Origin of the sequence: Acinetobacter sp. NIPH 542, assembly GCF_000369825.1 — a bacterium.
In the GTDB taxonomy this organism is placed as follows: Bacteria; Pseudomonadota; Gammaproteobacteria; order Pseudomonadales; family Moraxellaceae; genus Acinetobacter; species Acinetobacter oleivorans.
Genome location: NZ_KB850206.1, coordinates 730285 through 787955 on the forward strand (window position 1 = coordinate 730285; position 57671 = coordinate 787955).

Here is a 57671-nt window from a genome sequence, read left to right on the forward strand (position 1 = left end):
ATTTGGGTATCAGCTCGCAAAAACGCGTGCTTCATGTTCAGTTTTCTAATCCATCATTGAATACTCAAGTCTTTTTGCAAAGCATTGAAGGACAGCATCAGCTAAATGAAGGACTGACTGCTGAGTTATTTTGTGTTTCTACTAATGCCCATATTTCATTAAAACAATTTATTGGTTGTCAGGTTGCAGTCGATCAAGTAACTGATCAGGGGCAGCTATTTAGAACTACGGGAATTATTACCGAAGCCAGTCAGGGGCAGAGTGATGGTTCATTAACATTGTATAAACTGAGATTACAAGATCCGACCGCGCTATGGCATAAACGCCGAAATAGCCGTGTATTTATGAATAAAAGTGTACGGGACATTACTGAAATTATATTTACTGAGTGGCGGAACAAAAGCTCGTTGTTTGCTTCTGCCTTAACTTTGGATTTAAAAAACCTAACTCAAGACTACGATGTTCGACCTTTTGTCATGCAAAGTAACGAAATGGATTATGAGTTTTTAACCCGACTTTGGCGTAGTGAAGGCATTAACTGGTTAGTTGATGAAGCTCAGTTGTTTGTTACTGATAGCTCGGATGAGATTCAATCACAAAAGTTACGTTTAATTGATAATAATGAATCATATTTAGCATTAGACCGAAGAAATATCCGTTATCACCGCAGTAGTGCTGTTGAACAGCAAGACAGTATGACAAGCCTTGTGCCAACTCGGAGCTTGCGATCTACAGCCGTGCATGTGCAACGCTGGCAGGCTGATGCTTTAAGTCAAGAAGAAGGTATGGGTAGTGTTCAGTCAAAGCATAGTCATAGTGCTAATCAGGATAATGCGAGTTTAAGTCTAGAACATGCATGGCATGTCAGTCCTGCTTGGATGCAAGACTTAAATGGGGAAGACCAAGCCACTGCATCGGGTCACCAGCAGTTAGAAAAACTCAATCAGAATCTATCTGATTATTATGCATTTCAATCAAAATACTTTCATGCACAAACCACGGTACGTGATGCGCAAGTTGGCTATTGGTTTGAATTGGATGAACATCCTGAAATAGATACTCATAGCGGATCAGACAAAGAGTTTCTGATTGTTGGGAAAAGCTTCTATCTGCAAAATAATTTGCCTAAAGATTTACAACAGCAAATCAATCAACTTTTTAGTCAAAGCCACTGGCAAAACAATCAATCAGGGCTAAATGACCAGACTGAGCGTCAGGTTAATGAGCTCATTCTGTCGCGTAGAAATATTAAAACTGTTCCTGAGTACCATCCGTTAGAGCACCGTCCAGCTGCTTACCCGCAGCGCGCTAGAGTGGTGGGCTTGGAAGGCGAAAGTATCCATGTTGACCAATGGGGGCGCATTAAAGTTCGCTTCCTATTTACCAGAACTGACGACCATAGCCATGATGGTGGTGCAGGAAGTAACGATAATGATACCGATTCGGCTTGGGTCGATATATTAACCCCATGGGCAGGTGAGGGTTATGGCGCACGTTTCTTGCCTCGCGTAGGCGAGATCGTGGTGATCGACTTCTTTGACGGCAACATTGACCGCCCGTTTGTGGTGGGTCGTATTCATGAGGCTGAACGTCACCCAACGCAATTCGACCAAAAAGGCCAACTACCCAACACTAAAAAGCTCAGTGGTATCCGCTCCGAAGAAGTCGACGGTAAGGGTTTTAACCAGCTACGCTTTGATGACACCACAGGGCAAATCAGTGCCCAACTACAAAGTAGCCATGCAGCAAGCCAACTAAACTTGGGTAACTTAAGCCATCCAAAAGATAAGGCGGAGAGCGAAGGCCGTGGTGAAGGTTTCGAACTCAGAACAGACCAATGGGGTGCAGTAAGAGCAGGCAGTGGTTTACTCCTTAGTACCCACAAGCAGGATCAAGCTCAAGGTGTACACCTAGATGCAAACGAAGCCAAGCAACAAATAGAAGGCAGCCTAAATAATGCCAAGGCACTCAGTGAAGTTGCTAAAAATCAGCAAACTGATCCATTAGATATGCTTGAGAATATTCAGACTTTCTTAGAAGTTCTTAAACAAGAAGATCCTAAAAAGGCTGCTGAGTTTCAATCGGCAGTGATGCTGTTGGCATCTCCAAAAAGTATTGCTGTAAGTAGTAATGAAGATATACATCTCAGCGCAAATGGTCAGCTCACTCAAAGTGCTGGTGACAGTATTAATCTCAGTACACAAAAAAGTATAGTGGGTCATGCGAGCCAAAAGATTAGTCTGTTTGCCGCTCAGGAGGGTGCTCGACTTTTTGCTGGTCAAGGTAAAGTAGAAATTCAGGCACAAGGTGATGGCTTAGATGTGATTGCTCGAAAGGGCGTACAAATTACTTCAACTGAAGACACGGTTTTTATTACTAGCCCAACTGAAATTAATCTGACTGCAAGTGGATCTCAAGTTAAGTTGAATGGTTCGGGTATTTTCCCTGTTACGGGCGGTAAGCTTGAGGTGAAAGCAGGGCAGCATTTGTTTATGGGAGGATCATCAATAAATCCACCTGCATTAGATTTACCAGACTGTTCTGCTAAACAGACTCAAGCTGCTCAAAATGGATCAGCAAAAGTGATATTAGACTAAGATGAAGCTTTTATTTTCTAAAGATGAATTAAATTCTAAAAAGTTAAGTAATTTAATATCAAACCTATTTGAACAAAATGGTCATATTAGTTTTTTATGTGATGAGACTTTATTGAATGGATTTTTTGATGAATTTATCGAAAAGTTAAAAGATTATGAATTGGAACCAATAGAGATTGCAGCTGGCGCTAAAAAAAATAGCCGTCCAGCTCTTTTCTTTATAAAAATAAAAGTGAAAGAAGATCTAGCAAATTCATTAGACTTTATTACTCATACATTATTAATGAATTTAGATCAAAATGAGGATGGTTATTTTATTCATGGATTTAGCAAAATTGTTGATCTAAAAATTGCAGTTCAAACTTTTAAAAAACTTGTTATTGCAAAAGATACAAAGAATAAATTTATTTTTCGTTGGTATGATCCACGAGTGTTAGTTTACTTGCCAGCAATAATTGATAAGAAAAGCGAGCGAATTGAATCATTTTTAGAGAATTGGCATTTTGTTTTTTTTAACGGTTTGTATGAGGTGAAAATTCAGGAAAAAAGGTCGCTTTTTCCTCTTACTTTTACAAATGCTGAGTCAGCAAAACTAGATTTAATTGAGTTATCGAATACAGTAATTAAACAATCACTTATATATGACGAGAAGTTATTGATTCGTCAGGATGAGATATTGGATTCACTTCATCAAGCAATAACACATTATGGAATTTTACATGTAACGGATCTTATTGCTTATGGAATGTATTCCGTTATTTTGCATAGAAATTTTATAAAAAGTCGTTTGATTTCAGACATACTTGATCATTGTTGGGTTGATAGAAGTGAGGCCAACTCATTTACCAAGGCAATGGACTATTTAGAAGAAAATCAATATTCACAAGTTATAAGAGAATGTAAAGAGAGCTACCATGGCTAATGATAAACCGACTTTTGCGAAACAAATGAAAAAATTTGGGACGCCAGCACAACAAGAGCAGAAAGTAGTTCAAAAGTTAGGTGTTAGTCCAAACCCAAGCAAAATTAGTCAGCAGGCTGCTGCATCGACGACTCAGAATAATAAAATACCAGTCACTCAGATGTCTAAAAAGGAATGTACTAACTTTTGTCGCCCTACAGGTATAAACATATTACCTCTTAAATATTCGGTAGCTCGTTTAGGAGTAAAACCATTACCGGCACAATTAGGAGCCAATGTTACTAATGTTTCACTTAAGGAATATAAATATACAGTTCGAATGATTAATTCAGGATATATTTACTTACTCATAAAAAGAAAATCAGGGAAAAAAGAGTGGGTTGCGTATATTACTAATAAGAAGGGGTTTCATCAGGAGTTTGCTATAGGGGGTAAAGCTCCAATTGTTGCTCAAGATTTTGCATGCAATAAAGCTGGACATAGTGCTAACGCTTCTTTAATTACCATTCCTTCTATAAATAATGATGATGCCCAGACGGTCTATTTGCTTCATGCTCACGCTCCACTCACCAAAAAAATGAGAGAACAATTTGAAAAAAATGCTGATCAGTATGCGACTTCAGGCTACTGGCAAAAAATTGATGTAACAAAAGGAGCTGTCCAGCAACATTGTCTTTCTAGTGCCCAGTTAAGTGCTGTTGCATTGCCATTAGAATCATATGGTTCTGCTCGTTGGGGAGCAATAAACAAGAAATTTAGTGAGAAACCGAAAGAGCATATTGGTGTTGCGCTTTATGATCCGATTGGAATTACTTCTAAATTAAATGAAGATCGTAATATATTAAGCTTTAAAGGGGTTGATAGCTTCTTAAAAGAAAATAAAGACGGCTTTAGCAACGAACATAAGCTTCAAACTATGACTTTGATTGATAATATCGAGTCTACTTTGAAGCAAAATTTGATAAGTGCAAAATTTAAAAACATTGAAGCTAATAAAAATACAACGTTAGGTCATTTGCAATATGACCCAAGAATTACAGCACATTTGGATAAGAAAACTTTAGATCAAGTCAAGAAAAATGTTGAAAAAACTGCCGAACAACATAAAGTTAGCGCACATCAAGAAGCAATCGTGCAAGGGAATAAAGCTTGGGGGAAATATCGAGAAGAACTCGATATGGATGCTCTAGATAAATTTCGCAAGGATATCGATAAAAAATCTGAAGAGAGTTATGCTGCTGCGGCTCGCTATGTAGATGATCATTATAACTGGCTGGTTTCTTCTAATCTTTTAAAAGGTCTATTCTATTTTGATCAAAGTGAAGAATTGAAAGAGGGTAAAGTATCAAAAGAAAGTAATGGCTTTATTTTTCATGCAGTCATTATGGATTTAATGTATGGCATGAATTTATTGCAGAAAGGTAAGGATTTATTAAATAAATGGATATGCGAAAAAAAGGTTCCAGATAAAAACTTGTTCTTGAGAGCTTATTGTTTTAATAACAAAGTCTTGATGGATGAGTATGCTAAGATATTTGAAAGCCCAAGTTCAGCAAAAGACTTACTGGATTATAGTAAACAGAGTTTTAGTATGTTTACCGCAGCCGATGCTGCCTTTGATAGTTGGTTAGGGAGTATTGAGGGGAAAAAGTTTATCTCGACAAATGACTTTAAATGGCCAGATAAACTGTTTTACTGGATATCTTTGATGCTGAATACGGCTCTAAAAGAGTTTGGTGATATACGTTTAAGAACAATAAATATTAGTACAATTACTATAATGGCACGTGAAGGTGCTCAAAGGCATACAGCTCAATTGTTATATTTAAGGTCAGGAAATTTAGCTCAACAAGTCCCATTAACGAGATTGATGTATAACCTAGAATTTAGAAACGCTGCAATAGCATCTTTACCGCAAAGTGGTATAGCTTATACTTATCGCAATACTAGGGTGCTAGAAATTAAAAACTCGGTGTCCTTAGCAGTTAAAGGACAACCTGATATTACCAAAAACCGAATACTTGCTATCGTAGGGGTTTTTGAGCTCCTGAATTTTTATTTTCAATATGATGCTTGGAAATCTGATATTAAAGATAAGCCAGAGTTATCTTTACAATTAACGGGTGCTTTGTTTACTTTAACCTCTGCTACTTTTGAGATATTAGGGGAGGTTTGGTCAAAAAAAGGAGTAACTGTAGCTAATTCAACTGCCGCACTTAGAATTACTGCAGGAGGGATGGGGGTAATTGGTGGAATTATAGGCTTGGTTGTGGATAGCAAGAATCTTAAAGATACAACTAATAATACCTTAAAACTTTTGTTAACTTTTAAGATAGCGGCTAATTTTCTATTAGCTGTAAGTCAAACTTTGGTTTTTACAAGTGTTGTTGTATCTCATATAGAGTGGCAATTAACTAAAAAATTATCAATAAAATTAACTAGTAGTGTAATTGTTGCAAGATTAGCAAGTGCAAGATTCTTGGCAGGGATCAATATTATAACTATTGGTCTTGTTGCACTAGAATTTGCATTAAAGAATTGGGTTTTAGATGATGCTTTAAAGGATTGGTGTCAAAAATCTGCCTTTCATAAAGCAAAAAGTGGTGAGAAGCCGTTTAAAACTGCAGATGAAGAGTACGAAGAGTTTAATAAGGCAATAGTGAGTGTTTGATTATGTATGATTTAATTAAACTTGAAGGGCGTATTCAAAAACTAGAGGTGCACGACGGTATCCTGAATACCTTAGATCAAACTGGAGATAAACAAATCACTTCATCTGCTATTTTGTCTACTGTTTCTAACAATATATCCTTAAGTGCACAAACTGTATTTCTAGCATCACAAAGCCGTTTACATGTACAGTCTGTTGTTATGGAAATAGATGGAAAAATCTGCATAGGTAAATTTCATCGTGCTCTAATAGTTGAAAATGAATATGTTATTTGTGTTGCTAGGCGATTAGAAAAAAATTTATATGAACTCTATTCTATATTGAGTCCTAAAACAGGCTTACTTTATATGCAAGTCGGTATGGGGGCTTCCGTTAAGAAGTATAAGGCCTCAGCTACGAAAGGAGCTAAATTTTTATATGCTCTTACTGTAGTTATGATGATAGGACTATTCATATATATAGATGATTATTCTATAGATAACTTTATAATCTTTGGTGGAGTTATTATTTTATTTTATTTTGTAATTATTTTTATTATGAAGGGGACTGTCAAATCCCTCAAACATTTTTCAGAGAAATCAGAAGAAATATTTAAAATTTATGGTTTCGAAAATCCAGCAGAAATTTTTTTATTATCTGGACGCCACTATAGTGATGATTATAAAATTCTTTTAGAGTCTGTATATGAATATAGAAAAGTTATTAAAAAAGATCCATACCCAGAAAACTATATAGAGCAAAAAGAGCGGAATGTATGATTTATTAAAATTTGAAGGTCGCATTCAAAGGTTAGAGATTTATGATGACTCTTTAAGTGCATTTGGAAAGTCTGGTGATGCTCAAATTGCATCTTCAGCGATTTTGAGTGGTGTGGCAGAAAATGTTTCATTGTCTGCACAAACTGTATTTCTCGCTTCACGTAGTCGTTTACATGTCAAATCAGTTGTTATGGAAATCGATGGTAAAGTTTGCGTAGGGCAATTCCATCGTGCGTTATTTGAACATAATGAATATGTCATTTGTGTCGTAAGACGTCTTGAAAAAAAATTGTATGAACTTTATTCAGTATTGAGCCCTAAAACAGGCTTACTTCATATGCAGGTTGGGATGGGAGCTTCTGTTAAAGCTCATCAGACTTCTATAGCTAAAGGTAGAAATGTTTGGTACGCAATAACAATTTTATTAGGATCTTTAATTTATTTTTGGGCAAGAGGTTTTAATCAGGTTGATATATTAATTTTTTTAGGAGTGGCTATTTTATTTTATTTTATTTTATTTTTTATTATTAAAAATGCATCTCACTCATTAAAACATTTTTCAGAAAAGTCAGAACAAATTTTTAGTTTGTATGGCTTTAAAGATCCGCAAGAGGTTTTTTTATTGCCAAGTCGTTATTTGAGTGAAAAAGATCATTTGTTACTAGAATCCGTATATGAATATAGAAAAGTTATTGAAAGTGATCCATATCCAGAAAGCTATATAGAGCAAAAATAAAAGAATGGGGCCAATAACTAAAGGCTAAAAGGTTATTTAAAGGTAAAGATTTTGAAATTACATCTTCAACTGGTTCAGGGCCCAATCCATTCTCTAGATAAAGCCAAATCTAAAATACCTGTAAATCAGGATGTGGGCGACATCGCAGCAGGTACCGCTTTTGCAGGTGTACTTGCTGGAAGCAGCTCCTTACTTACAAGCTCACCTATTTTATTAATGGCTGGAAAAGCAAAAGATGGTATAACTTTTATAGGTGAAATAGATAAGTATCCATTAGTAGGGCAATTTACGACAGCACGTTTTGAAGAAAATGACGAATTGATTGCTGTAATTAGCGAAAAAACTATTGATGGACGTCATCAAGTTTATGCAATTGTTGATCCTAAATCAGGTCTATTGTATATGATCTATGAAATGGGTCGTTCAGTAAAAATGGGATATAGAGCTATTATGATGCAGACTTGTTTTTTTAGTGCTCTGTCATTTGGCTTGTTCATGGTGATACTTATATTTAGTTTTATCTCTTCTTCTGATTATTCTGGTGAGAGTATAATATTCTTCTTTGAGGCAGTGCTTATAACATTTTTTATTTCAGTTTCATTTTCTGCATTCATAAATTATTTTAGTTTTCGAAAATCATATGAGAATTTTGGCAATTTATCTGAACAAATATTTGAAAAATTAGGTTTTGAAAATCCTAAAGAGCAGGATTTTTATAATGATTTTTTAACTGATAATGGTGTTCAGATTAGTGTAATGAAGTATAGAAAAAATTTAAAAGGCCAAGATCCTTATCCAGAAGATTATTTTGATAAGAAAAATTTTTGAAGTAAAAGGTTAATTAATGAAGCTTAGATTGTTTGTCATTACCTTAATATTATTCACATCTGCATGCACTCAAGACAAAGAAGAACACACTCACGGAACTTTGACTAAAGATTATAAAGATGTGTCTGAATACAAGTCTAAACATGATCTGGAAAAGGCTGTGAAGGCAAATGATGCAGAGGCTATTTTTGTATTAGCATCTATGTATGCCACAGGCGAAGGTGAAAAATTTGATCAAAAGAAAGCATTGGAACTATTTGAAAAATCTGCACAACTAGGCTCCTCAAATGCCATGCTTCAATTAGGACTGATTTATCGAAATGGCAATGAAGTTGTTAAAAAAGATGATCAAAAAGCTTTAATTTGGTTTGAAGAAGGAGCTAAAAAGGGAAATCCTTCCGCAATTCACAATGTTGGGTTGGCCTATTACAAAGGTTTAAATGTAAAACAGGATAGAGCAAAAGCTTTTACATATTTTATTCGATCTGCTGAATTAGGACTCATACAATCCCAGACGGTAGTTGCTGCTCAATTATATGTAGGTGATGGTGTCGAGAAAGACATCAAAACATCTTTTAAGTGGTTATTAAAAGCTGCTGAACAGGGAGATCTTGAGTCACAAAACAATGTAGGCTTGGCTTATGAGCGAGGTGATGGTGTAGAGCAAGATCCGCTTCAATCACTTGTCTGGTTTAAACGCGCTGCTGATCATGGACATGCGTTAGCGCAATATAATACTGCTCTTAAGTATTATAATGGTGCAGGTATGAAACAGAATTTAGATGAATCAATCCGATATGCAGAAATGGCTGTACGCAATGGAAATAAATCTGGAGCAGAGTTGTTATTTAATATTTATTCGGATGATAGTAGTTCAAAATTTAGTCCTGAAAAAGCTAATTATTGGAAGTCTAAAATATAAATTTATACTTAAATAAAAGTTCTTTTGAGTGGAAAGGTCTTTTTATTTTTCTCTAACTTAAAACTCGCAATATTCTTTAAAACTATAACGCCAAATAGTTTATTTTTCTTGATATTGAATGTGGTTTTGAACTATCTAAGAACTTGACCTTAAGAGAAAGATGGTTACTCATAAATCTATGAGTTTTATTGATTCTAATTGCTTTCCCAGAGTGAAATAAAAAATATACCAAATAGACAGATTAGTCTTGACAAGTTAAATTTTATTTACATTGAATTTTACTTTCATAAATTTGAAATGTATCTTTTGCAATCATTTAATCTGTCCAATCGTTTAAATCAAATAAAATATTTTTAAGAAAATGTTTCATAAAACTTAACTAAATGATATTTATGATAATTTTTGGTTTAGTTTTAATTTTATTTAATGCATAAAAATCAACAACTTATTTTTAATTACAAAAAATAACAATATTGTATTTTTATAAGAATAACTTTATTAAGCTATATTTTATAACCATCTTAACTATTTACTTTTAGTTTAAGTTGATATGATTTTTATATAAAATATGTTTGTTTATATGATAAACTGCGCGTAAATTTTTTGAATATAAGGTTTTTAGACTGATTTTTTAATGTTTTATCAATATTAACTTTTCAGTAAAGCCTTGAATAAATAAGAAAACAGAGGAATGAAAGTTGTGTTGAAACGAAGTATTTTGATACTTTCTCTGACTGGAAACATTATCGGTCTATCAGGTGCTCATGCAGCAGAACTTGAGCCTGTAAAACTTAAAAAAAGTTGTATTAAAAAAAATCCTTTAGCAGAAGGTCAGAATGACCCTGAGCTATTGAATATTTTTAAACAAGTTTGTGATAGTGATAATACGACTCAAAAAAATGATTTATTAGCTAAAGCAGCTATGCGCTTTTATCAAACCAATCAACCAGTTAAAGCATTAAATTTGGCAAGTCAATTGCAAAGTCAAAATATACGCGGTTCATTAATAACAGATGTTTTATTTTTATCTGGTGTAAGCATTGCAAATAACTCTTTGCAGCAAATGCGAAGTCAGGAAATGCGTTATTTAAGCAATGATGTAACTTATCCACCCGCTAAACAATTAATTGAAAATATCCATACTTCAATGCCTGCGCCAGATACTTCAAGTGTTAAGGCGGCTACAGAAGGTGGCTCAGTTGATAATGAAAGAAGAAGTTATAGAAAACAAACTGTAACCCGCAACAGAGTTACAGCTTCCAGAGCAGCAAAAAAACGAGTAGCAACTCCAGCAAAAGCAACTGCGGTTAAACCAAAAACTGCCCCTGTAGCCAATGTTAATAAATCAAAAAGTTCGCCTTTTGACCCTTTAATTAAATAATCAGGAATAGAATCTTATGGCTAAGAGAGAAAGCGTACAAAAGAAGCTTCAGCGAATTCGACCTCCACGTGTTCAGCTTACATATGATGTCGAAATTGGTGATGCAAAAGAAGCGAAGGAACTACCATTTGTTGTTGGTGTGATGGGTGATTTTTCGGCAGCTTCTGAGCTTGAACGTACAAAATTAAAAGATAAAAAATTCATTAATGTCGATTTAGATAATATTGATGAAGTTATGGAGTCATTGTCTCCAAGAGCTGCTTTTCAAGTAGATAATACGCTGACTGAAGAGGGCGGAAGAATTGCAGTTGATTTAACATTTAAGTCAATGGAAGATTTTCGCCCAGAAAATGTTGTTCAACAGGTTGACCCATTAAAGAAACTTGTTGAAGCACGTGAGCGTTTAACAGATTTAAGAAATAAGATTTCTAACAGTGAGCGTTTAGAAGACTTACTTGATGAAGTGCTTAAGAGTACTGATCAAATCCGTAAATTAAGTGCGGAGGCTGATCATGAATAATGCTCAAACGGCAGCAATGCCTCTTGCTGAAAATGAACAAGTTAATCTTCTAGACTCGATTGTTGAAGAGAGTCGTATTGCTCGAAATGAAGAAGAACATTCGCGTGCAAAAAGCTTAATCGGTGAACTTGCTAAAGAAGTAATGGCAGGAACAATTACAGTTTCTGAAAATATGACTTTATCAATCGATAAGCGTATTGCAGAAATTGATGCTCTGATTTCAAATCAATTAAGTCAGATCATGCACAATGAGCAATTCCAAAAGATTGAGTCAACTTGGCGTGGTCTTTACTACTTCTGTCAAGAAACACCTTCTAATCCTCTCATTAAAATTCGTATGTTGAATACGACTAAAAAAGAGTTGGTCAAAGATTTTCAAGGTGCTACAGACTTTGATCAAAGTACTTTGTTTAAAAAAATCTATGAAGAAGAATATGGATCTTTTGGTGGTGCACCATATTCGGCACTGATTGGTGATTTCGAATTTGACCGTACGCCTTCTGATATGTATTTGCTTGAGCAAATCTCTCATGTTGCTGCAGCGGCTCATGCACCGTTTATTTCGGCGGCTAGTCCAAGCATTCTTGGTCTTGAATCATTTACAGATATTGATCGACCTAGAGATGTGTCGAAAATCTTTGAAACAGCTGAATATGTTCAATGGCGTTCATTCCGTGACAGTGAAGATGCTCGTTATGTCGCTTTAACCCTGCCGCATGTGCTGGGTCGTCTTCCTTATCATCCAAAGGAAGGAACTGCTACAGAAGGGTTTAACTTTGCTGAAGATGTTTCGGGTGCAAACCACAACGAATATTTGTGGATGAATGCTGCTTATGCTTTCGGTACTCGTTTAACAAATGCATTTGATATGCATGGTTGGTGTGCTGCAATTCGTGGTGTTGAAGGCGGTGGTTTAGTAGAAGGCTTACCTGTTCATACGTTTAAAACACAAGATGGCGAAGTGGTATTCAAGTGCCCAACAGAAATTGCGATTACTGATCGCCGTGAAAAAGAATTAAGCGATTTGGGCTTTATTCCTTTAGTGCATTGTAAGAATACCGATTACGCTGCTTTCTTTGGCGCGCAATCAACTCAAAAACCTAAAAAATATGACAATGATACAGCAAATGCTAACTCTGCTTTATCAAGTCAAATTCAGTACATCATGGCCGTTTCACGTATTGCTCATTATTTAAAAGCAATGATGAGAGACAAAGTGGGTAGCTTTGCTTCTGCTGGAAATGTTGAAGCATTCTTAAATGAGTGGTTGTCACAGTATGTATTACTTGATGATGGTGCTTCTCAAGAAGCGAAAGCTCAATACCCTCTACGCGAAGCGTCTGTAAAAGTTGTAGAAGATCCTGCTCAACCAGGTCACTACAAATCTGTGGTTTTCTTGCGACCACACTTCCAGCTGGATGAGTTGTCAGTTTCTTTGCGACTTGTTACTGAGTTACCTCAGTCCTCAAATTAATAAAGGTCAGCGAAAGAATAACTTTAAATTACAAATAGGAAAGTTCTAAATGAAAGATATATACGTTGAGTTTCGCGGTAAATATAAAGTTGATGGCGAGTCTCGTGACTCTGAGCACAAAGGCTGGTTAGAAGTTAACTCTTGGTCTCATAACATTCGTCAACCTAAATCTGCTACTTCAAGTAGTGTTGGTGGCCATACTGCTGAGCGTGTTGAACATTCAGATATGCTTTTTATTAAAGACCTAGATGCAACTAGCCCGAAATTATGGGAAGCATGTTCAGCTGGTTATACATTTGATGAAGTACAAATTGATTTTTATCGTGCAAATGGCGATAAACGTATCAAGTACTTACAAATTAAATTGAAGCATGTTCTAGTTTCTAGCGTAACTCCAACAGTTAACGAAGAAGGTGTTCCAACTGAAGCGTTTGGTTTGAAATACGCAGCTGTTGAGTGGACTTATAATCAACAAGATATTAACGGTACTGCTAAAGGTGCTGTTACTAAGAAATGGTCACTTTCTAATAATACTGCTTCTTACGCAGCATAATTATTTAAGTGAATATTTGGTGGAGGCTGACATAAAGTTAGCCTCTGCTGTCTTTAAGCATGCTTGTTGTGAACTCGAATGAATTTAGATCGGCTTTATCCATATGGATTTCGTTCAACTTTGTTTGATCGCTTAATTCCTGAAAGTGAAGATTATGCAAAGGGTCTTTCTATTCAGCAGTTAAGAGAATCGGTAGCAAAAGATTTAGAAGACTTGCTGAATAGTCGAGTCGCTAAATTGGATCATGTGGTTGATGATTATCCGCTAGTTAAAAAATCTATACTTCAGTTCGGGATTATTGATTTCGTGGGGCTTTCTACAGCCAATCCGCTAGATCGAGACAAGATTTGCCAATCCATTGAACAATCAATAGCAGCTCATGAACCTAGATTAAGACAAATACGGGTAGAGATGTTGTTGGATGGACATAATATGGGGGCACTATGTTTAAGTATTCAGGCTTATCTAAATATTCATCCACTGTATGAACCTGTCGTTTTTGATGCATTGCTAAAACCGACAACGCAGCAATATGTAATTTCAGCGAGAACCTAAGCGTAGTGGGTGTGTTGTGATAGAAGAGCTTTTACCGTTTTACGAAAAACAACTACAAGAATTTGGTCAGCAATCTCGTGAGTTTTCACAAAAATATCCGAAAATTGCTCAGCGCTTATCTTTAAATCAAGAGCAGATTGATGACCCGCATATTGAGCGTCTTATACAGGCGTTTTCATTAATTGCTGCTCGTATTGATAAAAAGCTTGCTGATAGCTATGACGTATTTACGCGCTCTCTATTTGAGGTGATGTTTCCTCAATACTTACGTCACTTTCCTGCTTGTTCGGTAGTCAGTTTCGAAGATATAAATAAGATAAAGCAGCTCACAGAAGCGCATATTGTTCCTGCACACACCGTCTTGAAGTCGCGTAGTTTTAAAGGGGTTCAATGTGAGTTTAATACGACGCAAGAAGTCAAATTACTCCCAATAAGTTTGCAAGCGCTAGAGTTTAAAAGCACACCTAGTGCACATATGCATTTAAGTCAAAATGCGACTTTAAATTTTAAATTCGAAATTTTTAACAATGCTCATCTATGTTTAAAAGATGAAAAACTACCTATTTATTTAGATGCAATTTCTAATTTTCCACTTCAAGTACTAGACAGTATTTTTAAGAAGGGGACAACTTTTGCTATTAAAATAGGGCAGAAAGTTGTTGAGCTGAATAAAAATCCATTTGAATTAACTGGCTTTTCAGAGCAAGAAAGTCTATTGCCTCTCGATCAGCATACTCACCATGCTTATCGTTTGCTGATGGAATATTTTTGTTTTCCTGAAAAATTTAATTATCTAAAACTCGATTTAAGTTTTTTAAAGCTTCTATCTTTAGAAGAGAGTGGTTTTGAGCTGCTTATACATTTTAAATTAAATTTAAATGATCAAGCCGTAGTCCGAAATTATTCTGAATTAAATATCGCTAATTTTAAATTATTTACTACGCCAGTCATTAATTTATTTGAAAAATACGCTGAACCTCAAAAAATTGTACACAAGCAATTAGAATACCCACTGATTACAGACGCACATCATCCTGAGTTTTATCAAGTTTATTCAATCACTGAAATGAATATGGTTCGTGAAAAAACGAGTCAAGAAGAAAGCTATGTTCCTGTACTACCTTTTTTCGCGATGAGTCACTACCATGCAGATAAGGCTCGTTTTTTCTATTCAGTAAACTATCAAAAATTACAGCCCAATTTCGTCGAAATGGGATATTCAATTATTTCTAAAAATCTAAATCCTTCGTCAACACGTTCGGATTTTATTAGCACAAAATTATTATGCTCAAATCGTGACTTACCACATGAAGCATTGGGGCAGTCTAATAATATATTGAACCTCAACGATAGTAGTTTGGCTCGCCGTGCGATTGTTTTAAAAAGACCTACAAAACCATATCAATTTGGTCAAAGTCAGAGTGAGCAGTGGCGTGTTATTTCGCATCTTTCATTGAATAGTTTAGCTTTAATGAAAGGTGATGCGGTATCTCATATTAAAGAGTTACTTGCGTTATACAACTTACCATTATCAAAAGAAAATTATTTAATTATTGAATCAATTAAGCATCTTGAATTTTCACTTACTCACAAACTTGTAGATGGAAAACCATTTCCAATATTTGTAAGGGGCGTGAAGGCCGAATTGCAAATTGATTCATCTGTATTTAGAGGGCATAGCCTATACATTTTTAGCCAATTGTTAAGTCGTGTTTTTAATTTAAAGGTTCAAATTAATAGTTTCGTTGATTTGGTTGTTAAGGATTATTCATCTCAGCAGGAGTTATACCAATGCAGTCAGAACGTTGGTGGCAAGACTCTTCTGTAACAGCTGAGCTCTTTACAAAGCCAAAGTCTTTTGAATTTATCCAAGCAACACGGCTATTAAGACACGATTCAAGTCGCACAGTTAGTACATCTTGGAGTGATCATTTTAAGTTTGAGACATCCTTTAATTTAAATTTTCCTGCTACAGAAATTGAAAATTTAGAATTAACGGACGAGCGGATTTATATCACAAATTTAATTGTTGGTCTTACGGGCATACAAGGTGCTTTACCTTATACATATACGAATAAGATTAAGCAGGCCCCACGTCAGCAAAGAGCTGAAACTAAAGAGTTTCTGAGCTTATTTAATCATAAGCTTACTGCCCAATATGTAGAGTCGAGCATTACCTATAATTTGCCGATTCGATATGAGATTGAGCATAAAAATGATTATCTCGATATTTTGCATGCGTTGAATGGCTATGTACGGTCGCAACATCAGCAAACAGAGCTTGATGACTATTTTGCAGAGTTTTCTGGATTAATGCAGGGCCAGAATAATACAGTTCATGCATTAAAAACGATGTTGTCGTGTATTTTTAAACATGAAATTACGATCAAAGAGTTCATACAAGAGTCTTTTAAATTGGCGAGTGACCAATTAACAACTTTAGGTGGAACTCAGCCGAGTCTACTTGGTGTTAATACATTTTGTGGCGAAACTATTCAGCAAATTGATGGGAAAATTGAAATTCAAATTGGACCATTAAAGCGTCAGCAATATCTCAGTTTCTTACCAAATCAAGAATTAAGTTTAAAACTAAAAAAAATTGTAGAAACTTGGTGTAGTCCAACTTTATCGATAGATCTTCGACTCGTATTAGATGAGTCTGAAATACAACCTATTTGTCTCACTCACCATAATCAGAATGGTTTGGGGCAAGGTTCTTTTCTTATATCACGAGAACCGAAAGTACATAGTCATGAAACTTGCTATAGCCTTATTGGAGAGCGAATATGATTAAAAAAATATTACTTTCGTTCATCGCTATTTTTGCATTAGTTAGTGGATTTATTATTTTCTACTGGCGTGATGTTCAATATAACCCTGATAAAGGTGATTTTTTCCTTTATTTCCTGCTATTACCAGCAATTATTACCTTGGTGATTTTATCGCCATGGTTAATTTATAGCGCTTATAAAAATTATAAAGAAAAGAAAGAACAAGCTATAAATCAAGATAAAGATGATACTAACCAAAAACAAACTGCGGTAACCGATGCACCACTCGAACAGTTAGATTTTAATATTTACTCTTCTTTTGCTGTGCATGCATTTGGTGAGAATGAAAGCATTATTGCAGAGCTACAAAACTTTAAAAGTCCAGAGCTGGATGATCAACTGTTAAATTCTTACGGATTGCCTCTTTTATCTTACCGAATTAAAGACTTGGATGAAGATAATCATGAGGAGAGCGAGTATGCATCTCCACGACAAGTTCGTATGATGTCATTAATAAAACAGCAATTAGAACAAAATATAGAAAACTTATATCTTCTTGCAGAGCATTTAAAACGTTCAACTTTATTTTATGAGTCGCAGCAAGCACGTGAATATCATATGCATCCGGCATGGGTTGATCCTGAGTCTGAATATGATGATGTTCAAATGCCGATAGTCGAAGTTTATCGTTTAAATCGCTTAAATCTACATATCCTTCTTTCAGAGGATTTATTACATATCTGGAATGATGAACAAAGTAATGAATTAATTTTAGAGTTTTTTGCTGAGATCGGCATTCCTGCTCAAAAGATCCATATTGAATATCATTTTTTTGGAGAGCAACTGGCTTACCAAGAGCTGATCCACCTATTAAAGGGTATTCATAAAAGAGAACACGAGATGTTCTTTTTGCTCGTCGCAGATTCCGAAATTGATCAGGATCTAGTCGATGAAAAGTCTTGGATGATTAAAGATTATATTCCTGCTGAATTTGCAGCAAGCTGTTTACTTGCTGATCCTTTAGTAAAAATTCAAGAATTAGAACCTACAAAAAATCTAAAAGTTGTTGTAGGCCAACAAGATACAGCAAAGCTTTTTACTAATTTTGAATTTCATGACTTACCTCAACATGAAGGTGAGGATCCTTATGTACTGATACTGTCAGATCAGACGGATATAAAAGTTTCGAAGAAATTGCAGCAACACTTTCTTCAAACACCTGTAGAACCACATCACTATATTTATGTGAAATCTTCATTAGGGCATACCCAACATTTAGCTGATATTTATGGCTTTATGCTGAGCATGCATTTCCCTGAACATATCATTCCTTTTGTCTTTGGTGAAAATACGGTGTCAGCACATACATTTGTGCAAAGTGTCACTGAAAATTCAGAAGATGATGTGATGGTGTTGAATAACTAATTTAAACTTTGGACTTAGAACGAGAATAGAATGCATACAATTTTAGGCTACTTGTGGCAGTACATCACGAATCCTAAAGCAATTATCGCCTTGTCATTGTTCGTGGCATTGATGTCTTCATATACTTCAATTCCTCGTCATATATTCTGGGCTTTAGCAACTGCCTATGCTTTGGGTCTTATTGTTTATGGTATCTATTGGCTTATTCAACGAAGAAAGCATGCTGCTCAGGGTGAAGAGCTAGCTGAAGCAATTGAAAAAGATAACCAAGCTGAATATGGCAAAAATAAAGATAAAGAAGAGCTTCAGCTTGTTAGTCAACAAATGAAAGAATCAATTCAACTGATTCGTAAATCTAAGTTGGGTGATAAAAAAGGGAATGCTGCACTATATGAGCTTCCTTGGTATATGGTTATTGGTAACCCAGCTGCAGGTAAAAGTTCAGCTATTTATAATTCTGGTTTAAAGTTTCCTTTCGAAGAAACGCATCAAAAAATGGTATCTGCTGGTTTAAGCGGTACTCGAAATTGTGATTGGTTTTTCTCTACAGAAGGTATTTTGCTCGATACGGCTGGTCGTTATTCTGTTTATAGCGAAGATCATTCTGAGTGGTTAGGTTTCTTAAATATTTTAAAAAAGAACCGTTCTAAAGCTCCGGTTAATGGTTTGATTTTAATTGTTAGTATTGCTGAGCTAATTAGTCAAAGTCCTGAAAACTCGTTAAAGCTAGCTAAAAATTTACGTGCTCGTATTCAAGATCTAACCGAACGTCTAGAAGTAGTTGTGCCTGTTTATTTAGTCTTTTCAAAGATGGATTTGATTGCAGGTTTTACCGAATTTTTTGAATTTTATGAAGCTCAAGAATATAACCAAGCTTGGGGAGCAACGCTTCCATATGAGCAGAGTTCTTCTCATAACGCGGTAGATTTGTTCGAAAAACATTACACCATTCTTTATGATGGTCTAAAAGGGGTAAGCTCGACTCATTTAAGTCGCCGTCATTCGCAAAATATCTCACCAAGTGTAATGACTTTCCCATTAGAGTTTAAAACATTAAAACCAGCTTTAAAGAGCTTTATCGGTACACTTTTTGAAGATAATCCATATCAATTTCAACCTGTTTTCCGTGGGTTTTACTTCACCAGTGCTTTGCAGGAAGGTGTCATTGAAAGTCCAATGACTGAACAAATCGCACAAGAATTTCAGCTTACTCAAATTGCTCAAAGTGATTTAAAAGATTATTCAAAAATTACGCCTAACCATGGCTATTTCTTAAATGGCTTATTTTCAGATGTCATTTTAAAAGATAAAGATCTTGTTAAGCAGCATGTAAATACGGGTAGAAAACGTCAGCGCTACATTGCATTTATTGGTGCTTTAGCGGGCGTTTCAATTATTCTTGGCGTATGGGTTTGGTCATACCGTAATAACCAACAATTAATTGGTGAAGTTCAAGCAGATCTAAATAAAGTAGTTCAACTAGAAAGAGCTTCTGGTCAGCAATTATCTACTCAATTAGAAGCTTTACTGATTCTTCAAAGACGTCTACAGCAGTTAGATGAGTTTGACGAAAATAGACCACTTAAGTTTAGTTTTGGTTTATATCAGGGCAATGAGCTTCGCGAAAAGTTAAAAGCTGAATATTTAAAAGGTGTTAAGCAAATTGTATTAACACCGACACAGCAAAATATTGCTCAATATTTGCAACGCGTAAAAAATAATGAAGCGACATTAAAAGCGAATCACACGAATGTTGAAATCAAGCAAACCGCTCAGTCTCAACAATATTTGGAACCTTCAGATACAAATCCTCAAGATGCTTATAATGCATTAAAAGCGTATTTAATGATGAGTAATCCACAATACATGGATGCAAGTCATCTGAGTGATCAGGTTACGCGTTTCTGGCGTTCTTGGTTAGATGCAAATAAAGGTCAAATGCCACGCGCAGATATGATTCAGGAAGCTGAACAAATCTTGTCGTACGCAATGACTTTAGCGAATGATAAAGAATTCCCAATTTTAGAAGCAGATTCGCAAATTGTTGATCAAACACGCCAAGTATTACTCTCTGTTGTTCGAGGAATGCCTGCACGTGATCGTGTTTATAACGAAATAAAAATGCGTGCTGCGGTACGTTTCCCTGCGTTAACTGTAAGTCAGATTGTGGGTGAAGCAAATAAAAATGTTGTATTAGGTAGTTATGCATTACCGGGTGTGTTTACCCAAAAGGCATGGAATGACTATGTAGAAAAAGCAATTGAAGAAGCGGCAGATAAGCCAACAGATAGTAAAGATTGGGTGCTAAATAGTCGTCAATCTGATGATTTAACTTTCTCAGGTAGTCCAGAGCAAATTAGAAAGCAACTGACAGCGCTCTATAAGCAAGAATATATTGCGGAATGGAGAAAATTCTTAAGTGGGATTCATTATGCTAAAGCTAGCCAATTTGCTCAGCAAGTAAAAAATATTGATGTTTTAGGTGAGCCGCAGAACTCTCCAATTCGAACCTTAATTGAACGAGTAGCAATCGAAACAAACTGGGATAATCCAGTTGTGCAAGCTGAGTTAGCAGCTCCACAAAAAGGATTTATTGCATGGTTTAAACGTAAGGTTTTAAATCATGATGATAAGACTGCTAATCAAGTGGCAACTAATGCTCAGGGCGCTATTTCTCAAGAATACCAAATGTTCTATCAGTTGGTTCGCAAACGCGATGATCAACAGGGTAAATCATTGCTTGATGAATATATGACAAATTTAGCCCTTGTTCGTAGTAAGTTTAATGAGCTTAAGAATGCAGGTGAAGTTGGGCCTAATGCGATGACATTAGTCAAGCAAACCCTGAATGAGCAAACTTCTGTATTTAACCAGACGCAAAAAATTGTAGATGAGAAAATGGCGGTTGGTTTTAGTGAAATTGATCAGCGATTACTACAAAAATTAGTAGTTAGCCCACTTACACAGGCTTTCGAGAGTTTAATTACACCGACACAAGACGAAATTAATAAATTATGGGTCATGCAAGCTTATCAACCATTTACAGCAAATCTTGCTAAGAAATATCCATTTAATTCATCAGCTTCTTTGCAGGCGACAAGTAGTGAAATTGGACAAATCTTAGGTGAAAACGGCAGCATTTCTCGTTTTGTAAAAGAAAATCTTGATCCATTTGTGATTCGTCGTGGTTATACATTAACGTCTAAGACATGGAAGGATTTAGGAATTAGTTTAAATCCTCAATTCGTTATGAATTTCCAAAGATACGTTACTCCATCTAATGGTATGGCAACAGGTGAGTTGAATAGTCAAGCTCCTGCTGCGCCTGCAACTAATCAATCTAACTTCCAGTTCTACCCAATTCCAAATCCCCAATTGCTTTCATATACCGTGGATATTGATGGTCAGCGCATGACTTATGAGAATGGTGTGCAACAGTGGGTGAACTTCATTTGGCCAAATCAAGGCAGTATCCCAGGTGCTCGTATTACCGCTGTAGATTTACAAGGTCAAACGCATACAATTTTTGATGAGCCGGGTGAATATGGTATTAACCGCTTAATTGATAGTGCTCAGCGTAAAGAACAAAATGGCGGATTTGAAATGCTTTGGCGTAGTAAAACCGACCCATCATTAGTTGTAAAAATGAATTTCCGTCTGATCAGCAGTAATTCAGGCAGTATTGGCTCAAGCCGTGGTTATGCAGGTATGCAACTAGTGGATAAAGTCACTGCCGACAAAGCTGCTCGCGTGGTATCTGCTCAGCAGGCGCCAGCTCAAGCAGCTGCTCCAGCAAAAACAGAAAATCCTGTTTCAGCACTTGCTCAGCCTTCTGCGGGAGTTAAACCATGACATGGAAAATAACCTCTATGCGAAAGGAGGAGCAATAATGCAAACATTAAAAACAACTCCTTTGTATTACGGCAAAAGTCCTGCACGAGGCGACTTTTTAAAAACAAAAGGTCAGAATGCTTTAATACAGTTGCTTGATCAGTGGATTACTGAAGCATTGGAATATGCAATGCAATCGGGCAGCTTTAAAGAAGCTTATAACACGTTGCCTTCGCTCGACTTCTTTATTGCGAATCCGAAAGAAAATATGTTTTTAGCGGCGAATCTTCTTGCAAGTGAAGATAGTTCGGGTCGATCTTTTCCAATGGTACTCAGCCATTTATTAGAAATTGATTTACCGTATGATAATTTGCTATATGCGCCTTATAGCTATAAACATGTACTCGTTGATTTATTCCAAAACAATCGTACTTTAAAAGGAATTAAAGATTCAGATCTGTTACTTGGAAAATTAGGTCACTTACAAAATCAAATTCAGGTTTTAACTGAACGCGAGTGTGTAGGTTTCTATGAAAATCATACGATGCATTCATTTGCTCAATTAATGAAACTCAGTATTTATGAGTTAGCGCAAAGTATGATTGGGCTAGGATTATTACTTCAGCCAATTTTACAAAATGGAACCAGTCGCTTAAATAAAGTTTTAATTTTGCCTATTAATAATCCTGCTTACAGTTATGAAATAGCAGCCTTTTGGGTCAGTATTATTTGTCGCTTTTTAAAGGAACATAATACTGAGGTGTTGATAGGTTTATTACATCGAGAGCAACCTGTATTGTTCTTCGGTTTTCAAGGGGCTGATATTTTAGCCCTGAGCGATATTTTTACTCAGAATATGGATAGTAAACATTGGGTTTCTTTAATAGAAGCTCAGTGGATTGATACTTATTTGGAGCAAAATGCTGGTTTAGCTACGCTAGAACAATCATTATGCCAACGCCAATTAAGTTTAAATCAAGGCTTAAAACTATTTAGACAGACTTTTTTGGGTGAATAATAATGAATCAACGAAATCAAACTAAACTTACACAGCTCATAAAAGGCTGTTTTATCTATGCAATAGCTAATTATGCTTTGGCTCAGCCCATTGTTGTAGAAGGTGTGGTTCCAAATGAAGCGAGTAAACAGGCTATCTTATTAAAAATGCAATCTGTTTATGGTGCTGATCAGGTAGTAGATAAAATACAAGTGAGACCTGTAGCTGCTCCAAATGGATGGAGTGATTCTGTTACGCGAGTTATTACACCTGACTTAAAAAAAGTTTCACAAGGTAAATTAAGCGTAAATGGTACCCGATTTGAGCTAAGTGGAAAAATGCTGAATCCAGCAGATATTCAACCTACCATTCAATCTTTTCAAGGGTTAGTACAGCCACCATATCAACTGTATTCACAGTTATCAGTCAATCAGGCTGAGCAGAAAATCATTGATGACGCACTTAAAAATCGAATTATTGAGTTTGAATCTGGTAGTGCGGTTTTAACTGATGCGGGTCAAAAAATTCTAGACGAGATGGCTGTTGCCTTGAATAAAGTAGGCGGTAAAAAAGTCAAAATCGTAGGACATACAGATAGTTCAGGTGATGCGACTAAAAACTTGAAACTTAGTCAAGATCGTGCGTTAGCAGTAAAAAACTATTTGATTAGTAAAAGTATTCCTGCCGACCATTTATCTGCGGAAGGTTTAGGTTCATCTAAGCCTGTTGCAGATAATACTTCTCCAGAAGGCAGAAAGAAAAACCGTCGAATTGAGTTTACTGTTCTATAAATATAAGGAGAAGAACATGGCTAGCCCTTACATTACGATTGGATGCCCAACAACTGGTGGAGGGCAAGTCATTTCAGGAAACAGTACATTTTTAATTGATGGAATTGCAATTGCCTGTGTAGGAGACAAGGCGACTTGCCCGTTACACAAAATAGTTGCAACGATTGTATCGGGAGATCCGAATATGCTTGTCATGGGTAAATCAGCAGCGCGTGTAAATGATTCATTATCATGCGGCTGTAAATTATTGCCAAAACAGAGTTTAGTTAATCAAGGATAAGGGTAGGGTAGAGATATTTTTATATAGATATAAATATCTACTAAAACATATTAACGCTTGAAATGATGAGTAGTTTGTCTGATAAAGCTGAATTTTGTTAATATACAGGCATTATGATTTTAAGCATTAAATTATTTAAAAATATTGAGAGTAATGATGAGTAATTTAAAAATTTTAATTACAAAACTTTCTACAGTTGCGCGAACTGCTTTAGAAAAATCGGCTAATGCTTGTGTTATTCAACAAAATTACGAAATTGAAATTGAGCATTTATTCTTAGAGTTACTTAATCAATCTTTAGAGAATGATTTAAAAATTTTATTAAAGAAATATAAAATTTCATCTGAAGCTTTAGCTGATGATTTAAAAGAAACAATTTCTCAATTACCGAAAGGTAATTCACGAACTCCTATTTTTGCTAAATCTATTGTTCGTTTGTTTGAACAAGCATGGTTATTGGCTTCGGCTGAGCAAAATCCGGTTATTCGTAGTGGTCATTTATTAGTTGCTTTATTAACTGCGCCTGATTTATATCAAATTGCGACTCGTGCTTCGAGTTTATTTGATCTCTTACCAATTGATTCAATGAAACATAAGTTTCTTGAAATTTGTGAGAAGAGTGTTGAACAGCAAGATGAAATAAAAACACCTTCAGGTGAAGCTGAAGCAACAGAAACGACAGTAGCAAGTACCAAAACTGCTAAAACACCAGCACTTGATCAATATACGATTAATTTAACTGAAAAAGCGAAAAAAGGCGGTATAGATCCAGTTATTGGGCGTGAATATGAAATTCGCCTAATGCTCGATATTTTAATGCGTAGACGCCAAAACAACCCAATCTTAACTGGAGAGCCAGGCGTTGGTAAAACAGCTGTGGTCGAAGGTTTAGCTTTAAAAATTGCTCAAGGTTTAGTACCAAACGCCCTAAAAAACGTGCATTTACATGTATTGGATATGGGACTTTTACAGGCTGGAGCAAGTGTTAAAGGCGAATTTGAAAATCGTTTAAAGCAAGTGATTCAAGAGGTCCAAGCTTCTGCTCATCCTATTATCTTATTTATTGATGAAGCGCATACTTTAATTGGTGCAGGTGGACAAGCAGGCCAAAATGATGCTGCAAATCTTTTAAAACCAGCCCTTGCACGTGGTGAGTTGCGTACCATTGCTGCGACAACTTGGGCAGAATATAAACAATATTTTGAAAAAGATGCTGCATTAAGCCGACGTTTTCAGGTGGTAAAAGTAGAAGAGCCAGCCGAAGAAGTTGCGGTAGATATGTTGCGCGCGATGATTCCTGTTATGCAGCAGCATTTTAAATTACAAATTGATGATGAGGCGATTGTTACAGCGGTTCACTCTTCACATCGATATATTAGTGGTCGTCAACTTCCGGATAAAGCAGTTAGTGTTCTTGATACGGCAGCAGCACGTGTTGCGTTGACCCAAAATGCCCAACCTGTAAAGCTTGATCAGTTAAAGGCTCAAGAGCATAACGTAAAGCTTGAACAGCAAATTTTAGAAAATGAACATCGTCAGATTCCAATTCATCATGAACGATTAGAAACTTTAAAAGCTAATTTAGAATCTTTGCAAAAAGAGATTCATGAAACTGAAGAGCAGTGGAAAAAAGAATTAGAACTTGTTCATAAAATTCAGGAATTAGACGCACAGAATCATTCTAATGAATCTGAAGCTTATGATCAGATTAATCTACTGCGTAAAGATCTTGCTGAAATTCAAGGCCAGCAACCATTAGTATTTGAAAGAGTAAATTCTCAAATCATTAATGAAATTATTTCTGATTGGACCGGAATTCCTGTTGGAAAAATGGTTAATGATGAAATTAAACAAATATTGACGCTTGAAGATAAATTGGGCGAGCGTGTAATGGGGCAAGATTATGCGCTTACACAATTAGTTCAAGGCATTAAAACTTCAAAAGCAAGACTTGAAGATCCTAATAAGCCACAAGGTGTATTTCTTTTGGTCGGGCCAAGTGGTGTAGGTAAAACTGAAACTGCATTAACTTTGGCAAATGAATTATATGGTGGTGAGCAGCATTTAATCACCATCAATATGTCTGAATATCAAGAAGCACATACTGTATCTTCGCTTAAAGGTGCACCTCCTGGATATGTGGGATATGGTCAAGGTGGGGTTTTAACAGAAGCTGTTCGCCGCAACCCTTACAGTGTTGTGTTGCTTGATGAAATTGAAAAAGCACATAGTGATGTTCAGGAACTGTTCTATCAAGTATTTGATAAAGGCACTTTAGAAGATGGTGAAGGACGAGTAATTGACTTTAAAAACACCACTATTTTGTTGACTTCAAATGCTGGCTCAAGCGCGATTATGCAAGCGTGCTTAAATACGCCAGTAGAAGACTGGCCGACAGCTGAAGAGTTGATTGACCACTTAAAACCAAGTTTATATAAGCAATTTAAGCCTGCATTTTTAGGCCGAATGAGAGTTGTGCCATATTTCCCATTGCATGACGATCTACTTGTACGAATTATTAAACATAAGTTAGGCAAGATCACAGCAAGAATTGAAAAACAATACGGTACACATGTCCAGTATTCTGAAGATTTGGTAGAGCTACTTTTAAGTCGCTGTACAGAAGTCGATAGTGGTGCACGTAATGTTGATAATATTTTAAATTCTACGGTGTTACCTGCATTGGCTACAGAAATTTTAGTGGCTTTAGCAGAGCAAAAGTTGCCAAAAATTATCATGATTGATGCTAAAGATGACGAAATTCAATATTTACTAGATCCGGTTGCAAAAGCAGCTAAAAAAAGGACCAGTAAAAAGTTGAAGTCAGAAGTTTAAAATTGAATAGAGCTAAAATTAGATGAATATTGATATTTCTGAACTCCTTGAACCCATTAGCGATAGCTTACCTTGTGGTGATGACTTTTCATTTTCTAATGAATTTCATGAAATCAAAAAGGCGAAAACACAAGATGATCTATTGCTAGATCAAGGCGATTGGGTTGCTGAGCGAAAACAAGCCGACTGGGATTTTGTATCAAATAAAACGAGTGTTTTGCTAAAAGAGAATACTAAAGATATTCGTCTATTAACTTGGCTCATAGAGGCTTGGAGTCATCTTTACGGTTTTGAAGGTATGGCGAAAGGCTTAACTTTAAGCCATACCATGCTTAATCAATACTGGCAAGAAATTCATCCTGTTATTGAAGATGATGACTTAGATCAACGCATTGGTTTATTACAGGGTTTAATTAATCAGTTGCCTGGCTTGTTGAAGAAAGTCTCTTTAACCAATACAGTGCCTTATTACAATTTGCTTGATTATGATAATTTTCTATATCACGAGAACATTCGTCGTAAGCAAACTGAAGAGTACGATAGTCAGTCGGGACCATCAGAGTTAGAGCAGTTCGATCAAGCTATTTTTAATACGTCTAAAACTTTTCAATATTCTAATTATCAAGATTTTAGCTCAGTCTTAACCGAGTGGGATGTTTTAAAGCAAACCCTTGACCATTTAATGGGACTCGACTCACCAAGTTTTGGTGCAATTGATTCAGCATTTGAAACTATTCACAGCACATTACGCAAGATTTATAAAGCAGAAGCTTTTGGTACTGGGCTTACGCCAGTCCAAGAGCAAGCGACTGTCATCACGAGTTCATCTATGGAAAATCAAGTGCCTGTACAAGTTGTTTCTGATCAGCCTGCTTTTCAGCCTCAAGCTCAAACACACTTGGCGAACCGTGAGCAAGCAATGAAAGTGCTGCAAGAAATCGCGGATTACTTTCAGGCAAACGAGCCTCATAGTCCTGTGAGTTATATGCTTCAAAAAACCATTAAATGGAGTCAAATGCCGTTACATGAATGGCTAGCGCAAGTCATTAAAGATGAGCATCCATTACAAATGGTTCAGGAAATGTTAGGTGTGCAGCCTAAAAATGAATACGAATAAAGATTGGTAAAGACATATGTTTAAAGCTGAAAAAGTCCTTTGGGGCGAAGGTTTATTTTTAAGACCTCAACATTTCCAAATTCAAGATACCTATCATGAACAACGCTTGAATCATACGGTTCGTGCGGTCGTACCTTTTTCATATGGTATTCAGAAATTAAGTTTCGATGAGGCCCAATTGAGCACCCATATTCTTGCTCTTGAGTCTGTAGAGATGATCTGGCAAGACGGTGAAATTTATCAGGCACCTGCATATGATTTATTGCCTGAGCCAATTTTATTGGATGATCTTAATTTACGTGGTGAGATGCTAATTTATTTAGCATTGCCACTCTTACAAGCAAATAAGCAAAATCTAATTGATCAAAACCAAGCACAAAAGGGCAGATATCAATCACATCTTGTCGAAACGCATGATCTATTTACGAATGCTACTGAAGCAGATATCAGTTTGCTACGCCGCCGTGCTGTTTTTAAATTATTAGATGTACATAGTAATCCAGACCACAATCTAGATGGTTTCTTATATCTACCTATTGGAAAGATTAAACGTCAAAGTTCGGGTGCTTTTGAAATTGATCGAAAGTTTATTCCACCAATTTTGCATGTGGATGCATCTGAAACACTTATTTCAAATTTAAAAAGAACACTGAACGTTATTAAAGCAAAAATTAAGACGATTCAAACCAATAACCGAGAAAATGAACAGAAATTAATTGAATTCCGTTCAGGTGATATCGTTTCGTTCTGGTTGGTAAATGCCTTAAATACAGCTCATGCTGGTCTAAATCATTTTGTGCAATATCCTCAAATTCATCCAGAGCGTTTGTTCTTCGAATTATTGCGTTTAGCAGGTTCATTATTAACATTCTCGACGGCATATGATGTCGATCAGTTGCCTGCCTATAAACACCATAACTTACAAGAAAGTTTTTCGCAGTTAGACACGATTCTACGTGATTTGCTCGATACGATTATTTCGAGTCGATACATCAGTATTGCGCTTAAAGAGATCCGACCTTCATATTGGGTGGGAAGTCTTGAGACCGATAAGATTACTCGAGATACTCGACTTTATATTGCTGTATCAAGTAGCGCAATGCAGACACATGAGTTAATCCAGATTGTGCCTTTACGATTCAAGATCGGTAGCACTTTAGATGTAGAACAACGTGTAGTTGCTGCATTGCCTGCGATTCCATTGCATCACTTAATTCAAGTTCCAACTGCAATACCAGTACGTTCTGGTGTGAGTTATTTCGAGATTGAACCACATCATGAGCTTTATCAGCGCATGTTAGATTCAGAAACGATTTGTATTTATGTTCCGGCTGGTTTCCAAGATATCAGTATTGAACTGATTGCGGTCATGAACGCTTAAGGATAAAGGAGAGAAAAATGTCACAATCCACAGGTGCTCCTTCTTTATTTGATGATGGGCAAATTGGAACGGGCGGTAACAATAATAGCCAGTCTCAAGCAAAACTACAGGCAATCAATCTTATTGATTTATTGCATGATGGCTTTTATTTGGTTTTTTTAATTCGAAATCAGTATGTGCCAGCAGATGCTCAGCAGTTTCGTGAAAAAATCTTAAATTTACTTAATCAATTTGAGCAACAAGCCAAAAAGTTACAATTTTCAGCCGATGATATTCATGATGCTAAATATGCATTTTGTGCTTTGATTGATGAAACGATCGTAACGCAACAAGACCCAAGTTATTTTAATTTGCAAAATGCTTGGTTAATTAGCCCGTTACAATTGAGCTTGTTTGGTTCTCAGTTAGCCGGTTATCGCTTCTTTGAAATATTGGAGCAATTACGTAGCCGTGGAAAAGAGCGTCTAGCTGCTTTAGAAGTATTTCATTACTGCCTTTTATTAGGTTTTCAGGGTAAGTACCGAATCGAATCTACGGAAAGTCTCAACCATTTAGTATCAAGAGTCGGTGACGAAATTGACTATTTGAAAGGAAAAAAGGTTGCCTTTTCGCCGTTCTCGGCCATTCCCGATCAGATACGAAATATTATTCATCGCGAAGTGCCTTTCTTTTGGATTTTGATCTTTTTATTGATTTTTGCATTGCTTACCTTTGCAGGGCTAAGATTTATGCTGAATAATCAAAATGATAAAGCATTATCTAATTATCAAAATGTGATTTCTGCTCCTCAAGAGCAAGCACATATTACAATTTATTTACCTTGATGATGGTACGAAATGGCTCAGGAAAAACCAACTTCTATTCGAGTTCTACAATCGAATAAAAAAAAGCCGAAATCACCAATACTTTACATTGTCATTGGCGTTATTGCCGGGGTGTTTGTCAGCATCTCGCTATTCCTGTTCTTGTCTCAACCGCATTCGTCAGAATCAACAGCAATTGAGAGTAAATCAACAGAAGAACAGATTTTAAATCAAGAAACTGCTCATTCTTCTGATGAACAAAATCAAGTTGCTGTCAGTCAAGACAACGAAACAGATTCAATGAGCCGTGATGGTTTTGAACAACCTAAAGATAATGAATTAAGTAATATCTTTAAACCTGCTCAGCATAAGCCTGCTACTGTCAATCAACAGCGAGTTTCTCCATTTGACGAACAGCTCACGGGTGAAAAGAAAGTTCAGGTTGTGCCTCAACTACAGACGGGTGCAGCTAAAACGGCTCAACCGAAGGTACAGCCGGCTCAGCAAAAGCCAGTGACTAAAACACCGCAGCAACAAGTGGCACAGGCTAAACCTGTTGTTGAGAATAAAGCTCCAGCCGAACCCGAAGCTGAGGTTGAACCACCTAAAGCATCGGTAGATATTAAAATTACACGAAGTCCTTTTGCTGTGAATTAATGAACAAATGATGATTTTTCTCATTTTCTTTTGCTTTACATGCTTAGCAATTGGTTTAGCGTTTTTAATGTCTTATGAGCTAAGGACGAGAAGCAAAGATTTTGTTTTGTCATTACTGCCGCAAGGCCGTAAACAGCTTAATCAGGTTAGACAATTTGCTCAAACAATGAATCAGGCGGCTGCGCCTGAAAAGCTGCAATCCCATTGGCATTTACAGCAGTGGTGGATTGTTATTGCAGGATTTTTCTTGTTTGCCAGTATATTAGTTTTTGCTTTTACTCGACCTATTAGCTCAACTCGAATTGAAGCTGAATATCTCAAAAAAACAGATCCTCAAATCTACGCGCTTTTGAACGGTGAAATACTATCACCACCACCAGAAGTGGATGAAAGCCTAATTGAAGCCGCAATTGTAGAGGCTACACAATTAGAGCAACAATATTCTGCTCAAAATAGTGGAACCATTAATTCTTCACCTATTGATAATACAAGTTTTGATGGGCGAGCTATTTTAGATACCAGTTTAGTAGATCGTAAATGGAGTAAAATGAACCCCCGTTATAAGCAGCGTTTACTCATGGTTTTTAAAATCATGAAAGAACAATATGGTTATGAGTTGGTTCTATTAGAGGGATATCGTAGTCCTGTACGTCAGAATATGTTGGCAGGTAATCCGAACACGACAAAAGCAAAAGGGTATCAGAGTTATCATCAATTTGGTTTGGCAGCAGATGTCGCCTTTAAACGAAATGGAAAAGTGGTTATTTCTGAAAGAGACCCTTGGGCTATGCAAGGCTATCGTTTATATGGGCAAGTTGCTGAATCGGTTGGGCTTACCTGGGGCGGACGTTGGAAATCTATTCAAGATTATGGCCATACCGAGTTCCGTATGCCGGGCTTAAGAAAAACACAGGAAATGGCTGAAAAACTGATCGCTGAAAGTTTGAATGAAGTAAGTTAAACACTTATTGACGATTGAAAACGTTCTTGTAAAACAGTCGTCATTTTATCTACAAGCTGGGAAATGATCCCAGCTTTTTCCCATGTATAAATTGAAACAACCATAGGGGGGACAGTCCCTAATGAATCATATCGACGTACTCGACGTCCGCGGGTTGTTGCCACAGGCAATAAAGATAATCCTAAGCCAGTTTCCACACTAACTAACACGCTTTCTAGGCTACTACCCGTAAAGGCAATATACCAACGTCGCCGTTCGCGCTCTAAGGTTGCGAACATTTCGTCCCGATAAAGTCCGCCTTGAGGAAAGGTCACTAAACTCATGGGATCAGACCATGTAGTTGTTGAATTCTCGCTTTCAAACCATGCCATTTCTTCTGGGAATGTAGCGTGGTGATCAGCACTGGCAGCAGGTTCTTTGACAATAATAATATCGAATTCACCATTCCGATAACGTTCTGTTAAGTTGCGACTCAAGCCAGAGGTTACGTCTAAACGAATGGAACGATGCTCTTTAGCAAATATACCAAAAACTTCAGCCATTGCTGGACTCATCATATCTTCTGGTAAACCAATACGAATAGGAATACTTCCTGCCGGATCTTTAAGTAGTGCTTCAGCTTCTTGTTGAAGGGTCAAAATCCTTTGTGCATAACCAATCAGATATTCTCCAGACACCGTCAATTTAAAAGGTCGTGCTGTCCGATCTATAAGCGCATGTCCCACTGATTCCTCAAGACGAGCTAACTGCTGACTAATTGTTGATTGAGTCAGGTGTAATCGATCGGCAGCTGCAGTAAAACTGCCAGTTTCAAAAATAGTGACGAAAGCACGTAAAAGGCGAGGATCAAACATTATTAGGTACTACCACGCTTAAAAGCTAATGAAATAAGTATTCATAATCTTAATACTATCGATTAAATAATTTAATTTCCAAATACTTTTGGTGAAGCTTATTCTAATTGCAAAATGTTTTGCCATAAGTTTTTATTGGGAGGCCACCATGCGTAAGTCACTGTTATGGATGAATCTGATTGTCACACTGGGGGCTTTGGGCTTTACAAATATGACGAATGCAATGGGTGATTATCCTTTACATCAGGCAGTGATAAATAATGACACTCAATCTATCAAACAGATTTTATCTCAAAAGACCTTAATTGATGAGCGAGATGAAACAGGTTCAACTGCTTTGATGGTCGCAACAAGAGCAAATAATGTACATGCTGCTCATATGCTGATAGAGGCTGGCGCTGATGTAAATGCAAAAGACAATATTCAAGACAGTCCATACTTATATGCTGGTGCACAGGGATATTTAAAAATTCTAAGAATGACACTCATGCATGGTGCGGATTTAAAAAGTATTAACCGTTACGGTGGGACTGCGCTCATTCCAGCAGCGGAACGAGGCCATGTCGAAACAGTTCGTACATTAATTGCCGCTGGTGTAGATGTTAATCATGTCAATAATTTGGGGTGGACGGCATTACTTGAGGCCATCATTTTGGGAAATGGAGAACCTAAATATCAACACATTGTAGAGCTTTTATTGAAAGCAGGTGCTGATCCGAACTTGGCAGATAAAGACGGGATAACTCCCTTACAACATGCGCGTTCAAGAGAATACCGCGAAATTGAAAGAAGACTTCTTGCAGCTGGTGCAAAATAGAAAGTGAGAGTATGTGATGGAAAAAGGTGAACAGTTTTTACGTAATGCGATTGAGCTTGCCTATAACAATATTGAAAAAGGTGGCAGGCCATTTGGCGCTGTGATTGTAAAGAATGGAGAAGTTATTGCTTCAGGCGTAAATCAGATTCTGACAACGAATGACCCAACTGCACATGCTGAATTATTGGCGATTCGTGCAGCCAGTCAAATTTTAGGATCTGCCAACCTAGAAGGCTGCTCTGTGTATGCAAGTGGTCATCCATGTCCAATGTGTATGGCAGCAATGCGTTTAGCCGGTATAAAGTCAGTTAGCTATGCTTATTCTAATGAAGACGGAACACCATTTGGTCTGTCTACAGCCGAAATATATATTGAGCTTGCCAAGCCGTTTGCTGAGCAATCAATGAAAATTCAATATATACCGATCAGAGTTGAAAACCGCACTGATCTTTATGCGCATTGGAAGAATTATCAAACCAATCATTCAGGCTCAGAATAATGAAGCAGTCTGGCGTCTTTTTGACTCGTCCCATGCTTGTTGTAACGGTAGCTTTGGTGGGCCTTAATTTAAGACCATTTATCACAAGTATTGGACCATTGATTGCCAATATTCGTACAGCCACTGGCTTAAGCTTAGAAGGGGTGGCACTGCTCACTTTGTTACCGATGATGCTTATGGGAATCGTTGCATTTGTTGGGCCAATATTGCAAAACTTTGTCGGTGAAAGAAGGGCTATTCTTGGTGCATTGCTGACCATTTGTGCGGGGTGTACTTTCCGATTTTTATTTCCTACTGCCGAAGGATTAATTCTTAGTGCCATAGTGATTGGATTCGGAGTCGCGATGATACAAGCGGCATTTCCCGGCATGATCAAAAGAGAATTTAGCCAACATATTGGTCCGATGATGGGGCTTTACTCAGCCATGCTTATGGGCGGTGGTGCCTTAGGAGCATGGTTAGCGCCTGTAGTTTCAAATATAACGGGTTTATGGTTTGTTGGACTGGCTTTTTTTGCAGTCCCAGCTTTGTTTGCATTTATATTGGCGCTGGCTTTTTTACCTACAAAAGCTAGCTCATCTATTCATCGTGCGCCTGTAAGAAAATTATTAAACCAACCTCGAACTTGGTTATTAATGGCTTGCTTTGGGCTTGTAAATGGTGGCTATTCATCAGTCGTGGCTTGGTTAGCACCTTCTTTTCAAGATCAGGGTTGGAGCGCAGCACAAAGTGGGAAATTACTTGCTCTTCTGGCCTTAAGCCAAGCAGCTTCAGCACTCATTTTGCCTGTTTTAGCTAGGAAATATAAAGACCGACGTCCATGGCTATGGTTTACGTTAGCAATGCAAATGGTTGGTTTTTCAGGAATAGCTTTTATACCTGAGTTTGCCGCTATGCTTTGGGCAATTTGTTTAGGCGTTGGCTTAGGAGGATGTTTTGCATTAATGCTTATAGTTGCATTAGATCATTTTGATGAACCCATTCATGCAGGTGCGTTATCTGCACTGATGCAAGGCGGTGGTTTTTTACTGGCAGCAATCCCGCCGTGGATTATTGCAATTTTGCATGATTTTACTGGGGCTTACAAAGCAGGATGGCTTTTTCACTTAGCCAGTGTGATATTGGTTGTTATTTTAGTGATTAGATTGGCTCCCAAAAGTTATTTAAAAATGAGTCTGTAAAATGTTGAGTTGGCCGAGATTCTTTTTATAAAGAATTACTGATGCTAAAGCACAAGCAAATTAGGAAATAGTGATAGGATAGAACTGAAATTTTTCCGCTTCTAAATGAATATAACAATATTTGATTTCTATGACTTCTTCTTTAAAACAGCTCACTTTATTTAATCAGGGCTTAGGAAAAACCAGTCGATTTACAAAAGGTGTGGATGGCACTTTACAGGCTATTGAGCATTTAGGATATGTACAGATTGATACCATATCGGTTGTAGAGCGAGCTCATCACCATATATTGTGGAGCCGAGTGCCAGACTATGATTTAAATCATTTAAATAGTTTGGTTCGTGAGCGCCAGATTTTTGAATATTGGTATCATGCTGCGTCTTATCTTCCTATAAAAGATTATCGCTATGCGCTGCCTGCCATGATGTCTGTTAGGAAAGGGGAAAGTCGTTATTTCAATAGAGGTGATCAGCACCTTATGAATGAAATATTGGCGCGTGTTGGTGCTGAAGGTAAAATTCGACTGCGAGACATTGATAAGAATAATAAGAAAAGTTTGGGAAATTGGTGGAATACAGGTCCAGGTCGCCGTACTTTTGAGCAGTTATATATGCAGGGTGACTTGATGATCTGTGAGCGTAATGGAATGGAAAAAGTCTATGATTTGACCGAACGCTGCCTACCTGAAAATATTGATTTAAGAATGCCCACGCTTTATGAATATGCGCAGTATTTATTTAATAATACGCTTCGAGCACATGGGGCATTTACATGGAAGCAATTAGTTCATTTAAAGAAAAATGATTTAAAAGAGGCTATGCGTGTTGTGCTAAAAGAGCAGGTTGATGCTGGTGTTGTATCAGCAGTTAAACTTGCTGACGGTCAAACTCTATATGTGGATGTAGCTGCAATAGAACAAAAGCTTACTACTGATTTTGGTTTAAAAATACTTTCGCCTTTTGATAACTCACTTATTCATCGTGACCGCTTAACTTCTTTATTTGAGTTTGATTATCGAATCGAATGCTATGTGCCAGCAGCCAAACGGGTATATGGTTATTTTTGCTTACCTATTCTTTATCAAGATGAGTTAGTAGGTCGACTAGATTGTAAAGCACATCGGTCTATTAAAGAATTAGAAGTGATTAGCCTGCATCTAGAAAAAACAATCAAAGATAAAGAGCATTTCTTTTTTGAACTAGATCAAGAGCTCAAACGTTTCGCAGTATTTAACCAATGTTTAACTGTTAATGACAAAGTGATTAAGCTTATTCGTACTAAAATTTAAACACCAAAAGCACTCCAACTTTTGGTGTTTTCACTTTTTTAGTTCAAGGGCATACGATATTCAATAATCCCTGGTTTTTGTGCAATCCAGTCATAAAGCTTTTGTGCTGTTAGATTGGTTTCTTGAGTATGCCAATATAAACGGTCACAGTTGTGTTCAATTGCTTGCTTCTGCACATATTCAATAAGTTGCTTACCAATGTGTTGTCCACGAACTTCGGGTGAAACATAGAGGTCTTCTAAATAACAATAATTATCTTCTGCCCATGTTGAACGATGAATAACATAATGCACAATTCCCAAAACTTGCTCACCTTGTTTGGCAACAGCACAATAAACGGGTTCATTTTCATCGAAAAAGCGTTCCCAAGTCACTTTTGTGACATGAAGAGGTAAATTTACCTGATAAAAATTTTGATAAGCAAGCCAATATTTTTCCCATTGTGAATAGTCCTGCTGTTGAACTGGGATGATTTGAATATCTTGATTTTGCATAATAATTACACTCTATTTTAAAGTAATGGAGAATGGAAAACTAAAGTGTAGTTTTGATAGTGGTATTTTTATAAGGTACACTTTTGATATTTTTTACAGTACCAGTTTGTTATGGCAGCTTCGATTTCGGCATCTTTCCCACATTTGATTTTGCCAAAAGGTCAGATTAAAGATGGGCTATATTCGGCTTTGCGTGATGCTATTTTAGATGGAAGGCTATCTGCCGGAACAAAATTACCCTCAAGTCGTACCCTAGCAGAGATGATGTCAATTTCAAGAAACTCTGTATTGGCAGCTCTTGAACGATTACTTGATGAGGGATATTTATTTACCAAACCAAGTTCTGGTACCTATGTTGCTGAGGTTGTGCTAGATCAGTTAATACATGTTCAAGAAAATTCAAAAAAAACGTCTAAAAATAATCATCAATCGTTAAATATTAATCCGAATATTGAAGCTTTATTAACATCATGGCGAGAGCAGTCGTGGTTAAGTCAAAAGAAAAAAATGTTCCATGTGGGTGTAGGTTGTGTTGATTTATTTCCTCATCAACTTTGGGGAAAGTTATTAAATCAAGCTTGGCGGCAATCGTATTATCAGCTTGGTCAATTTCACGACCCGCGTGGTTATCTACCTCTACGTCAGGCAATTTGTGAATATGTCCGCTCCACCCGAGGGCTGAACTGCAACGAAGAGCAAATTATTATTGTCAATGGAACGCAGCAAGCTATACATTTAACGGCGTATGCTTTACTGCAAGCAAATGATGAGGTGTGCTTAGACGAACCAGGGTATGACGCAGCTTTTAATATTTTCCGAAGTTTTGGTGCACAGGTAAATTTAATTGCAAGTGATGAAGAGGGAATGCAAATTTCGGACATTATTCATCGTTATTCAAAAAGCAAACTGGTCTACACAGCGCCTTCACATCAGTTTCCTGTAGGTGGAACTTTAAGTCTTACTCGCCGTTTTGCTTTACTCGATTGGGCATCTCAACAAGAAAAATGGATTTTTGAAGATGATTATAATAGTGAGTTTCGCTATGGCACACATCCCATTCAAGCTCTACAAGGTTTAGATCAGCAGCAAAGAGTTATTTACTCTGGTACTTTTAGCAAAATGATGTTTCCAGAGTTTCGGTTAGGATTCATGGTTGTACCTGAAGCATTAATCGAAACATTTAGTGCAGCTAAATACTATACCGATGTTCGAAGTTCTTATTTAGAGCAAGTGGCTTTGTCTCAATTTATACAAAAAGGCCACTATGCTCGGCACGTACGTAAAGTTCGAAAAGCTTGCTATGAGCGCCAACAAACATTGATTAAAGCTATTGATGAGCATCTTTCAGATGTGCTCAGTGTTCAACCTACAGATTCAGGTATCCATGCAGTGTGCTGGTTAAAAGGTGAGTGGACAGAGCAAGAATTTATTGATCAGTGCTCAGCTCTAAACTTGGCTGTCCAGCCATTATCAAGATATTGCCAGTTGCCAAACAAAAAGGCCGCGGTACTTTTTGGCTATGCAGCCCACACACCTAATGAAATTATTGAAAACATTAAAAAAATTGCACAATATTTACAAGAAAAATAATAGCCTAAGTTTCGTTATTTAGATAAATTTAATCATTATTTAAATGCTTAAATACGAATTTCTATGATGATCAATTGGTTATATGAAACTAGAGATGTTATTAAAATTTTTAAAAATTAATTTTAATTAATATTATTTTAAGCTAGCACAATTAATCTAACTACATCAAAGCTTATTTAGTACACCTTTTGGCCACATTCTCCAGATGTGGCCGTTTTTTTATCAAAAATAAATATAGTTCCGAATAACTTAATTAACTCTTAACGAGAAATAAAAATTAATCTTCTTCCATGGCATTACTATAAAACTTAACACCCAGTTTAATACGATCACGCCCATTACCCATACGCCAGCGGTTAGTATCTCTTAAAGAATATACACAGCCACAATATTCTTGTTGATAAAACTCTTCTCGTTTACTGATTTCAATCATACGGCTTGAGCCACCATTTTTACGCCAGTTGTAATCCCAGTACTGAATTTCAGGATAGTGCGCAGCAGCACGAATTCCGCAGTCATTGATTTGCGCCATATTTTTCCAGCGAGAAATTCCTAGTGAACTACTGATGAGACTAAAGCCGTGTTCATGTGCGTAAAGGGCAGTTCGTTCAAATCGCATATCGAAACACATGGTGCAACGAATACCACGTTCGGGTTCATCTTCCATACCTTTTGCTCGAGCAAACCAATTGTCAGTGTCATAGTCTGCATCAATAAACGGAATATTATGCTTTTCGGCAAAACGAATATTTTCTTCCTTACGGATGAGATATTCTTTTACTGGATGAATATTAGGATTATAAAAAAAAATTGAAAATTTAATGTCTGACTCAATCAATGTTTCCATAACTTCTCCTGAACAAGGAGCGCAACAAGAGTGAAGTAATAATTGATCATGTCCAGATGGGAGTTCTAATTTTAAACGTTGAGTTGACATAATAAAAAAATTAAATTGTAATGCAATTCATTATATATTTATTTTTCATATAATGTGAAATGAATTATTTTCAATTTTACTGTGAAATTAATTTAATGTTATCTATTAATATGTTTAATATTAAGTTAAATATAATGAAATAAATATTGTGTCAAATATTGAAGTCATCTTTATAATTAACCTTAAAGTTATTGTTAAATATACTATATGATTAAATAAATTATGGCTGGGTTTTATATATTTTAAAATAATAAACCTTAAATATTTTTTGATAAGTGATTGATGTATCTGAATATAATTTTAAGTTTTTATTGTGATATGTGTCACAAATAAACCTTATTTTTTCAATTAAAGTATTTCTTTAGATTTATATCTTTAATAAATTTATACTATAAAATTCAGTGTGTTTTTTTAATTTAAGCGTGTGATAATTTGAGATATGAAAGATTGGCAATGTAAGTATTGTAATGGTTACATTATGGTTAATCATTCAAAGATTAGCGTAGGAGAAAAAGTTTACTTTTTGGTATATAAATTTGATGCAAAGAATGAAAGGAAAAAATTCTATAAAAAGGGAATTGTGATTGCACGTCACGATAATATACTTCATATTGAATCACGTAAAAAAACTTATAAGATCGAGCAAATTAAAGTCTATCCATTAGGCGCCCCAATGCCTTTCGTTTACAACATGTTTTGGATTTGTGGATGTCCCTGTACTCTACAAAACTAATTTTTTAAATTTAACTGATAGCAAGTTATTTTATAAATAGAACTGGATTAATCATCAGATCCATTTTTTTGTCTTTTGCTTTTACAGATAAGAACTATAGCTTGATAAAAGCGGCACATACATATAACAAAACCCGTGTTATTTATTTGACAAAACGAAGACGTACTCTTATAAACCTCAAGTCAAGTTGAGGTCAATTGTGATGAGTGAAAATAAAAAAGCAGACCCTAGTCGCGTTTTGACTGTGGGTGAAGTTGCAAAAAGGAGCGGGGTTCCTGTTTCAACCCTTCATTTTTATGAAGCAAAAGGCCTTATAAAAAGTATAAGAACGAATGGTAATCAACGTCGCTATCCCTTAATTATTTTAAGATATATTGCGATTATTAAAGTTGCTCAAAGAGTAGGTATTCCTTTAAATGAGATTAAAGAAGCTTTGAGTCAGTATCCGATTGGTAGCAAATTAACAGCTAAGCAATGGAGGGATTTATCGAGTCATTGGCGAGAAAATTTGGATGATCGAATTCAAAAGTTAACTCGGTTAAGAGATGAGATGGACTGGTGCATTGGCTGCGGTTGTTTATCGTTAGAGCAATGTCCATTAAGAAATCCTGAGGATATTTTAGGACAAGACGGATCAGGGGCGCGAATTTTAGAAAGACCTGAATAGAATAGTTCAAAAATGGCTTTTAATTGGGAATATCTTAATTTCCAATAAATTAAATTTATTTTGCTATAACATTCAAGTGAGTTTTTTATTGTAAACAAGTCATATGAAACATGAATTTTTTTGATATCTTTAGTTTTTTTAGTAAGAAGCAAAAAATTATGAAAAAAACTATCTTTCTTGGCTTAGCGCTTGTTTCGTTAACGGCTTGTTCGTCTGTACAACATAAAGATTCAACTCCACCAAAAATTGGTTCACCAAACCCAGCTAGTCAATATTGTGTTGAACAAGGTGGGAAATTAGAAATTAGAAATGAAGCAAATGGTCAGGTTGGGTATTGTCATTTACCAAATGGGCAAGTCGTTGAAGAATGGAAATTATTCCGTGATAACCAAGCGAACTGTGTAGCAGAAGAAGCTCAAAAATTAGTGGGGCAATCTGGCCTGACTGATGATCAAATTAAACAAAAAACTAAATCAGAAATTGTGCGCACAGTAGCTCCAGGTCAACCAATGACAATGGATTATCGTACAAACCGAGTTACAGTTACTATTGATCCTGCTTCTAAGAAAATTACTCAGGCAACTTGTGGTTAATTTGTTAAATTAAAGTTTGCTAAACCAAATCTTGAAGTACAAAAGCCTGCATTTCAGCAGGCTTTTTTATGACTTTAATTTTGGGAATAATGAATGACTGGATACTCTTTTTGTTGAGGCAGTTGTTGCAAAGCCTGATTAATTTTGATGAGAAAAATATCAACTTTATCTTGGCTTGGATTGTTGGTGTTGTATGAAGCTCTTTCTTGATAGTTAATTCCACAGCCAATAATTTTCATATTTGCGGGATTAAAGCTCCAGTCATTTTTATTTTTGATCGAGATATCTAAATCACTATCACATTCTTTCCAGAGTTTTAAAAATTGATTGGAATATACAGCGGGAGCTTCTTGTGCTCGGTAGGCTGTAAATCCTTGCATTTCAGAGTTAGCAAATTGAAGGAGATGATTGGTGGGCATTCCTCCCCAAAGCATAGCGCTATCTTTTGGTAACTTTATTCCTGTTATATGTTCTTCTTTAAGGGGGGCAGTTTGCTCATCTTTCTGTTTGGACTTTTGAGATTTATAAACCAGTTTTGTTCCAACAGGAAATGTTACGCCTTTGACTTGAGTGATTTGTTTTGTATAGAAATAAGGCGAAGTATCACGGTTACAGCCTGTCGGGTTATAACAGCCAATACAACCACTTAACAATAAAACCGGAAAACTTAAAATACTTAATTTGAAAATTCGATTCATTTTTCTTGTCTTTAATTATGTCTAGAAATTTAATATATCAGCATTTAAATCAATAATAAAAAAAGCCCCTAGCGGACTAGAGGCAGAAAAACATCAGATGCAAGAACAGGTGAATTATGCATCTGAGTTAAGTAGGTTGTATCAAACCATGTAAAGCACTTTACCAGCAAAAATGAATAAAAATAGGGAGGTGCGACTAATGGCTAATGTTTCGTGGTCGTTTCTTAAGCACCTATAAACTCAGATTTAATTTCTATTCTCAACGCTCATTTTTAAATTTCATAAATTTTTTAGATTCAATTTTTTTAAAAAAATATGGGATGAACCTTATCTTTAATTATATAAATGAAATTACTATTTGATTTATATGGATTTTTATTCAGTTAAAGAATTTAAAGGGAAAGACTATTCTTTTTGTTGTATATCGTATACGATATATGAAGAATGATTAAGCAGCTATTAATCCCATTCCATAACTTTTGAGATGGATTAACTCGAAAGTACGACTACCCAGAGTTTTATTTGTATTACTGAGGAATAATTATGAGTAATATCTTCACAGGATGTATCCCGGCGCTAATGACTCCATGTACTCCTAACCGTGAGCCAGATTTTGACGCGCTTGTGAAAAAAGGGCATGAGCTGATTGAAGCTGGCATGAGTGCGGTAGTGTATTGTGGTTCTATGGGGGATTGGCCTTTATTGACAGAAGCTCAACGCCAAGAAGGTGTAGCACGACTTGTTGCTGCTGGCATTCCAACAATTGTTGGTACTGGTGCAGTTAATTCAAAAGAAGCAGTTTCTCATGCAGCTCATGCAGAAAAGGTAGGTGCACAAGGGCTTATGGTTATTCCACGTGTACTATCACGCGGGGCATCACCAACTGCACAAAAAGCTCACTTTTCTGCCATTTTAAAAGCAGCTCCAAGCTTACCTTCGGTGATTTACAATAGCCCATATTATGGATTTGCAACTCGTGCAGATTTATTTTTTGAATTACGCCGTGAGTTTCCAAACTTAATTGGTTTTAAAGAATTTGGTGGCGCTGCCGATATGCGTTACGCAGCTGAATTCATTACTTCACAAGATGATTCAGTCACTTTAATGGCTGGTGTAGACACTCAAGTTTTCCATGGCTTCGTCAACTGTAATGCAACTGGTGCGATTACAGGGATTGGTAATGCTTTACCTAAAGAAGTTTTACTTTTGGTTGACCTTAGTAAGAAAGCTGCAGCAGGTGATGCAAAAGCCCGTCGCTTAGCACAAGAGTTATCAAGTGCATTAGAAGTTTTATCTTCTTTTGATGAAGGAACGGATCTTGTTCTTTACTATAAATACTTAATGGTACTTAACGGTGATAAAGAATATACCTTACACTTTAATGAGACTGATGCATTGAGCGAATCGCAACGTAAATATGTTGAAACTCAGTATGAGTTATTCCGTACATGGTACCGTAACTGGTCAGCTGAAATCTAAGTAAGTATTCATAAAAAAAGAGGCTAACAATTAAGCCTCTTTTTTTTATTTCTACGAATTACTTTTTGGTCAGAACAATAACGCATAGGAAAATGAGAATTAAACCTAAATAACTATGCATTGTTAAACTTTCACCCACTACAACAACTGCTAATAATGCTGCAACAGGAATTTCCACCAAAGCTAGTGTCATAGCCTGACTTGCGGGAATTCGTTTAAGACCAAAGCTAAAAAATAAATAGCCTAAAAACATAGGAACAATCGGAATATAAATCGCAACCCAAATGTTAGTTGGGTAATCAAAAAGGTTTTGTGCCGTAATGAATAATGTAGGTAGTAAAAGCACTGCAGAGATACCAAAAATCACTCCCATGGCAGCTCTTGAGTCGACATCTTGGCGAATTAGGTTTCTCATTATCCAAGAATATGTTGCATAGCTCAGGCTAGAGAGTAAGCCAAAAAATACCCCTAAAATACGATCAGATTGTACGACTTGATGCTGCGCGTGATCACCTGCATACGAAAGTAAAATAATTCCTAAAAAACCGAGAATAAAACTGATGAGCCATTTCAAAGAAAGTTTTCGTTTATCTAAAATCCATTCCAAAAGCACTGAAAATAAAGGCGCACAGCCAATAGAAATTACGGTGCCAATAGAAACACCAGCCAAAGAGACAGATGAATAAAATGCAAATGGACAAAGAATTGAAACAATGACCGCAATAAAAACTTGGGATTTATAGTTAAATAGTTTTTGATAATTTTTTTTAATGGCTTTTAAGCTTAAAAATGTATGAATTAATCCACCGAAGCCCACAGAAATGGTAGCAATTACAAGTGGACTAATGCCTTTTGCAAAAGATGCCGCTGTACCTGCTGTACCCCATAGAAAAGCAGCAAATAGTACAGATAAGAAACCCGTATAATAATTCAGGGAAAATTTTGCTTCTGTTGGCGTACTCATATGAAGTGACTCAAACTTTAAAAGTTTTATGCAGCATGATTTTTACAAGATAAAAATTTTATCTTGCAGGCAATAACTCAGCTAAATGGATAGGAATCTTTTTGACAGTTGCCCATCAAGAGAACAGGGTAGTATGCTGCTATTTATTATGATTTGCTTGGTTAGATACAATAAAATGATGACGATTTCAGCATAGTCTAATAATAGTTTTGTGAATTAAATGGTATAAAGTATACTTTAGCTATTAATGCAGTTAAAAATTATTAGCTCTAATAAATAGAGAAAATGAGTTTTAGCAGCATTAAAATAAAGGTAAGCCGTGCCGAAAATAATGCTTGAAAAGCAATGATTTCATTATGGCGGATGAATAAAAATTATCATCCTTTTATTTGTGTCATATTTTGAGGTTAAGAGAATATTCGTGACGCTACCATCTTTTAATGTATCAAATCTTGGTGCAATGCCTTCGGTATCTGAAGTTATTGTCAAATATATTAGAGAAGCAATTATTGCAGGGCATATTGCTGAAGGCGAACCGATTCGTCAGGATGAAATTGCCAAACTTTTTAATGTCAGCAAAATTCCGGTACGTGAAGCCTTAAAGCAACTTGAAGCTGAAGGCTTGGTTGAGTTTATAAAAAATCGTGGCGCAATTGTGACCCGCATCTCTGAAGAAGAGTTGGCACAGATTTTTGAAGTCCGAGTGATGTTGGAAACGAAGCTGATTCAGCTCGCCGTGCCGAATATGACGGAGGAAACTTATAAAAAGGCAGATGAAATTTGTAATGCCTTTATCGATAACATGGATATTGGAAGCTGGACCACACTCAATTGGCAGTTACATGCATGCCTTTATGAACCAGCACAACGGCCTTACATGCTTGGATTAATTCGTTCTATTTACGATAAAATTGAGCGCTATTTAAGATTGCAGATGAATGTTTCAGAAGGCAAATCACGTGCAAATGATGAACATAAAGAAATCGTGAAAGCCTGCAAAGCCAAAGATGTTGATTTAGCGGTTAAATTAATTGAAGAGCATATTAATGGTGTTTGCCAATCACTTTATGAACATCTACCTCACCATAAAAATGTGAAAAAATAAGCGCTCCATTCTTAATCATTTCAGTGTTATTTAAATTAGGCCAATGGCCTAATTTTTTTTTGTCTTTAGTTTAGGTGAAGCAAGTTTTCACTATGCTGATTTCGTCATCGATTCATAAGAAAACGATCAAGCTTGCTGTTTTGAGATCAGTCATCCTAGAAAAAAATGTAAGGATACTTCTATGAAAACAGTAAAAATTTTGGACTCTCATACTGGTGGCGAACCAACACGATTAGTACTTGAAGGTTTTCCTGATTTAGGCACAGGAGATATGGAAAGCCGCCGAAAAATATTATCAGAACAATATGACCATTTCCGTAGAGCAACCATGTTAGAGCCGCGAGGTAATGATGTGTTGGTTGGCGCATTATTGTGTAAGCCAGTGAATCCTAAAGCGAGTGCAGGCGTAATTTTCTTTAATAATACAGGTTACCTCGGCATGTGTGGTCATGGCACGATTGGGTTAGTGGCTTCGTTAGCACATTTGGGAAAAATACAAGTAGGCACACATTTAATTGAAACTCCAGTCGGCGATGTTGAGGCGACATTGCATGAAGATCATTCAGTTAGCGTGCGAAATGTACCAGCATATCGTTATAAAAAAGCGGTCGAAGTTGATGTTGAAAAGTATGGAAAAGTTACTGGTGATATTGCATGGGGCGGTAACTGGTTCTTCTTGATTAATGACCATGGTCAACGTGTTGCAAGTGATAATTTGGATCAACTGACTGACTATGCGTGGACAGTCAGACAAGCGCTTACGGCACAAGGAATAACCGGTAAAGATGGACAAGAAATTGACCATATTGAGTTATTTGCAAGTGACGCCGAAGCGGACAGTAAAAATTTCGTACTTTGCCCAGGCAAGGCCTATGACCGTTCACCATGTGGAACCGGAACTAGTGCGAAAATTGCTTGCTTGGCCGCAGATGGCAAACTTGAAGCAGGAAAGTTATGGAAACAAGCCAGCATTATCGGTAGCCAGTTTATTGCCTCTTATGAGCAAGCAGGGGAATATGTTATTCCAACCATTCGTGGTGAAGCTTACATGAGTGCCGAAGCAACTTTATTTATGGATGAAAATGACCCATTTGCTTGGGGTATTCAGCTATGAGAACCGATGCCATCGTCATTGGGGCAGGCATTGTAGGTGCGGCATGTGCTTATGAATTGGCTCGGCAAGGGTTAAATGTGCAAGTTTTGGATGCTCGTATCGGTGGGGCAACAGCTGCGGGCATGGGGCATTTGGTCATTATGGATGACTTGGACGCCGAATTAAAGCTTAGCCATTGGTCAGTTCAGTTGTGGCATGAATTAGGGCACGAGCTTTCAGAAGAATGTGCCTATCGCCAAACACCAACTTTATGGCTGGCAAGTAGCCCAGAAGAAATGCAGATTGCCGAAGAAAAATATCAACGTCTCACTGCACAAGGTGTCCGTTGCCAACTTCGAAATGCAGAGGAAATCCGTCAGCTTGAACCTCACTTAAAGCATGGTCTCTACGGTGGGTTGGAAGTTTTTGATGATGGCATTTTATATGCACCCTGTGCTGCTGAATGGTTGTTAAAACAATTCCCGCAAAAGATTCAGGTTCAACAAGCTAAAGTTATTCATATTGAAGAAAATCGGGTTCAGTTAAGTGATGGAACATGGCTCGAAGCAGCACATATTGTTTTAGCAAACGGCATTCATGCGACAGATTTTTTTCCAGAGTTACCGATTGAACCTAAAAAAGGTCATTTAGCTATTACCGACCGTTATCCCGAATTAAATGTAAAACATACGTTAGTGGCTTTGGCTTATGCAGCCAGCACTCAAGCGACAAGTGGAATTTCAGTCGCTTGTAATATTCAACCTAGACCGACAGGTCAGCTATTTATTGGGTCATCTCGTCAGTTCAATACGGTTGATCCAACTGTAGAGCCAGAAGTGTTTACTCGGGTGCTTAAAGAGGCTGCTGATTATTTTCCAGCTTTGGCTGATCTTAATGTTATTCGGGCATGGACTGGTTTTCGTGCAGCTACTCCGGATGGCATTCCTGTTATTGGACGACATCCTGCATTTCAATCGGTTTATTTAGCGGTTGGTCATGAAGGACTAGGTGTAACCACTGCGACAGGTACAGCAAGACTTATTGCTTCCCATGTGTGTGGATTAACTTTTGATATAGATCCTGAACCTTTTTTACCTCATCGTTTTATAGGAGCTGCATAGATGATTCAGCTTTTTATTAACGGACAATCAGTTTCTGTGATTGAGGGCACCAGTGTTGCTGCTGCTTTAGCACAAGCAAAGTCTTACAGTCGTCTATCTGTTTGTGGTGAAAAACGTACTCCATTTTGTGGAATGGGAGTTTGTCAGGAATGCCGTGTCAATATTAATGGACTCAGAGTGCTTGCTTGTCAGACGCTGTGCCAGCAAGACATGAAGGTGGAAACACAATAATGGAAAAACAATACGATGTAGTAGTTGTAGGAGCAGGCCCTGCTGGGTTATCAGCTGCTATTGCGGCCGCCGAGAGTGGTGGGCGAATTTTAATATTAGATAATAACCCACAAGCGGGCGGTCAAATCTGGCGTGCTGGACCGATTTTTCCTGTACCTGAAATGGCGCAGCAGAAATATCAACAAATCAAGGCTTATCCTAATATTGAATTTATGTTTGGTGCCAAGATTGTCGCTGCACCTTTTGTAGGCCAATTACTCGTTGAGCGACCTCATGACAGCCTAAATTTGTCTTATCGCCAGCTTATATTGTGTACGGGTGCAAGAGAACTATTTTTACCTTTTCCTGGGTGGACCTTATCTGGAGTAACGGGTGCAGGTGGTTTACAAGCTTTAATTAAAGCAGGTACACCTGTAAAAAATGAACGTGTTGTGATTGCTGGTTCCGGACCATTACTCCTAGCAAGTGCGGACACAGCAAAAAAAGCAGGTGCTCAAGTTCTCTATGTTGCTGAACAGGCAGCTTCATCTTCTGTTCGTAAATTTGCACTACAACTTTGGCGCTGGCCTGCGAAAATAATACAGGCGTTATCTTTACCTTATCGTCTATATCACACTGACAGTTATGTGATTGAAGCGATTGGTCAGGAGCATCTTGAACGAGTAAGACTACAAACGCCGAAAGGAATTGTTGAAATCGAGTGTGATCGACTCGCTTGTGGGTTTGGTTTAGTACCGAATACTCAATTAGGGCAGTTAATGGGTTGTCAAATTAAGGACAATGCGATTGCGGTCGATGACTATCAACGTACATCACAGCCGCAGGTTTGGGCAGCAGGTGAGTGTACAGGTTTTGGCGGAAGTGAGCTGGCGATGGTTGAAGGTAGCATCGCAGGTTATGCAGCTATAGGCCAAAATGAAAAAGCCAGTCAATTATTTGCTCAAAGACAGCGGTATCGTTTATTTGCAGATCTACTTGAGAAAAGCTTTAAGTTACGTACTGAATTAAAAACGCTTGCACGCCCAGAAACTATTTTTTGTCGATGTGAAGATGTGACTTTTGATAAGGTTGCCGAGCGTAGTAGTTGGATTGATGCAAAATTACATACACGTTGTGGAATGGGAGCATGTCAGGGAAGCACTTGTGCAACAGCTGCCGCCTGCCTGTTTGATTGGCAGCTACCTAACTCTCGACCGCCATTACTGCCTACCCGTGTAAAAAGCCTCATGGCGATGTCTACTTCTCCTTTAAATCAAAAATGAAATGTTCTAGAGTAGACAAGTTATTACTTTGCCCGCTCTAGCTCATGACTTTGGTTCAAATTCCGAAACTAACCACAACTTTGGAAGATTTCTTAAAAAATCTGGAAAGTATTGAACCATTATTTGATGCTTTATCTTCGGTGGTATTTTTCATCAAAAATACTGAAGCACGCTATGTCTTTGTTAATCAAACATTAGTAAATCGCTGTGGTCTAAAAGATAAAACTGCGTTACTTGGAAAGACCTCGGAAGAGGTCTTTCCTCACTCTCTTGGAAAAATATATACATCTCAAGACTTGCAAGTCATTCGCCGTGGTAAAAAGTTAACAGAGCAATTAGAACTACATTTATATGCAAAGAATCAGTCGGGCTGGTGTTTAACTTATAAAGAACCTTTATTTGATGCGGATGGAAAGTTAGTAGGAATAGCGGGTATTTCTAATGATTTAAATGTGCCTGAAAATACACATCCTGCTTTTTATAAAATGGTTCAGGTTGAGGAATATATTAAAAAGAATTATGCCGAAACGATTACGTTGGCACACTTGACCGCAATTGCTGGTGTGTCGGTGGCTCAGTTAGAACGCTATTGCAAAAAAATATACCATTTAACGCCGCGACAAATGATTAGCAAAATTCGTCTTCAAGTCGCCACTGAACTATTGGCGACAGATTTACCGATTACTCAAATTGGTTTGCGCTGTGGTTATACCGACCATAGTGCTTTTTGTCGTCAGTTTAAGTTGCATACAGGCATGTCGCCTACTTTGTATCGTGCCTCTACCAAAAATATTTAGATGAAAAAAATGGGCTGTATAGAACAACCCAAAATCATCGTTAAGCAAATAATGTATATTTTAAAGATTAATCTTTAAAAGCAAGTGATCGGCCTTTGGTTTCTTTCACCAGCAAAATCGAGACTATAGAGATCAGACTTGCGGCAACCAAATATAAAGAAATCGGAACCGAGCTATTAAATTCTTTGAGTAAGGTTAAGGCAATTAATGGAGCGAGTGAACCAGCCATAATGGGTGCGACTTGATAACAAAATGAAAGCGCCGTATAGCGAATGTGAGTTGGAAATAACTCAGTCATTAACGCAGAGTAAGGCGAGTAGGTCATCGATTCAATAAATAGACCGAGCACAATCGCTAACATGATGAGCCAGTTATTGCCTGTATCCATTAAAGGAAAGCCGACAAAGCCCCAAAATGCAGTGAGTACAGCTCCAATAAGGTAAATTGGTTTACGGCCAAATATATCGCTTAAATGCCCCATAACAGGAATAATAAAGAAATGGATGAGGTGAGCGCCAAACATGAGCAGTAAGATCTGTGAAGTATCTTTATGGACGACCAACTTTAAATAACTGATCGAAAAAGTAACCACCATATAGTACAAAATATTTTCTGCGAATCGGGCACCGATACCCGCAATAACAGATTTCTTATGATATTTTAAAACTTCAATAATCCCGAGTTGTTGCTTTTCAAGAAGCTGTTGTTTGGCCTGTGCTTCTTTAAACACCTCGGCATCGTCTACATTTTTTCGAATCCATAATCCAATTAGTACCACGACCGCCGAAAACCAGAATGCACAGCGCCATCCCCAATCTAGGAATTGTTCGGGTGAGAGGTTTTTTGAAAGTAGTAATAAAACCAGTGTGGCTACTAAATTGCCGAGCGGTACACCAGTTTGTGGCCAGCTTGCCCAATAGCCTCTGCGATCATCTGGACTATGCTCTGAAACCAAAATAACTGCGCCGCCCCATTCACCACCAAAAGCAAAGCCTTGAATTAAACGCAGCATAACCAATAGTGTAGGTGCCCAATAACCAATTTGATGGAAGGTCGGAATACAGCCCATCAAAAAAGTAGTGATACCAACAATAATCAGGCTAATTTGCAATAATTTCTTACGCCCAATTTTATCGCCGTAATGACCAAACACAAGGCCACCAATAGGTCTCGCTAAAAAGCCAACGGCATAGAGGGCAAAGGCTGCCAAAATACCATCTATAGCATTGCCCGTTTGTTGAAAGAAAAGTTCGCCAAAGACAAGGGCAGAAGCAGTTCCATATAGGAAAAATTCATACCATTCAGCTACGGAGCCGACCATAGAGGCCGCGACTACCTTTTTTAGTGTTGTCGTCATATACCAATATCCTTATTTAAAAATATGTTACGCATAGATTTGTTTGAGCATCTTGCTATTCATTTTTTGCACTTTTTTATTTAAATAATGTGCGGTTACGTTGTGAGATTTGGGTCTAAATAAAAAGGAGTTCATCACTTGGATAAACTCCTTCAAAAAATATTAAAGAGCAGCCTTACTCATTTCACCATTCACTAGGCGTTCAATACCAAGCGGATTGGCATTTTGAAGGGCGAGTGGCAGTAAGTGATCTGGATAGTTTTGATAGCATACTGGTCGTAAATAACGGTCAATTGCTAATGTTCCTACCGAAGTACCACGTGCATCTGAAGTTGCAGGGTAAGGACCGCCGTGTACCATGGCATCACAGACTTCCACACCTGTTGGGTAACCATTTAGAAGTAAACGTCCTGCTTTTTCTTCAAGTAATGGAATAAGGGTAGAGAAGTTCTCAAAATCTTGCAGCTCTGCAATTAATGATGCGGTAAGCTGACCACGAAGTCCGTTTAACGCTAGAGCAAGTTGCTCTGCCGATTCAACTTCAATCACAATCGTCGTTGGGCCAAATACTTCTTCTTGAAGTAACTCATCCTGCTCTAGTAAAAGAGCTGCATCAGCTTTAAAGAGCTGAGGATAGGCTTGCTGGCCTTGTTGTGGTTGACCTGCTAAATGCTCAATTTTGTCGTGTGCGAGTAATGCTTTAAGGCCATGTTCATAGCTTCTTAAAGTGCCTTTGTTAAGCATGGTTTGTGGTGGCTGCTGAGCCATTGCAGCCGTGAACTGCTCAAGAAATTGGCTAAATTCAGCTGATTTAATTCCAATAATTAAACCCGGATTGGTACAGAACTGACCGCAACCTAAAACCACTGAACCACTAAGTTCGGCTGCAATTTTATCACCACGCACTTTTAGAGCTTCGGGTAATAAAACCATTGGGTTAATGCTCGACATTTCGGCAAAAACAGGAATTGGCTCAGGGCGTGCAGCAGCTAAATCGCAGAGAGCACGGCCACCTTTGAGTGAACCTGTAAATCCAACTGCTTTAATTGCAGGGTGTTTTACCAGGGGTTCACCAACACCTTGACCATAAATCATGCTAAAGATGCCTTTTGGCATAGCACATTTCTCAATTGCACTACAAATCGCATTTGCAATTGATTCGGCGGTTGCCATGTGGCCGCTATGCGCCTTCACAATGACAGGACATCCAGCCGCAAGTGCTGAAGCGGTATCGCCACCAGCAGTAGAAAAGGCAAGAGGGAAATTACTCGCGCCAAATACAGCAACTGGCCCAACACCGATTTTATATTGACGTAAATCTGGACGTGGAAGTGGTTGACGCTCAGGTAAAGCTAAATCAATACGGGCACCTAAATAATCACCACGGCGTAATACTTGAGCAAACAGACGTAATTGGCCAGTAGTTCGCCCACGTTCACCGCGAATACGGGCTTCTGGTAAAGCAGTTTCTTGACAGACTGTGGCAATAAACTGGTCATCAAGCGTATCAATTTCACTGGCAATTGTTTCTAGAAAAACAGCGCGCTGTTCTGGCGTAGTTTGTCTAAAAGCTGGATAAGCCAATGCAGCTGCTTGAGCTGCCTGATCAATTTCTTCAGGAGTAGCCTGAGCAAATTGATAGGGTAATGCTTCATCTGTTGCAGCATCATAACTTAAGACAAATTTACTGCCCGAACTTGAACGTTGACCTGCAATAAAATTTTGACCAGTAATATTTAACATTATCAACCTCACTTTAGAGTGAACGTCAAAAGTTGTTCTTCTGACGTTGGAGAATTATCGAAGCCTAGGTTTTACTTTCGAAAAATATAGTATTTTGTATACGTTATTAGTCAAAAGAAAACTCCAACCTATATGTGTTTAAGCAAGTGATCGCTAAGCTTCATCATCATTTTTAATGAGTGCTTTTGGTAAACCTGAATGTATTCCCCAGTAGTAACAACCAAGAGAAATCACCATAACTAAAAGTGTGTCAAACGGAGCTGCCAATAGGTGTGATGCACCATCACCAAAGCTGCCAAGGTAAGAAACAATAATTATTAAAATGTAGTAAACAAGAAGCCAAGCTGATGACTTTAATTGTTGAGCTAGGCTGACTTCTTGGGTTGGCACATAGCGTTTAAAAATGACATAGAGTGCAAACAATACGATTTGTGCACCTAATAACCATGAAATGACATTCCAGCCAGACCAATAGACAATAAAAGAGGCAATCACGAAGGCGAGTGGGCCAAGAACAGTAAAGCCTTTTACATAGAATGGACGTTCAAGCTCAGGAGCATTACGACGTAAGGCACCCACTGTGACAGGAGCTAGGGCATAACTTAAAACTAACGCTGCCGAAACTACAGAAATTAATTTATCCCAAGATGGAAATGGCATAGTCCAAAATACAGAAAGTGCAAATGTTAACCATAATGCATAACGTGGAATGCCTGATTTTGGATCTACACGAGTAAAAATATGGAAGAACGTATTACTGTTCGACCATGCGTAAATGACACGTGGAGTTGCAGCCATATAGATATTGCCGCAGCCAGACGGAGAGATAATAGCGTCTGAAACAACTAACAGTGCTAACCATCCCAAACCTAATAACATGGCAATGTCGCGATAAGGTAATGGGAACTTGTCACTGAGTCCTGACCAACCATTTGCTAACATATCGGTAGGTACAGCACCTAAGAAAGCAACTTGAAGCACGACATAAATAATCGTTGCTAAAACGACAGATAAGATGAGTGCAAAAGGAATGGTAAATTGAGGACGCTTTACTTCACTGGCTACCGAAATAATCGGCGTTAAGCCTAAGTACGCAAAAATAATACCGCCAGCAGATACGGCACCTTGTACGCCGTGAGCACCCATTGGGGCAAACTCGGTCATTGAAAAGTTTGCCGGTTTAAAGTGATAGAGAAGTGCAACCATCACTAAAACTGGAACCGCAAACTTCAATGCACTAATGAGGTTGTTGGCAATTGCAAAGGTTTTTACGCTGTAATAATTCAAAGCAAAAAATACGCATAAAAGTGCAAACTGAAACAACCATCCAATGGTAGTTGGAGATCGGATGCCATCGTGTATTTCTGTAAGTGAAGGGAACCATGCTGCTGCATATTCACGAGCAGCAACGACTTCAATTGCAATTAAACTTGAAAAGGCAATGACGGTCACAGAACCAAGTAAATATCCTTGTAAAGGACCATGTGAAAATACGGGATAACGGATAATACCGCCTGCTCGTGGTAAGGCTGCACCTAACTCACAATAAATAATTCCCAGAATTAAAACGGCAAAGCCCCCAATAATCCATGACAATATACCCGCAGGGCCGGCTTGAGAGGCCACATGACTTGCTGAAAATAACCATCCAGAACCGAAAATGGCGCCTAAGCCAATGAATGTAAGATCCATTAGAGATAACTGCTTTTTAAACTGACTTGTCATTACGTTTTCCTTAACGACAGAACTATTGTTCTTTCATATATCGTATACGATATATGGTTATTGGTAAATAGGGGAATTTTTATTCTATTTAATGGCAAAGAGTGATCTAAATATTGAGTAAGTTATTGTTTTTAATTTTGTTTAAATAATTTAAATTCCAAGTAAATAGCTTGAAAACCAAATTTTTTTTATAAAAAATTGGGAAAGGTTCGCTATTTTATTTGTTAAAAAGAACAATTCTTAAATATTTGTTGAGTAATTTACCATTTAAATTAATGGAAAATTCCATTTTTTGGAAAATATTAAATTAGAAATTGATTGTGTTGTTTTTAGCCAATGACCCATTTATTTTCAGTGCTTTATGGATGGCTTAATGATAGTTTTAGAGTTATCCGAAAGGACACAATAACGACGAACATACGAATAATAATGAATTGAAGGTAGGACCCAGTGTTTATTAGTGTATTTGATCTTTTTAAAATTGGTATTGGTCCATCTAGCTCCCATACAGTTGGACCCATGCGAGCGGCATACAGTTTTGTGGATGATTTATTGAAGCAAAACGATTTACAAGCAACGGTTAGAGTTCAGGTGAAGTTATACGGTTCGCTGTCGGCAACGGGTGTCGGTCATGCGACAGACAAGGCTATTCTTTTAGGCTTAATGGGCTTTGACCCTGAACATATTGATACTCAAGCAACTACAAACTTGATTGAAGATGTTCTTGAAAATAACGCCATCCAGCTTAATCAGCAAAAGAGTATTTCTTTTGACTATAAACGTGATGTACTTTTTCTTGATGAATCTTTGCCTTATCACCCCAATGCAATGGAGTTGATTGCGTATAACGAGACGGAAGAAATCTTATATGAAGAAACCTATTACTCGATTGGTGGCGGCTTTATTATTAGTCAAAGACAATTAACACAAACCCAATCTGAAACCAGTGACGTTAAAGTTCCATATCCATTTCACAGTGCGGCTGAACTTTTAAGCTTATGTAAAACTCATCATTTATCAATCAGTGAATTAATGCTTGAAAATGAGAAAAGCTGGCGCAGTGAAAGAGAGATTCGCACCAAGATTATGGACATCTGGAAGGTGATGCAACAATGCATTCACAACGGATTAATTAATGAAGGAATATTACCGGGCGGATTAAACGTAAAACGTCGGGCTAAAAAAATTCACGATAAATTATTAAATAAGAAAAATTCAAACCTGATTGTGACGACTTTTCATGCCATGGAGTGGGTCAATTTATTTGCCTTAGCGGTAAATGAAGAAAATGCTGCTGGCGGCCGAGTAGTCACAGCTCCTACAAATGGTGCAGCTGGAATCATTCCAGCGGTCTTATATTATTACGTGACTTTTTCTAAAGATTTTTCCGAAGACAAAGTGGTTCGTTTCTTTTTGAGTGCGGCAGCAGTTGGCATTTTATGTAAGCTCAATGCATCTATTTCTGGTGCAGAAGTAGGATGTCAGGGCGAAGTAGGCTCAGCTTGTGCGATGGCTTCGGCTGGTTTAGCCGAGATTTTAGGTGCATCACCTGAACAAGTGGAACATGCAGCTGAAATTGGCCTTGAACATAACTTAGGTTTAACGTGTGACCCGATTGGTGGTTTGGTTCAAGTTCCTTGCATTGAGCGAAATGCAATTGCAGCCGTAAAAGCCATTAATGCAGCACAAATGGCACTTCATGATGAAGGTGAGCATTTTGTGACGCTCGATAAAGTCATTCAGACCATGAAAGAAACAGGCAGAGATATGTCTGAGAAATATAAAGAGACTTCAAAAGGTGGCCTCGCTGTTAATGCAATTGAGTGCTAAAAAATAAGATGGGGCATCTAGCCCCATCTTATTAACATTAAAACTATTAAATTAAATCTTTTTTATTTCTCTTATAATTTTTAATCTTTTTCCAACCGATTTTTTGTAAATTTTCAATTGATCTTCAGTCGTGCCAATAATGTATTGATCGGCATAAAAAGCTAATTTTGTATTAACTTGCCTAACGAAATCTATTGATACGTAATTTATACCTTTTTTAAAGCGCTTAGATTTATTAATCATATAGCCCAATTTGGGAGAAATTGCATAAAAAAAGTCTGCCTCATCTTCAGATGGAACAGCCATATCATTTTCATTTATTGCTTCATGTACATTAATAATTGGGTGATCTGATGTTATGAAATCTTCATTTGTTTCATTAATTAATAAACAATGTATATCAATTTTTCGTGTTTCAAAAAAACTTTTTCCTATATTCATACCAAACATATAACTAATAAACCACCAAGATTCTTTATAAATTTTCTGTAACTCTGGGTCTGTCTGAGTAGATAAGATTTTATCTCTGAATGGTTTGGTTCTGGCAATTTGGTGTCCCCAATAGCTCATAAAATTAATCATATTTTGAATATCATCCAAAACTGATAAATCATGGTTTTTTAAACTTTTTAGGATAGCACTAACACCATTCTCATGTGCCGTATGCAGCTTTTCTAGTGTATTACTTTTAAATACTTCAATATAAGCTTGGACTTTCTCATCTTTTTTCCCTGATTTTATATACAGTGATTCGATTGCTTGAAATTGTAAGAATGAATCTAAATAAAGTTTATGTAGTTTTTGTAGTTCTTCTGGTGATTGTTTTGATATAAATAAGATTAGCTTT

Annotated in this window: 50 protein-coding genes (2 of these 50 only partly in view); 41 read left to right on the forward strand and 9 right to left on the reverse strand. The window is 37.1% G+C overall.

The features are described 5' to 3' along the window. The 25 genes from F886_RS09010 to F886_RS09130 all read left to right on the forward strand — a co-directional run. A protein-coding gene (locus F886_RS09010; RefSeq protein WP_005303988.1) for a type VI secretion system Vgr family protein crosses the window boundary here: on the forward strand, window positions 1-2597 show its 3' portion. The gene continues 31 nt to the left of window position 1, outside the view; 2597 of the gene's 2628 nt are visible here — the last part of the coding sequence; its start codon lies off the left edge, out of view; it ends in the stop codon at window positions 2595-2597. Window position 2598: 1 nt separating this feature from the next. Beyond that, window positions 2599-3519, forward strand: coding sequence for a hypothetical protein (locus F886_RS09015; protein ID WP_005303991.1), 921 nt, complete (start codon window positions 2599-2601; stop codon window positions 3517-3519). Next, entirely contained in the window at window positions 3512-6190 is a 2679-nt protein-coding gene (locus F886_RS09020; RefSeq protein WP_005303995.1) for a T6SS effector BTH_I2691 family protein, read from the forward strand. Before F886_RS09015 ends, F886_RS09020 begins: the two co-directional genes overlap by 8 nt. A 2-nt stretch (window positions 6191-6192) precedes the next feature. Beyond that, entirely contained in the window at window positions 6193-6948 is a 756-nt protein-coding gene (locus F886_RS09025) for a putative type VI secretion system effector (RefSeq protein WP_005303997.1), read from the forward strand. After that, window positions 6941-7684 carry a putative type VI secretion system effector gene (locus F886_RS09030; RefSeq protein ID WP_005304000.1) on the forward strand — a complete coding sequence of 248 codons (744 nt, stop codon included), beginning with the start codon at window positions 6941-6943 and terminating at the stop codon, window positions 7682-7684. Before F886_RS09025 ends, F886_RS09030 begins: the two co-directional genes overlap by 8 nt. Window positions 7685-7735: 51 nt before the next feature. Beyond that, window positions 7736-8512: a putative type VI secretion system effector gene (locus tag F886_RS09035; RefSeq protein ID WP_005304004.1), complete on the forward strand. Its 777-nt coding sequence runs from the start codon at window positions 7736-7738 to the stop codon at window positions 8510-8512. 16 nt (window positions 8513-8528) lie between these two features. After that, complete coding sequence (locus F886_RS09040; protein ID WP_005304006.1) at window positions 8529-9434, forward strand: tetratricopeptide repeat protein; 906 nt, start codon at window positions 8529-8531, stop codon at window positions 9432-9434. Between the two features lie 691 nt (window positions 9435-10125). Further along, window positions 10126-10815: a hypothetical protein gene (locus tag F886_RS09045; RefSeq protein ID WP_034591032.1), complete on the forward strand. Its 690-nt coding sequence runs from the start codon at window positions 10126-10128 to the stop codon at window positions 10813-10815. Between the two features lie 16 nt (window positions 10816-10831). Beyond that, a complete protein-coding gene (gene tssB, locus F886_RS09050; protein WP_003651049.1) occupies window positions 10832-11335 on the forward strand; it encodes a type VI secretion system contractile sheath small subunit in 504 nt (167 codons plus the stop codon). Beyond that, complete coding sequence (gene tssC, locus F886_RS09055) at window positions 11328-12809, forward strand: type VI secretion system contractile sheath large subunit (protein WP_005304011.1); 1482 nt, start codon at window positions 11328-11330, stop codon at window positions 12807-12809. The genes tssB and tssC overlap by 8 nt, the downstream gene beginning before the upstream one ends. Before the next feature lie 49 nt (window positions 12810-12858). Continuing rightward, window positions 12859-13362, forward strand: coding sequence for an Hcp family type VI secretion system effector (locus F886_RS09060; protein ID WP_003651052.1), 504 nt, complete (start codon window positions 12859-12861; stop codon window positions 13360-13362). Window positions 13363-13440: 78 nt separating this feature from the next. Then, entirely contained in the window at window positions 13441-13917 is a 477-nt protein-coding gene (gene tssE, locus F886_RS09065; RefSeq protein ID WP_002048404.1) for a type VI secretion system baseplate subunit TssE, read from the forward strand. 16 nt (window positions 13918-13933) lie between these two features. Further along, window positions 13934-15745: a type VI secretion system baseplate subunit TssF gene (tssF, locus tag F886_RS09070; protein ID WP_005304014.1), complete on the forward strand. Its 1812-nt coding sequence runs from the start codon at window positions 13934-13936 to the stop codon at window positions 15743-15745. After that, a complete protein-coding gene (gene tssG / locus F886_RS09075) occupies window positions 15709-16707 on the forward strand; it encodes a type VI secretion system baseplate subunit TssG (RefSeq protein ID WP_005304017.1) in 999 nt (332 codons plus the stop codon). The genes tssF and tssG overlap by 37 nt, the downstream gene beginning before the upstream one ends. Next, complete coding sequence (locus tag F886_RS09080) at window positions 16704-18113, forward strand: hypothetical protein (RefSeq protein WP_005304020.1); 1410 nt, start codon at window positions 16704-16706, stop codon at window positions 18111-18113. The genes tssG and F886_RS09080 overlap by 4 nt, the downstream gene beginning before the upstream one ends. A gap of 30 nt (window positions 18114-18143) precedes the next feature. Next, complete coding sequence (tssM, locus tag F886_RS09085) at window positions 18144-21965, forward strand: type VI secretion system membrane subunit TssM (protein WP_005304024.1); 3822 nt, start codon at window positions 18144-18146, stop codon at window positions 21963-21965. 37 nt (window positions 21966-22002) lie between these two features. Further along, entirely contained in the window at window positions 22003-22962 is a 960-nt protein-coding gene (gene tagF, locus F886_RS09090) for a type VI secretion system-associated protein TagF (protein ID WP_004793188.1), read from the forward strand. 2 nt (window positions 22963-22964) lie between these two features. After that, a complete protein-coding gene (locus F886_RS09095; RefSeq protein WP_005304028.1) occupies window positions 22965-23732 on the forward strand; it encodes an OmpA family protein in 768 nt (255 codons plus the stop codon). A 16-nt stretch (window positions 23733-23748) separates the two neighbouring features. Continuing rightward, on the forward strand, window positions 23749-24012 hold the full coding sequence (locus F886_RS09100) for a PAAR domain-containing protein (RefSeq protein WP_005304032.1): 264 nt from the start codon (window positions 23749-23751) through the stop codon (window positions 24010-24012). A 153-nt stretch (window positions 24013-24165) separates the two neighbouring features. Then, window positions 24166-26847 carry a type VI secretion system ATPase TssH gene (gene tssH / locus F886_RS09105; protein ID WP_081402136.1) on the forward strand — a complete coding sequence of 894 codons (2682 nt, stop codon included), beginning with the start codon at window positions 24166-24168 and terminating at the stop codon, window positions 26845-26847. Window positions 26848-26869: 22 nt separating this feature from the next. Further along, window positions 26870-27964: a type VI secretion system protein TssA gene (tssA, locus tag F886_RS09110; protein ID WP_005304039.1), complete on the forward strand. Its 1095-nt coding sequence runs from the start codon at window positions 26870-26872 to the stop codon at window positions 27962-27964. Between the two features lie 16 nt (window positions 27965-27980). Beyond that, window positions 27981-29345 carry a type VI secretion system baseplate subunit TssK gene (gene tssK / locus F886_RS09115; RefSeq protein ID WP_005304041.1) on the forward strand — a complete coding sequence of 455 codons (1365 nt, stop codon included), beginning with the start codon at window positions 27981-27983 and terminating at the stop codon, window positions 29343-29345. 17 nt (window positions 29346-29362) lie between these two features. Continuing rightward, window positions 29363-30169 (forward strand): type IVB secretion system protein IcmH/DotU, encoded by an 807-nt coding sequence (gene icmH / locus F886_RS09120; RefSeq protein ID WP_004793176.1) that lies wholly within the window; start codon window positions 29363-29365, stop codon window positions 30167-30169. Window positions 30170-30181: 12 nt separating this feature from the next. Next, window positions 30182-30805 (forward strand): hypothetical protein, encoded by a 624-nt coding sequence (locus F886_RS09125; RefSeq protein ID WP_005304043.1) that lies wholly within the window; start codon window positions 30182-30184, stop codon window positions 30803-30805. A gap of 7 nt (window positions 30806-30812) precedes the next feature. Then, a complete protein-coding gene (locus tag F886_RS09130; protein ID WP_005304046.1) occupies window positions 30813-31766 on the forward strand; it encodes a M15 family metallopeptidase in 954 nt (317 codons plus the stop codon). On the opposite strand, the gene F886_RS09135 is transcribed toward F886_RS09130, so the two are convergent. After that, on the reverse strand, window positions 31763-32620 hold the full coding sequence (locus F886_RS09135) for a LysR family transcriptional regulator (RefSeq protein ID WP_005304049.1): 858 nt from the start codon (window positions 32618-32620) through the stop codon (window positions 31763-31765). The two genes, F886_RS09130 and F886_RS09135, sit on opposite strands and share 4 nt — an antisense overlap. A 148-nt stretch (window positions 32621-32768) precedes the next feature. On the opposite strand from F886_RS09135, the gene F886_RS09140 reads away from it, so the two are divergent. From F886_RS09140 to F886_RS09155, 4 genes are all read left to right on the forward strand, one after another. Continuing rightward, window positions 32769-33437 carry an ankyrin repeat domain-containing protein gene (locus F886_RS09140; protein ID WP_005304052.1) on the forward strand — a complete coding sequence of 223 codons (669 nt, stop codon included), beginning with the start codon at window positions 32769-32771 and terminating at the stop codon, window positions 33435-33437. Window positions 33438-33453: 16 nt separating this feature from the next. After that, window positions 33454-33936 (forward strand): nucleoside deaminase, encoded by a 483-nt coding sequence (locus tag F886_RS09145; RefSeq protein WP_005304055.1) that lies wholly within the window; start codon window positions 33454-33456, stop codon window positions 33934-33936. Further along, the gene (locus F886_RS09150) at window positions 33936-35117 is read left to right on the forward strand and encodes a cyanate transporter (protein ID WP_005304058.1); all 1182 of its coding nucleotides are present in this window, start codon (window positions 33936-33938) and stop codon (window positions 35115-35117) included. Before F886_RS09145 ends, F886_RS09150 begins: the two co-directional genes overlap by 1 nt. 130 nt (window positions 35118-35247) lie before the next feature. Beyond that, on the forward strand, window positions 35248-36405 hold the full coding sequence (locus F886_RS09155; protein ID WP_005304061.1) for a winged helix-turn-helix domain-containing protein: 1158 nt from the start codon (window positions 35248-35250) through the stop codon (window positions 36403-36405). Window positions 36406-36443: 38 nt separating this feature from the next. Here the strand turns inward: F886_RS09155 and F886_RS09160 are convergent, their stop codons facing one another. Next, window positions 36444-36899, reverse strand: a complete 456-nt coding sequence (locus tag F886_RS09160) for a GNAT family N-acetyltransferase (RefSeq protein WP_005304063.1) — start codon at window positions 36897-36899, stop codon at window positions 36444-36446. A gap of 111 nt (window positions 36900-37010) precedes the next feature. Here F886_RS09160 and F886_RS09165 point away from each other — a divergent pair, with 111 nt between their 5' ends. Further along, window positions 37011-38489 (forward strand): MocR-like pyridoxine biosynthesis transcription factor PdxR, encoded by a 1479-nt coding sequence (locus tag F886_RS09165; RefSeq protein ID WP_005304067.1) that lies wholly within the window; start codon window positions 37011-37013, stop codon window positions 38487-38489. A gap of 277 nt (window positions 38490-38766) precedes the next feature. Here F886_RS09165 and F886_RS09170 read toward each other — a convergent pair whose 3' ends face one another. Continuing rightward, on the reverse strand, window positions 38767-39426 hold the full coding sequence (locus F886_RS09170; protein ID WP_081402137.1) for an epoxyqueuosine reductase QueH: 660 nt from the start codon (window positions 39424-39426) through the stop codon (window positions 38767-38769). A 439-nt stretch (window positions 39427-39865) separates the two neighbouring features. Here F886_RS09170 and F886_RS09175 point away from each other — a divergent pair, with 439 nt between their 5' ends. The 3 genes from F886_RS09175 to F886_RS09185 all read left to right on the forward strand — a co-directional run bounded on the left by F886_RS09175 (window position 39866) and on the right by F886_RS09185 (window position 41419). Beyond that, window positions 39866-40159 carry a hypothetical protein gene (locus F886_RS09175; RefSeq protein ID WP_005304072.1) on the forward strand — a complete coding sequence of 98 codons (294 nt, stop codon included), beginning with the start codon at window positions 39866-39868 and terminating at the stop codon, window positions 40157-40159. A gap of 199 nt (window positions 40160-40358) precedes the next feature. Beyond that, window positions 40359-40826, forward strand: a complete 468-nt coding sequence (gene soxR / locus F886_RS09180; protein WP_081402138.1) for a redox-sensitive transcriptional activator SoxR — start codon at window positions 40359-40361, stop codon at window positions 40824-40826. Window positions 40827-40984: 158 nt separating this feature from the next. Beyond that, a complete protein-coding gene (locus F886_RS09185) occupies window positions 40985-41419 on the forward strand; it encodes an I78 family peptidase inhibitor (protein ID WP_013198272.1) in 435 nt (144 codons plus the stop codon). A 74-nt stretch (window positions 41420-41493) separates the two neighbouring features. Here F886_RS09185 and F886_RS09190 read toward each other — a convergent pair whose 3' ends face one another. Next, window positions 41494-42117, reverse strand: coding sequence for a hypothetical protein (locus tag F886_RS09190; RefSeq protein ID WP_005304079.1), 624 nt, complete (start codon window positions 42115-42117; stop codon window positions 41494-41496). Window positions 42118-42660: 543 nt separating this feature from the next. On the opposite strand from F886_RS09190, the gene F886_RS09195 reads away from it, so the two are divergent. Then, complete coding sequence (locus F886_RS09195) at window positions 42661-43596, forward strand: dihydrodipicolinate synthase family protein (RefSeq protein WP_004793151.1); 936 nt, start codon at window positions 42661-42663, stop codon at window positions 43594-43596. A gap of 58 nt (window positions 43597-43654) precedes the next feature. Here F886_RS09195 and F886_RS09200 read toward each other — a convergent pair whose 3' ends face one another. Continuing rightward, entirely contained in the window at window positions 43655-44560 is a 906-nt protein-coding gene (locus F886_RS09200) for a DMT family transporter (RefSeq protein WP_005304083.1), read from the reverse strand. A gap of 421 nt (window positions 44561-44981) precedes the next feature. Here F886_RS09200 and F886_RS09205 point away from each other — a divergent pair, with 421 nt between their 5' ends. From F886_RS09205 to F886_RS09230, 6 genes are all read left to right on the forward strand, one after another. Then, window positions 44982-45665, forward strand: a complete 684-nt coding sequence (locus tag F886_RS09205; protein ID WP_000174668.1) for a GntR family transcriptional regulator — start codon at window positions 44982-44984, stop codon at window positions 45663-45665. A gap of 181 nt (window positions 45666-45846) precedes the next feature. Next, a complete protein-coding gene (locus F886_RS09210) occupies window positions 45847-46779 on the forward strand; it encodes a 4-hydroxyproline epimerase (protein ID WP_005304087.1) in 933 nt (310 codons plus the stop codon). After that, complete coding sequence (locus tag F886_RS09215) at window positions 46776-47879, forward strand: NAD(P)/FAD-dependent oxidoreductase (protein ID WP_005304089.1); 1104 nt, start codon at window positions 46776-46778, stop codon at window positions 47877-47879. Before F886_RS09210 ends, F886_RS09215 begins: the two co-directional genes overlap by 4 nt. Continuing rightward, window positions 47880-48110, forward strand: coding sequence for a (2Fe-2S)-binding protein (locus tag F886_RS09220; RefSeq protein WP_000615330.1), 231 nt, complete (start codon window positions 47880-47882; stop codon window positions 48108-48110). Next, on the forward strand, window positions 48110-49372 hold the full coding sequence (locus F886_RS09225) for an FAD-dependent oxidoreductase (RefSeq protein WP_005304093.1): 1263 nt from the start codon (window positions 48110-48112) through the stop codon (window positions 49370-49372). Before F886_RS09220 ends, F886_RS09225 begins: the two co-directional genes overlap by 1 nt. Window positions 49373-49416: 44 nt before the next feature. After that, the gene (locus F886_RS09230; RefSeq protein ID WP_005304095.1) at window positions 49417-50169 is read left to right on the forward strand and encodes an AraC family transcriptional regulator; all 753 of its coding nucleotides are present in this window, start codon (window positions 49417-49419) and stop codon (window positions 50167-50169) included. Between the two features lie 67 nt (window positions 50170-50236). Here F886_RS09230 and abaF read toward each other — a convergent pair whose 3' ends face one another. From abaF to F886_RS09245, 3 genes are all read right to left on the reverse strand, one after another. Then, the gene (gene abaF / locus F886_RS09235; protein ID WP_005304099.1) at window positions 50237-51526 is read right to left on the reverse strand and encodes a fosfomycin efflux MFS transporter AbaF; all 1290 of its coding nucleotides are present in this window, start codon (window positions 51524-51526) and stop codon (window positions 50237-50239) included. Between the two features lie 162 nt (window positions 51527-51688). Beyond that, the gene (locus tag F886_RS09240) at window positions 51689-53269 is read right to left on the reverse strand and encodes an aldehyde dehydrogenase (NADP(+)) (RefSeq protein ID WP_005304102.1); all 1581 of its coding nucleotides are present in this window, start codon (window positions 53267-53269) and stop codon (window positions 51689-51691) included. Between the two features lie 153 nt (window positions 53270-53422). Beyond that, on the reverse strand, window positions 53423-54994 hold the full coding sequence (locus F886_RS09245) for an APC family permease (protein ID WP_005304105.1): 1572 nt from the start codon (window positions 54992-54994) through the stop codon (window positions 53423-53425). Between the two features lie 450 nt (window positions 54995-55444). Between F886_RS09245 and F886_RS09250 the strand changes: the two genes are divergently transcribed. Then, window positions 55445-56824: an L-serine ammonia-lyase gene (locus F886_RS09250; protein ID WP_005304108.1), complete on the forward strand. Its 1380-nt coding sequence runs from the start codon at window positions 55445-55447 to the stop codon at window positions 56822-56824. 51 nt (window positions 56825-56875) lie between these two features. Here F886_RS09250 and F886_RS09255 read toward each other — a convergent pair whose 3' ends face one another. Further along, window positions 56876-57671, reverse strand: the 3' portion of a protein-coding gene (locus F886_RS09255; RefSeq protein ID WP_416202153.1) for a DUF4238 domain-containing protein. Its footprint extends 197 nt past the window's final position; only the last 796 of its 993 coding nucleotides appear in the window; its start codon lies off the right edge, out of view; it ends in the stop codon at window positions 56876-56878.

Coding starts and splice junctions, on each gene's coding strand:
- F886_RS09145 (WP_005304055.1), top strand. CDS start 33,454: ATGGAAAAAGGTGAACAGTTTTTACGTAATGCGATTGAGCTTGCCTAT.
- F886_RS09220 (WP_000615330.1), top strand. CDS start 47,880: ATGATTCAGCTTTTTATTAACGGACAATCAGTTTCTGTGATTGAGGGC.
- F886_RS09140 (WP_005304052.1), top strand. CDS start 32,769: ATGCGTAAGTCACTGTTATGGATGAATCTGATTGTCACACTGGGGGCT.
- F886_RS09185 (WP_013198272.1), top strand. CDS start 40,985: ATGAAAAAAACTATCTTTCTTGGCTTAGCGCTTGTTTCGTTAACGGCT.
- F886_RS09020 (WP_005303995.1), top strand. CDS start 3,512: ATGGCTAATGATAAACCGACTTTTGCGAAACAAATGAAAAAATTTGGG.
- F886_RS09200 (WP_005304083.1), bottom strand. CDS start 44,560: ATGAGTACGCCAACAGAAGCAAAATTTTCCCTGAATTATTATACGGGT.
- F886_RS09175 (WP_005304072.1), top strand. CDS start 39,866: ATGAAAGATTGGCAATGTAAGTATTGTAATGGTTACATTATGGTTAAT.
- tssH (WP_081402136.1), top strand. CDS start 24,166: ATGATGAGTAATTTAAAAATTTTAATTACAAAACTTTCTACAGTTGCG.
- tssK (WP_005304041.1), top strand. CDS start 27,981: ATGTTTAAAGCTGAAAAAGTCCTTTGGGGCGAAGGTTTATTTTTAAGA.
- tssG (WP_005304017.1), top strand. CDS start 15,709: ATGCAGTCAGAACGTTGGTGGCAAGACTCTTCTGTAACAGCTGAGCTC.
- F886_RS09190 (WP_005304079.1), bottom strand. CDS start 42,117: ATGAATCGAATTTTCAAATTAAGTATTTTAAGTTTTCCGGTTTTATTG.
- F886_RS09215 (WP_005304089.1), top strand. CDS start 46,776: ATGAGAACCGATGCCATCGTCATTGGGGCAGGCATTGTAGGTGCGGCA.
- F886_RS09100 (WP_005304032.1), top strand. CDS start 23,749: ATGGCTAGCCCTTACATTACGATTGGATGCCCAACAACTGGTGGAGGG.
- F886_RS09125 (WP_005304043.1), top strand. CDS start 30,182: ATGGCTCAGGAAAAACCAACTTCTATTCGAGTTCTACAATCGAATAAA.
- tssA (WP_005304039.1), top strand. CDS start 26,870: ATGAATATTGATATTTCTGAACTCCTTGAACCCATTAGCGATAGCTTA.
- F886_RS09130 (WP_005304046.1), top strand. CDS start 30,813: ATGATGATTTTTCTCATTTTCTTTTGCTTTACATGCTTAGCAATTGGT.
- F886_RS09025 (WP_005303997.1), top strand. CDS start 6,193: ATGTATGATTTAATTAAACTTGAAGGGCGTATTCAAAAACTAGAGGTG.
- F886_RS09245 (WP_005304105.1), bottom strand. CDS start 54,994: ATGACAAGTCAGTTTAAAAAGCAGTTATCTCTAATGGATCTTACATTC.
- tssE (WP_002048404.1), top strand. CDS start 13,441: ATGAATTTAGATCGGCTTTATCCATATGGATTTCGTTCAACTTTGTTT.
- F886_RS09095 (WP_005304028.1), top strand. CDS start 22,965: ATGAATCAACGAAATCAAACTAAACTTACACAGCTCATAAAAGGCTGT.
- F886_RS09165 (WP_005304067.1), top strand. CDS start 37,011: ATGGCAGCTTCGATTTCGGCATCTTTCCCACATTTGATTTTGCCAAAA.
- F886_RS09155 (WP_005304061.1), top strand. CDS start 35,248: ATGACTTCTTCTTTAAAACAGCTCACTTTATTTAATCAGGGCTTAGGA.
- F886_RS09240 (WP_005304102.1), bottom strand. CDS start 53,269: ATGTTAAATATTACTGGTCAAAATTTTATTGCAGGTCAACGTTCAAGT.
- F886_RS09160 (WP_005304063.1), bottom strand. CDS start 36,899: ATGCAAAATCAAGATATTCAAATCATCCCAGTTCAACAGCAGGACTAT.
- F886_RS09080 (WP_005304020.1), top strand. CDS start 16,704: ATGATTAAAAAAATATTACTTTCGTTCATCGCTATTTTTGCATTAGTT.
- F886_RS09225 (WP_005304093.1), top strand. CDS start 48,110: ATGGAAAAACAATACGATGTAGTAGTTGTAGGAGCAGGCCCTGCTGGG.
- F886_RS09230 (WP_005304095.1), top strand. CDS start 49,417: ATGACTTTGGTTCAAATTCCGAAACTAACCACAACTTTGGAAGATTTC.
- tagF (WP_004793188.1), top strand. CDS start 22,003: ATGCAAACATTAAAAACAACTCCTTTGTATTACGGCAAAAGTCCTGCA.
- F886_RS09170 (WP_081402137.1), bottom strand. CDS start 39,426: ATGTCAACTCAACGTTTAAAATTAGAACTCCCATCTGGACATGATCAA.
- F886_RS09210 (WP_005304087.1), top strand. CDS start 45,847: ATGAAAACAGTAAAAATTTTGGACTCTCATACTGGTGGCGAACCAACA.
- F886_RS09040 (WP_005304006.1), top strand. CDS start 8,529: ATGAAGCTTAGATTGTTTGTCATTACCTTAATATTATTCACATCTGCA.
- abaF (WP_005304099.1), bottom strand. CDS start 51,526: ATGACGACAACACTAAAAAAGGTAGTCGCGGCCTCTATGGTCGGCTCC.
- F886_RS09030 (WP_005304000.1), top strand. CDS start 6,941: ATGTATGATTTATTAAAATTTGAAGGTCGCATTCAAAGGTTAGAGATT.
- F886_RS09150 (WP_005304058.1), top strand. CDS start 33,936: ATGAAGCAGTCTGGCGTCTTTTTGACTCGTCCCATGCTTGTTGTAACG.
- tssM (WP_005304024.1), top strand. CDS start 18,144: ATGCATACAATTTTAGGCTACTTGTGGCAGTACATCACGAATCCTAAA.
- F886_RS09015 (WP_005303991.1), top strand. CDS start 2,599: ATGAAGCTTTTATTTTCTAAAGATGAATTAAATTCTAAAAAGTTAAGT.
- tssC (WP_005304011.1), top strand. CDS start 11,328: ATGAATAATGCTCAAACGGCAGCAATGCCTCTTGCTGAAAATGAACAA.
- icmH (WP_004793176.1), top strand. CDS start 29,363: ATGTCACAATCCACAGGTGCTCCTTCTTTATTTGATGATGGGCAAATT.
- F886_RS09135 (WP_005304049.1), bottom strand. CDS start 32,620: ATGTTTGATCCTCGCCTTTTACGTGCTTTCGTCACTATTTTTGAAACT.
- F886_RS09060 (WP_003651052.1), top strand. CDS start 12,859: ATGAAAGATATATACGTTGAGTTTCGCGGTAAATATAAAGTTGATGGC.
- tssB (WP_003651049.1), top strand. CDS start 10,832: ATGGCTAAGAGAGAAAGCGTACAAAAGAAGCTTCAGCGAATTCGACCT.
- F886_RS09195 (WP_004793151.1), top strand. CDS start 42,661: ATGAGTAATATCTTCACAGGATGTATCCCGGCGCTAATGACTCCATGT.
- F886_RS09045 (WP_034591032.1), top strand. CDS start 10,126: ATGAAAGTTGTGTTGAAACGAAGTATTTTGATACTTTCTCTGACTGGA.